Below are 55,186 nucleotides of genomic sequence, written 5' to 3' on the forward strand. Positions count from 1 at the left end.
GGCGACGGACTCGCCCTCGCGCAGCCGCGCCGAGTGGTGCACGGCCCCGTAGCCGGTCAGCACCGCGCAGCCCAGCAGGGCCGCGTCGGTGAGCGGAACACCGTCCGGCAGCGGCAGTACGGCGCCGGCCGCCACCACCGTCTCCTCGGCGAAGACGGCGGTGCCCAGGCCCGGGTAGAGCGCGCTGCCGTCGGCGCCGAGGGTGGCGTACGGAACGGCCGACGCGGCACCGGAGTTGGCGCACAGCCAGGGTTCGCCGAGTCCGCAGAAGTGGCATGTCCCGCAGGCGGGTGCCCAGTTGAGCACCACCCCGTCACCGGCGGCCAGTTGGCCGACTCCCTCGCCGACCGAGACCACCGTGCCGGCGCCCTCGTGGCCGAGCACGGCCGGAACCGGCTGGCGCAGCGTGCCGTTGGAGAGCGACAGGTCGGAGTGGCACACGCCCGCGGCGGCCAGCCGTACCCGCACCTGGCCGGGACCGGGCTCCGGCAGGTCGATCTCGGCGACGGTCAGCGGGGCGTTGACGGCGGACAGGACGGCGGCGCGGACCACGGTGTCTCCCGGGCGGTTTGTCGGCAAGTCGATTGACGGGTAAGGCGGTTGGCGGTGCCCGGACGGCTGGCGGGCGGGCCGTCCGGGCGCCGGATTGGGCCCCGGCTCCCGGGTCAGAACTGGAGCGACTTCGTCTGGAGGTACTCCGCCAGCCCGTGGGTGCCGAGCTCGCGTCCGACGCCGGACTGCTTGTAGCCGCCGAACGGCGCCCGCGGGTTGAACCGTCCGCCGTTGATGTCCACCTGGCCGGTGTCCATCCGGCGGGCGAAGGCGACGGCCGACTCCTCGTCGGCGCCCCAGACCGCGCCCGCGAGCCCGTACACCGTGCCGTTGGCGATCCGCAGCGCGTCGTCCTCGTCCTGGTAGCGGATCAGCACGACGACCGGGCCGAAGATCTCCTCCTGGGCGACGGTCATCTCCGGCGTCACGTCGGCGAGGACCGTGGGGCGTACGTAGTAGCCGGTCGTCATCCCGTCGGGCGCCTCGGGGCCGCCCGCGACGATCCGGGCCCCCTGCTCCACCCCGCGGTTGATGTACCCGCGCACCCGGTCGCGCTGCCGCCCGCTGATCAGCGGGCCGAGCCGGTCGCCCGGCCGGTACTTGGCGGCGGCCTCGACGGCGATGCCCACGGCCTCGTCGTAGCGCGCGTCGTCCACCAGGATCCGGGTCCAGGCGCTGCACGTCTGGCCGGAGTTGGCGAAGACATTGGCGATGCCGACGTTGACAGCCTTGGCCAGATCGGCGCCCGGCAGCACCACGTTGGCGGACTTGCCGCCGAGTTCGAGCGCCACCCGCTTGACGGCGGCGCCGGCCCCCGCGCCGATCCGCCGGCCGACGTCGGTGGAGCCGGTGAACGAGACAAGGTCCACGTCCGGGTGCTCCGCCAGCGCCTGTCCTGCCACCGGGCCGAGTCCCGTGACGAGGTTGAACACCCCGGCGGGCAGCCCCGCCTCGTCCAGGATCTCGGCGAACTGCTGGGCGACCAGCGGGGTGTTCTCGGCGGGCTTGAGCACCACCGTGCAGCCGGCGGCCAGCGCCGGCGCGACCTTGGCGACGATCTGGTGCAGCGGGTAGTTCCACGGGGTGATGGCGCCGACGACACCGACCGGCTCCTGGTACACCGTGGAGTTGCCGACCTTCTCCACGAACGCGAACTCCGCGGCGATCTCGGCGAACGAGCCGAGCACGGCGGTGGGCAGGGCAACGTGCACGGCGGAGGCGAAGGCCGGCGGCGCGCCGAGTTCGGCGGAGACGGTGGCCGCGATCTCCTTGCGGCGGGCGGCGAGCAGGTCGCGGGCCGCGGCGAGTACGGCGCCGCGCCGGGCGGGCTCGGTGGCCGACCAGCCGGGCAGCGCGGCCCGGGCGGCGGAAACGGCGGCGTCGATGTCGGCCGCGGTGCCGGCCGGGACCCGGCCGATGACCTGCTCGGTCGCCGGGTCGACCACGCCGATCCGGTCGGTGCTCGTGGACTCCTGCCAGCGGCCGCCGATGTAGTGGGTGTCGCGGCCGGGGTGGACGAGGGCCGCGCCTGTCGCGGGGCTGCCCGTGCCCGCCGGCTCTGTGGTCGCCGTCCCCCTCCTCGTTCCGGTTGTCGTGTCCGTGCCCGTTGTGCCGTGCACGCCGTTCGTGTCGCTTTCCACGCTGCCGCCCTCCGGAGTCACCGCTCTGCGTCCGACGCCCAAACTAGCGTCGTTAGTTTTTCGTGGCCAGGGCCCCTGGCCCGCGCCGTGCGTCAGTCGAGCACGGTGCCGAGGTAGGCGCGTATGAGCTGCTTCGTCTCGGCGATCACCTGGGGATCGCCCGCCGGGTCGGCACGGAAGGCCAGTTGCAGGGCGGCGTCGGCGGTCTCCACGGCCAGCACCATCGCCAGCCGCAGCCGGGGGTGGCCGGGGTCGACGGTGAGCCGGTCGCCGAGCAGGCCGGGCAGCCGGTCGGCGAGATCCTCGTTGGTCTCGCCGGGAACCCCGAAGTCGAGCAGCGCGAAGCCGGGCGCGGTGCGCTTCATGGCGGTGTACTCGTCCACCAGGATGTCCACCGCGCCGCGCCAGTCGGTGCCCGCGTCCGGTTGCCGCAGCCGGACCTCGACGCGGGCCAGGAAGTCGTCCAGGTTCCGGTGCGCGAGCGCGTCGGCCAGCGCCCGCTTGTCGGAGAAGAACCGGTACACCGAGCCGATGGGCACGCCCGCCCTGGCGGCGACGGCGCGGGTGCTCAGCCGCTCGTAGCCGCCCTCGTCGAGCAGCCGCGCGCAGGCGTCCAGGATCCGGGCGAGCCGCTCGGTGCTGCGCTGCTGCACCGGGGCCCTGCGCAGCCCGCCCTCGGCGCTGCCGGCCCCTGACACGGCGGTCAGTTCCGGGCGGCGAGGGCGTCGAAGAGCATCCGCAGATCGGCCAGGGTCTCGTCCATCGCGGCTTTCGGGTCCTCTGCCCGGACGATCGCCATGGCGCTCTCGCTGAGGCCGCCGTAGAGCATCGCGGTCAGCGGGGCCGCCGGGCGCGGCGGTATCGCGCCCTTCCTGATCGCCCGCTCGACACCGCTCATGGTCAGTTCGCGGCAGTTGACGCCCAGGTCGCGCATGGCCTCGTAGCCGAGGGCGCCGGGCGCGTCGAAGAGCGTGATGCGCTGCACCTCCGGGTCGAGCGAGGCCTCCAGATAGGTGCGGCTGCCCTCGAAGACCGCTTCCCAGGGGTCGTCGGCGACCTGGCGGTAGGCGGCCGAGACCTTCTCGGCCAGCCGCTCCTGCTCGCGGATGTACACGGCGCTGAACAGCTGCTTCTTGCCCGCGAAGTGGTGGTAGAGCGCGCCCTTGGTGACGCCGGCGCGCTCGCAGACCGCGTCCAGCGAGGTGGCGGCGTAGCCGTCGGCGGCGAAGAGGTCGCGGGCGGCGGTGACCAGGTCCTCGACGGTGGCGTCGGAGCGCTGCTGCTGGGTGCGGCGGCCGGCCGGCCGCCGGGGCGCGTCCTGCCGCGTGTCGCCGTCGATGCCGCTGCTGGCTGTGGTCACGGCCGCCTCCTGTCGATCCTGGACTGCGCGTCCACCTTAACCAGGAATCGCCGTGTGACATCGGTGTACGGGCAGGTGGGGGTCGCCGTGGGCGGGTTGTCCACAGGGAGGTTGTCCACAAGCTCCGGGCGGGGGTTGCCGTGCTGATTCCTATGGCTCAGCATAGGAATCAGGACGAGATCACCGGGAGTACGGATGAGCACTACGGACGGCAACGGGCGGGCCGGCGGCGAGCGGCCCGGTGGCGGGCAGGACGGGAAGGAGCTCGGGTATTCGGCGGGCTTCGGCAACGAGCACAGCAGTGAGGCCGTGCCCGGGGCGCTGCCGGTCGGGCGCAACGCGCCGCAGCGTGCGCCGCTGGGGCTCTACGCGGAGCAGCTCAGCGGCACCGCGTTCACCGAGCCGCGGGCCCGCAACCGGCGCAGCTGGCTCTACCGGATCCGGCCGTCCGCGGCGCATCCGCCCTTCCGGCGGACAGCGAACGGCGCTCTGCGCAGCGCACCCTTCCAGGACGTCGAGCCCGATCCCAACCGGCTGCGCTGGGGCCCGCCGCCCGCGCCGCGGGAGCCGACGGATTTCGTACAGGGCCTGGCCACCGTCGGTGGGAACGGCGATGTGCTGCGCCGCGAGGGCATCGGCATCCACTGGTACGCGGCCAACACCTCGATGCGGAACCGGGTGTTCTCGTGCGCCGACGGGGAGTTCCTGATCGTGCCGCAGCAGGGCGCGCTGCTGCTGCGGACCGAACTGGGGCTGCTGCGCGCGGATCCGGGGCATGTGGCGCTCATCCCGCGGGGCGTCCGCTTCCGGGTCGAACTGCTGGAGGACACCGCCCGCGGCTACGTCTGCGAGAACTACGGGCAGCCCTTCCAGCTGCCGGAGCTGGGCCCGATCGGCGCCAACGGCCTCGCCAACGCCAGGGACTTCCTCGCCCCGGTGGCGGCCTACGAGGACCGGGACGAGCCGACGGAGGTGGTCAACAAGTTCGGCGGCAACCTGTGGGCGGCCGTCTACGACCACTCGCCGCTGGACGTGGTCGCCTGGCACGGCAGCCATGTGCCGTACGTGTACGACCTGCGGCGCTTCAACGTGCTCGGCTCGATCAGCTACGACCACCCGGATCCGTCGATCTTCACGGTGCTGACCTCGCCGTCGGACACCCCCGGTCTGGCGGGCGCCGACTTCGTGGTGTTCGCGCCGCGCTGGCTGGTCGGTGAGGACACCTTCAGGCCGCCGTACTTCCACCGCAACGTGATGTCGGAGTTCATGGGCCTGATCGACGGCGCCTACGACGCCAAGGCGGAGGGCTTCGTGCCCGGCGGCGCCTCGCTGCACAACATGATGTCGGCCCACGGGCCCGACCGCGCCACCTTCGACAAGGCGAGCGGCGCCGAGCTGATACCGCAGAAGGTGGACGACGGGCTCGCGTTCATGTTCGAGACCCGCTGGCCGGTGGTGCCCACCGGGTCCGCGCTGTCGGCCGGCCACCGGCAGCCGGACTACGACGCGGTGTGGGAGGGACTTGCGAGAAACTTCCGGCCGTGACCTCCTTCGCGCCCGACTCCCTCGTGCTGAACCGCAAGCTGCCGCTGTGGTACCAGGTGTCGCAGTCGCTGCGGGCCTCGATACTGGGCCGCCGCCCCGAGGCGCCGCTGCGGCTGCCCACCGAGGACGAGCTCGCCGTGCACTACGGCGTGAGCGTGCTCACCATGCGGCAGGCGCTCAAGGAGCTGGAGGACGAGGGGCTGATCAGCCGGCACCGCAGGCGCGGCACGTTCATCGAGCCCACCGCGCTGCGCGGGGCGCCGGTGAAGCTGCTCGGCTCGGTCGACGCGATCGTCGCCCAGCAGTCCGGCGGGCGCACCGCCGTGCTCCAGCACGGGCTGTCACCGCTGCCGCCGGAGGTCGCCGAGCACTTCCCCGGTCTCGGTGAGGCCATGGCCTACCGGCGGCTGCGCTGTGACGAGCAGGGCGAGCCGGCCAACTGGGCGGAGAACTTCGTCCGGCCCGATCTCGGCGCCCGGATCGACCTCGCCGACCTGGAGCGCTGGCCGATGACGAAGGTGCTGCGTGATGTGCTCGGGGTGCGGATCAGCCGGATCACCGACACCGTGGAGGCCCGGCTGGCCGACCCCGAGACGGCCAGGCTGCTCCAGGTGCCGCTGCTCAGCCCGATCCTGCACTACACGGGGGTGACCTACGACGAGTCAGGAAGGGCGGTCGACGTGGTGCGCATCCACTACCGGGGCGACCGCTTCTCGTTCACGGTGACGATGGAGGCGCCCTGACCGACGTCAGTAGCATGCATGCGGTGAGCGACGACGACGCGCCCCTGCTGCATGACGTGATGCCGTGGTCCGTGCGCCCGCTGCGGATCGGCCGCGGCTGGCCGATGGCGCCCGACCCCGCGAGCCTGCGGGCGCGTTGGCGGCTGCTCACCTCCGCGCCCGACGAGCCGGCCAGGGCCGCGCTGCTGCACGGCAGCAGGGCCCGTACGCTGCACAGCCGGGTGGCGCAGCTGCCCGGCCACCGCACCCCCACCACCGCGCTGGCCGGGGAGCACGGGCCGTGCCCGGAGCCGGTGCCGGTGCGACACGGGCCGTTCGACCAGCAGTGGTTGATCCCCGACCACCGGCTGATCGACGTCGCCAGGCCGGAGTTGTGGCGGGTCGCCGACGAGCGGCAGGTCTTCGCCGTCGAGCAGGGGTATCTGGCGGAGTCGCCGGAGCCGGCCGTGGCCTTCTCCGCGGTGCTGCCCGACGGGCGCTCGGCGGCGGGCAGGCCGGGCTGGATACGGCCGCTGTTCCGGCGGCCCGGCGGCCTCGACCCGAACCTGGCGCCCGGGCTGGCCGAGGTGCTGTCGGCGGGCCTGGGGGCCGAGGTGGCGCCGGAGAATGTGCTCGCCTGGATCGCCGCCGCGGCCCGTCCGGCGGCGGCCGGCTGCCGGGTGCCGCTCCCCCGCGACCCGGCCGACTGGCACGCCGGGCTCGCGCTCGGCGCCAGGACGCTGTGGCTGCACACCCGTGGCGCCAGGTCCGCCGATCCGGCCGGCGGCCGGGAGCCGCACCGGGCCCGGCTGCCCGGCGGCAGCCGCCCCTACGTGCGGGCGCCGCTGCCCGCGGCGCCGGGTCCGGGCGAGCTGGCGTACGACCCGCAGGAGGAGACGCTGCGGATCGGCGCGGGCCAGGTCTCGCCGGTGGCCGCCGGGGCCTGGGAGTTGACCGCGGGCGGGGTGCGGGTGCTGGAGTCCTGGTACGAGCGGCGTACCGAGCCGGGTGCGCCGGGGTCACTGGAGGCGCTGCGTCCGGCGGTCTGGACCCGGACCACCACCTCGGAACTGCTGGAACTGATCAGCGTGCTGACGTTGCTCGCCGAACTCGCCGACGCCCGCCGGGAGCTGGCGCGGCGGCTGTCCGAGCCGGGCCGGACGGTCACCGCGACCGAGCTGCGGGCGGCGGGAGTGCTGCCGATACCTGCGGGGCGGCGCAGGCCGGCCTCGGTGCTCGAACACCGTGAAGAGGGACCCGACGGGCAGTTCGCGCTGCTGTGAGGCGGGCGACAGCCGGTGGTTCGGGCCCGTGGGCAGCCGGGGCCTCACGGGGTGGTGCGGGTAGTGCGGAGCGCCCGGGCCGCCGGGTGGGTGGGACGGCGGCCCGGCCGGGGCCGGATGTGCCCTTCAGCGCCGGTTGCCGAAGAGCGACCTCCGCAGCCGTCGGAGCGGGGCGAAGAGCGACACGCGTGCGCCCCGGTTCGCCGTGGTGTGAGCGGTGTTGCGGGAGGTCAGCTCCCGCATGAGCACGGTCGCCTCCTCCGTGTCGCGCAGCGGCGCCGCGGGACCGGCCAGTATGGCCAGGTGCCGGTCCAGCCTGGCGCTGGACGCGCCTGTACCGCAGTTGATGGCGGGCACTCTCGGCCTGCCGTGCATCGCTATCTGATCCATGACTCTCCCCACCCTGACGAGGGCACCCGGCTCGGGCAGGCTAACCCTATCGTCCCGCCACGTCACGTGCGCATCCCAGACACAACCCGAACGCTGGACTCACCTTCCCCCCAAGGGTGTTGACGATCTCACGACCCCGCGCAGGCACTGATCTGCGGGTCTCCCGGCACGGCGGCGCCCCCGCCGGACAGGTCCGACGGGGGCGGGTGTTCGAATACCGACGTGTCGACGTACTGACGTACCCCGATCAGGCGGAAGCGCTGAACGCCGGGAGGTAGCCGCCGGACTGGCCCGCGGCGGTGGGGTGGTACGACTCGTCCACCGGCAGGGTCACGCTGTGCAGCCACGGCGACCCGGAGCACAGTTCGTGCCCGGTGAAGCGGTCGCGTACGTCGGCGAAGGCGAAGCCGTGGTCGGCGGCCCGCTTGGCGATCACCCCGTCCAGGTCGTCGGCCGCCCCGTTGACGGCCGAACGCGCGGCGTCGCTGAGACCGCCGACGCAGTCGCCGGGCACCGCGTAGAAGCGCGGGTAGCCGACCACGACCACACGGGCGTCGGGCCCCTTGGCGTGGATCGCGTCGTAGGCGGTGTCGAGCAGTGCCGGCAGGCTCTTGTCCACGAACGCGCGGGCCTGCGCGACCCGGCTCAGGCAGGAGCTCTCGGAGTTGAAGACGCAGGTGCTCATGACGTCGGAGAACCCGGCGTCGTTGCCGCCGATGGTGACGCTGATCAGCGTGGTGGCCGAACTGACCTGGCCGAGCTGCTTCTTGACGACGTCACCGGTCCTGGCTCCCGAGCAGGCGGTGAACGCGAACGACGAGGGGCTGTGGTCCGCGGCCCACAGGGCGGGATACGCCTTGGTGCTCCGTTCGCAGTCGCCACTGGCGCTGTCGTAGCTGCCGGAGCCCACGCCGGCCGCGTAGGAGTCGCCCAGGGCGGCGTAGGCGTGGGCCGCGGAGTGCGCGGGGCCGGCTCCGACGAGGGCGAGCACGGATGTGATGATCAGTGCGGAAACAGCTGCGGCAAAGCGGGAAAATCTCATGAAATCTCCCTTAGCAGGTTTTCCGCCCCATTCGTCGTACCGACTGGTAACGATCGCGGGAGATGTCATGCGCATGAATGCTGATGGCCAGTCACCATCCTTGTCCTGGATGTCCGTCGAATCCTTGACGTACCTGTCCAGGGCACGCGAAGGTGAATCCCCGCATCCGGCGTGATTGGGGGGCAAAGTCGCCAATGCCACCGACAGACCGGGAGTTCACCGGCCACGACGGCCCGCTCCCCTTCTCCACTAGCAACTCCGTTCGCGCCACCACCCGTTCGGCGCAGACCGCGGTCGCCGTCGGGGCCGCCTCGGCCATCTGCGCGGCGGGCACGGTGCTCACGCTGACCCACCTGGCCTCGCCCGTCCGGGCACCGTTCACGCTCTTCTATCTGTTCGTCGCGCCCACCCTCGCGGTCGCGCTGCTGCTCCCGGACGCCGACCCGCTGGGCCGGGCCGTGCTGGCCACGGCGGCCGGCGTGACGCTTGACCTGGTGCTGGCCGCCGGGATGCTCGCGCTGCGCATGTGGTCGGTCGACGGCGGGCTGGTGGCCGTCACCGTGGTCAGCGCCGCGCTGTGCCTGCTGCCCCCGCTGCGGCGAGTGATACGCGGCGGCGGCGCGACCGCCGAACGGGGTACGGGCGAGCCGTGTTCCGAGCATGTGAACCACGTTCAGGTGTGACGTCCGGCACGGAAAAAGGCTGGGCGAATCGGGCCCATGTGCCGGATCATGGACGGCATGTCCGCGATACCCCGTGATCCGAGGAGGCAAGTGCCGCCCACCGACTCCGGCAACAACCCGGCCGCCGCGCCGAGCGCGCCGCACCTCGCCCTGCCCGTGCACCTCCGGCTGGACGACAGCGACTCGCCTTCCGACGTGGTGGACGCGCTGTTCCTCGGCCGCTTCACCTCCGGCCAGCAGCCGTACTCCCGGGGCGCCTCGCTGGAGAGCGTCAAGTCCGGGCTCACCCTGCTCCCGCCGGACGCAGTGGTGCTGCGCCAGGCCCGCGACAAGGACCGCAGCGCCATCCTCGCCGAGGGAGAGGGCTGGACGGTACTGATCTCACGCTGGAACCGCGGCGCCGACGTCACGGTGGCCGCCGTCACCGACGAACTCGCCGAGCAGGTGCTGAAGTCGGCGACCGACGACGCGGAGGACGAGCCGGAGCCGCAGCCCGAGAGCGTCACCATGGGCTTCTGGTACGTCTCGCCGCGCCGCGGACCGCACCGCACCACCCGGCAGATCTCCGCCGCCACCTGGGAGGACCTGCGGGCCAACTACACCGCGCCGGTCGCCGACGCGATGGACGGCCTGATGAAGCTCACCGCGGACGACATCACCGGGCGGCTGCTCCTGCTGCACGGCCCGCCCGGCACCGGCAAGACCTCGGCGCTGCGCACCCTGGCCCGTTCCTGGCGCGACTGGTGCCAGGTCGACTGCGTCCTGGACCCGGAGCGGCTGTTCAACGACGTCGGCTACCTGATGGACATCGCCATCGGCGAGGACGACGGCACGGCCGGCGGACGCTGGCGGCTGCTGCTGCTCGAGGACTGCGACGAGCTGATCCGCGGCCAGGCCAAGCACCAGACGGGCCAGGCCCTGTCCCGGCTGCTGAACCTCACCGACGGGCTGCTCGGCCAGGGGCGCAACGTGCTGGTCGGCATCACCACCAACGAGGATCTGGAACGGCTGCATCCCGCGGTCGTCCGCCCCGGGCGCTGCCTGGCCCGGATCGAGGTCGGCCCGCTGACCCGCGACGAGGCCGTCAACTGGCTCGGCACCCCCGAGGGCGTCGGCCGGGAGGGCGCCACCCTCGCCGAGCTCTACGCCCTGCGGCGCGGCGCCACGGCCGCCCTGCCGCTCCAGGCCCAGGCGGCGGACGGCCTGTACCTGTAAGGGCCTCGCCGGTAGGTCCCGTTACGCGTAGGGCCGTTGGGCCTGGGGCCGTTACGCGTGGGCCCGTTACGCGTGGGGCCGTTGCGCCGGGCCGGCCGAGCGCCCGGTGGCCTCCGGTCAGGCGGCCGGCTCGAAGACGTCGGCCACCACGCAGCTGACGTTGTCGGGGCCGCCGGCGGCATTGGCCAGCGCCACCAGGCCGCGCACCGCCTGCTCGGGATCGCCGGGCGCGGTGACCACCCGGTGGATCTCGTCGGCCGGCACCACCGCGGACAGGCCGTCGGAGCACAGCAGGTAGCGGTGGGCCGGGCGCACCTCGTGCAGCCGGATGTCGGGAGTCATGTCGGGGTGCGCGCCGAGCGCGCGGGCCAGCAGCGAACGCTGCGGGTGCGAGGCGGCCTCCTCCGGGGTGAGCCGCCCGTCGTCGAGCAGCGACTGGACCATGGTGTGGTCGTGGGTGATCTGGAACAGCTCGCCGTCACGCAGCAGGTAGGCGCGCGAGTCGCCGATGTGGACGAGGGCGAGCTGCGAGCCGGTCCAGAGCATCGCGGTGAGGGTGGTGCCGGCGTCCGCCTCCGCCGCCGGCCCGGCGGTGGCCACCTCCGTCACCGCCCGGCCGGCCTGATCGACCGCGTCCTGCAGGACGTTGAGCAGGTCGCCGGCCGGCATGGCCTCGATGCCGTCGGTGTCGAGCCGCCTGAACACCTCGACGGCGGCGGCCCCGGCGGGCGCGCCCGCCCGGCCGAATCCGTCGGCGACGGCGAGCAGCCGCGAACCGGCGTAGGCGGTGTCCTGGTTGCTCTCCCGGACCAGTCCTGCGTCGGAGAGCGCGGCGTAGCGGATGCCAAGCGGGTTGGTCGTGGACATGAGGCGGTCCTTCCCGTTCAGATGGTCGACGAGGAATGCGGCCAGATCCCGCCGGGCGGCGGTCTCGGCTTCGGTCCGGGCCCAGAACGAGCCGACTTCGCGCGCCGCCTCGGCCGGCGGCAGCAGGCACACCTGCTGGATCAGAGCCAGCGGCATACCGATCCGGCGCAGCCACGCCACCAGCCGCGCCTGCTCCAACTGGCCCGGGTCGTAGTGCCGGTACCCGGTGTCCGGGTCCACCCGGGCCGGGGTCAGCAGCCCCAGGTCGTCGTACAGCCGCAGCGCCTTCGGCGACAGCCGGGACGCCCTGGCGAAGGCGCCGATGGTCAGCAGCTCCATGCCCGTTCCTCCTCCGGACGGCCGGGCTGCGAAGAGCCGGCCTGCGGAGGGCCGGCCTCCAGGGTTCGCAGGTGCTCGGTCACGCGTGCCATCACCTCCGCGTTCTCGGTGAACAGCACGGCCCGCATGCCGAACGCCTCGGCCGCCTCGATGTTCACGGCGCAGTCATCGACAAAGAGACAGTCGGCCGGACGGACGGCCAGCCGGTCGCAGGTCACCTCGAAGGCTCGCGGGTCGGGCTTGCGGACGCCGATCTCGTGCGAGTAGACGATCTCGTCGACCAGTTCGCCGAAGTGGTAGCGCTGCTCCTCGCGCTCCGTCGCGCCGACGAAGCTGTTGCTGAGGATGCCGAGCCGGCAGCGGGACCGCAGGGTGCGGACATGGGCGATCAGCTCCTCGTTGGGCGAACCGAGGTACTCGGTCCACAGGTCGGCCATCAGCGCGTCGGTCCGGTGGGCGTCAATTCCGAGCCGCGCCGCGATCCGCGCCCGCACCTGCGGCTCGGTGATCGCGCCGACCTCGCCGGCCTCCCACACGTCGTGCAGCCGCTCGTCCAGCGCTCCGGGCGGCAGGCCGAGCCGCTCCTCCCACGCCCGGTCCCAGCCGGTCGCGGGGGTGATCTCCAGCACCCCGCCGATGTCGAGGACGACGCAGCGCTCGTTCATCCGGTTCCTCCCCAGGTCATGGACCTGGCCCGCCGGGCCGGTCCGCGTGTTGCTCACGCGTCCACGGTGCGGCTTGCCCCAGGGAGAAGGTCAACCCCGGGCGGTGGAACTATCCGCGCGGGTCGCCGTAGGCGGCGCGCAGCGCCTCCTCCACGGCGGCGCGGGCGGCCTGCTGGTCCAGGCCGAGCCGGCGGGTGCGCTCGACGTACGCGGTCGCGGCGGCGGCCACCTCGCGGGCCCGCGCGTCGCCGGCGGCGACGAAGCTGCCGTGCCTGCCGCGCGTCTCGATCACCCCGTCGGCCTCAAGGGCGCGATACGCCTTCGCCACCGTGTTCGCCGCGAGCCCCAACTGCTCGGCGAGCCCCCGCACGGTGGGCAGCTTGTAGCCGACCGGCAGCCGGCCCTCGCGCGCCTCCAGGGCGATCTGCCGGTGCAGTTGCTCGTACGGAGCGGTGGCCGAGTCCGCGTCGATGGTGATCTCCAGGCTCATGCCCCGGATCCTGGCACAGCCGAAGGCGCCAGCGGCACCGCCCGGCCGGGCCCGGCCGGGTCATGGGCGATCGTGTCGCCGCCCTCGTGCAGGTGGAGCACGAAGCGCTGCCCGGCCAGGTAGGCGTCGATGCCCGCCCGGCAGTAGGCGACCATGTCGTCCGGCAGCGCGTCCAGCGGGTACCAGCCCAGCTCCGAGCACTTGTCGGGCTCGTTGTTGACCGGCTCGCGCGCGGGGTCGTACCGGGCGGTGAAGAACCAGCCGATCCGCGAGTTGCCGCCCGGCGCGCGGTGCTGCATCACCAGCGCGACCTCGGTCTCGGCCGCCGCCAGCTGGACGCCTATCTCCTCCGCGGTCTCGCGGATGATGCCGCTTCTCACGTCCTCGCCCTCCTCCAGGTGCCCGGACGGCGCGTGCAGCAGCCCGTCGGCATAGCCGGTGTTCGCCCGCCGGGCCAGCAGCACCTGCCGGCCGCGCAGCAGGAGCAGGTGGACGTCGACCACTTCGGTGTGCCGCTCGGGCCTGGTGTGCGGCTCGCCTGCGTGGCGCGGCTCAGGTTCGTGGTGCGGCTCGGGTGCTTGGTGCCGCTCGGGCGCGGCCGGGTCGCCGGTCATGAGGAGAGCCTGCCACCCGGCACTGACAACAGCCCTCACCAGGCAGGACGGATGGGGCCCCCGGGGGCGAGCCTGAGCAGTTCGTCGCGCAGGGCCAGCAGGCGGGGTTCGCCCAGGATGTCCTCCCAGGGCTCCATGGACTCCTGCGCCGCCGACTCGGCCGCCTCGGTGCACCGCCGGCCGCGCGGGGTCAGCAGGATGAGCCGGGCGCGGGCGTCGTCGGGGTGCGGACGGCGCTCCACGTAGCCCTTGCGCTCCAGCTCGTCCACTATCTGGCTGGCCGCCTGGCGGGTGACTCCGAGGTGGTCGGCGATCTCGGTCACGGTGGCCCCGCGCTCGGAGAGCCGGACGAAGACGAAGCCGTGGGTGGGGCGCAGATCCTCGAACCCGCGGACCATCGTGCCCTTGTGAATGTCTTCGAGGAGCGAGGCCGCGGCGGAGAGGAGCGCGTGGCTCAGGCTTATGGCATCGGACTTCTTCACAGGAGCAGCTTGACACGGTGGGCAAGCTGCTTGAATATATAGGCAAGGAACTTGAGTAAGTTTCTTGCCTATCTTCTCAAGGTCCTCACGGACCTGCGATCAGGGGGTCGTCATGCCTTTTGTTTCCTCGACCGAGGCCGTCGTCCACGAGATGCACGGAACGCGCTTCGAGTCCTGCGTGTCCCCGGCTCGCGGCAGCCGCGAACTGTGCGCCTGGCGCACGGAGTTGCCGCCGGGCGCCCAGGGCCCGACACACCGGGTCTCCCGCGAGGAGGTCTTCCTGTTGCTGTCGGGCCGGCTGGAGCTGTCCATCGACGGCGAGACCAGGACCCTGACCCCGGGCGACGCGGCGGTGGCCCCGCCCGGCTCCTCCATCGGCCTCGCCAATGAGACGGAGGAGCCGGCCCGCATGTGGGTCACCACGAGCATCGGACTGACAGCGACGATGGCCGACGGCTCGCAGATATCGCCCCCGTGGGCTAACTGAACGCCGACAGGCAGGTCGTCGGGGTGGCGTGCGCCGGGTCGAGCGCGTTGGCCGCCTCATGGAAGGCGATCCGGTCGGTCAGGCCGATGGCGACATGCTCGGAGATGTCGGCCGCGCACAGGTTCTGCAGCACGACGTTGTGGACGTCGGGCCCGGAGAGCGCCTGCGTCGTGTACGGGGTGACGACCTCGTCGTAGATCGTGGAGATCACCGTGTAGTGCACCCCGGGCACGGTGTCACCGCCGGCGTTGAGCTTCTGCTGGAAGGGCGAGCCGGCCACCTGGTCGGTCAGGCCGGGGGTGATCGCGGTCAGGGCGGCCGCCGCGCCGGGGAAGTACGGCAGGATCTTGGTCAGCCCGTCGAGCGTGGTCCCGTGGTTGTCGGGGGCCAGTGCCACCAGCGCGTTCACCTTGGCGGCGCCGCCGAGGAAGCGCAGGTAGTACCGGGGCATCATTCCCCCTTGCGAGTGACCGACCATGTCCACCTTGGCCGCGCCGGAGGCGGCGAGCACCCGGTCGGTGAAGTCGGACAGCTGCTGCGCGGAGGCCGGGATCGGGCCGAGGCCGCCGATCAGCGGGATGCCGGGCAGCATGCCGTAGTCGAACGAGTAGACGCAGTAGCCCCGGCTCACCAGGTAGGGGGCGAAGGCGAGCCAGTTGTCGGTGCCGTTGGCGAAGGTGCCGTGCACCAGGACCACAGGACGGGGGTGTTGGGCCGATGGATGGCAGGAGAAGTTGTTCCAGCCACTGGTAGGCGCCGAGTGGGCGGATACAGAGGCGGAGGCGGCGGCCGTGGGGGCCAACACCATCGCGGCGGCCAACGAGAACGCGGCCAGCAGCCGTCGCCAGGGCAGCTTCATGTGATCTCCTCGCAGGTAGGGAAATGAGTGTCCATAGGACACTTTGCACCCCTGTGATCCGGATCACTGTTGCCGGGCTCATGACAAGTTACGCACGAGTAGCAAGGAGTGGGAAGTTACGTGCGAGTAAAAAAACGGTGCGCCTACTCGCCGCCGGCGGCGAGGGTCGCCGGGCTCACCGCGGTCGGACCGAAGCGGTGGCGGGCGCGGTCCGAGGCGGCCTCGGCGGCGCGGGCGCGGGTGTCGGCGGGGTCGAGGCTGAGTTGGCGGGTGGCGGCGGCGGTGGGCAGCAGGCGGTCGGCGGTCAGGGCGTAGCCGCGGACCCGGGCGCGTTGCAGGCCGAGGGAGGCCAGGATGCCCAGGGCGGTGGCGGCCAGCAGCGGTGAGTGGGCGGTGGGTTCGGGCAGCGTGCGCGTCCGGGTGGTGGCGCTGCGGTCGGCGTACCGGAGGGTGAGCGCGAGCCGGCCGGCGACCTGGGTCCCGGTCCGCAGCCTGCGGCCGAGCTCCTCGGCGAGGCCGAGTACGGCGCGGTGGTGGTGCGTGGGGTCGAGGCAGTCGCGGTCGAGCACCCGGTCGGCGGTCAGGTGCGCCGCGGGCGCCTGCGGAGTGACGGGGCGGGGGTCGTTGCCGCGGACGCGCTCGGCGAGCAGCCGGGCGGGGGCGGCGCCCAGGATCCGCTGGAGGGTGACCGCGGGAACACCCGCGACCTGGCCGATGGTGTGCAGCCCGTAGCTGCCGAGCGTGGCCGCGGTGGCCCGGCCGACTCCGGGCAGCGTGATCACCGGCATCGGCCCCAGCCAGGTGTCCACCGCCTCCTGGTCGCCGGGGATGCGGGTGGTGCGCCCGGGCGGGGAGGCCGCCGCCGCCATGGCCGCCAGCATCGGGTTCCTCGCCAGCCCCGCGCTGGTCTCGATGCCGTACAGGGCCGCGACCCGCATCCGCGCCATCTGCGCCACCTCGTAAGGACTCTTGTCGAAGTAGCGCAGTGCCGAGGTCAGGTCGAGCTGCGCCGCGTCGGGCGGGAATGCCTGGACGTACGGGGTGAGGCCGCCCAGCAGCTCCAGCACCTGCTCGTAGCGTTCCTCGCCGACGTCGGCGAGCAGGTGGATGTGGGCGATGTGACGCGCCCTCACCCCGCACTGCCCGGGCTGCGGTGGCCGAGCTTGCGCAGGTCGGCGGTGCGGGAGCCGGCGGGCTGGAGGTCGGCGTAGGGGTGCAGCCGGGCGCCGGTGGTGCCGTTGGCCAGGGTGCGCCCCGGCTGCGCCGGCGTCGGATGGGGTCCGTCCGCCCCCAGCAGCGCGAGGGCGGCCTCGGGGCCGTCGTCCCGCCGGGTGACGGCGATCTGCTCCAGGTCCCAGGCCATGGTGCCGACGATGGTCCGGCGGGTGCCGCGCACCTGGACGGTGCCGCGGACCAGCAGCAGCCCGGAGTGGAAGACCGTGTGCGCGCAGGCCTCGTGGGAGTCCTCGAAGAAGGCGAGGTCGATCAGCCCGGAGCCGTCCTCCAGGGTGACGAAGATGATCCGCTTGCCCGAGGCGATCGGCGGGGTCTGGGTCGAGGAGCGGATCCCGGCCACGAGGATCTGCCGGCCGGCGGGCAGGCCGGCCAGGTGGGCGGCGTCGGTCGCGCCGATCTCCCGCAGCAGCCGGTGGTGGTACTCCATCAGATGCCGGGAGACATCGATGCCGAGGGTGTGCAGTTCCGCGCCGAGCGCCTCCCGCCCGGTCATCTCGGGCAGCCCGCCGGGCTCGGCGGCGCCGATCGCGTCGGTGGTGAAGGGCAGCTGCCCGGCGGCCGCGCCGCGGGTACGGGACTGCCGGTGCAGCTCGGTGATCTGCAGCAGCAGGTCCCGCCGGGTCAGCCGCCCGTCGTGCAGGGCGTCCAACGCCCCGATCCCGGCGAGCTGTTCGGCCAGCGGGCGGCTGGGCCTGCCCCGCTGCCAGAAGTCGGACAGCGACCCGTACGGCTGCCCCGCGGCGATCCGTGCGCACTCCTCCGCGCTGATCCCGCGCACCCCGGACAGCGCGAGCCGCACCCCCCACCGGCCGTCCTCCGTCCGCTCCACGGTGTGCTCCGCCGCCGAACGGTTGACGTCGACCGGCAGCAGCGGCACCCCGCGGCGCCGGGCGTCGGAGACGATCACCCGCTTGGGCCACATGCCCGGGTCGTGCTCCAGCAGCCCGGCCAGCAGGAACGCCGGGTAGTGTGCCTTCAGCCAGGCCGACTGGAGGGCGGGCACCGCGAACGCCACCGCGTGCGCCCGGCAGAAGCCGTAGGCGCCGAACGACTCGACCGTCGCCCACACCTCGTCGCGGACTCCGGCGGAAAAACCGCGGGCGGCAGCCGCGCGGTGGAACCAGTCCCGGATCTCCGGCAGCTTCTCCCGGACGCCGAGCAGCCGCCGGCCCACCTCCGCCCGGTCCCTGCCGCAGCCGGTCATCACGTCCAGCGTCTCGATGATCTGCTCGTGCCAGATCGTCACCCCGTAGGTGTCGGCGAGCACCGGTTCGAGAGCCGGGTGTGCGAAGTGCGGGACGCCGCCGTGCCGGGCGGCGATGTACCGCTCGGGCATGCCGCCCTGCACCGGGCCGGGGCGGAAGAGGCTGATGTCGGCGATGACGTCCTGCACGTCCCGCGGTTGCAACCGGGAGAGCAGGTCCTGCTGGCCGGGCGACTCCAGCTGGAACATGCCGATGGTCTGGCTCTCCTGGATCAGCTTGAAGGCGAAGACGTCGTCCAGCGGGACCTGCTTCCCGTCGTCGAGGTCGATCCGCTTCCCGGTGACGCGCTCGACCTCCGCGACCGCGTGCGCCATTGAGGACTGCATCCGCACCGCCAGCACGTCCAGTTTGATGTTGCCCAGGGTCTCGACCTCCTCCTTGGCCGCCATGGCCATCGGGTAGTCGCCCTGCGGGGTCGGCTGGACGGGAAGGCGGTCCAGCAGGGTGGCGTCGCTGATGATCACTCCGCAGGGGTGCATGGCCATGCCGTGGACGAGGGAGTCGAGCCCTTCGGCCAGCTCCCACAGCGGCCCGTACCGCCCGGCCTCGGCGGCGAGTCCGCGCAGCTCGGGGAGTTCGGCGAGCGCGCCGGTGATGTCGCAGGCCCGCAGGTGCGGGAAGCTCTTGGCGATCCGGTCGACCTCGTCGGGGGCGATGCCGAGCGCCAGGCCGGTGTCGCGCAGCGCCCGGCGGGCCCGGTAGGTCTCCGGCATCGCGGTGACCGCGACCCGCTCGTGGCCGAACCGGCGGAAGATCGCGTCGTAGCACTCCAGCCGGCGTTCCGACTCCACGTCGATGTCGATGTCCGGCAGGCCCTCGCGCCGCTCGCTGAGGAAGCGTTCGAACAGCAGGTGGTGGTCGAGCGGGTTGGCGGTGGCGATGCCGAGGGCGTGGCAGACCGTCGAGCCCGCGCTCGAGCCGCGGGCGGCGACCCGTATGCCCAGCTCGCGGATGTCGGCCACGACCTGGCCGACGGCCAGGAAGTACGAGTCGTAGCCGAGCTTCCCGATGATCTCCAGCTCGCTTGCCATCCGTGCCCGCACCGCGCGGTCCCGTTCCAGGCCGCGCCGCGCCAGGCCGGCCGCGCAGCGCTGCCGCAGCAGCCGGGCGGCGGCGCCGGGTCCTGGCCGGGCGCCGACGACCTCCGGTTCGGGGAAGTGCCGTGACCCGAGCCCGAGGTCCGCCTCCGGGTCGAGGCGGCAGGCGGCAGCGGTGGCGGCGGTGTCGGCGAGCAGCCGGCCGGCCCGGCGCGGGTCCAGGCCGCCGCACTCCGCGATCTCCCGCGCCACCCCTGCCATCTCCCCCTCGCCCTTGAGCCAGCGCTGCCCGCCGTCCAGCCGCCGCCGGTCGATCGGCCGCAGCAGCCGGGCGGCGTCGAGGACGTCGGCGAGCCGGTGCTGCTCGGCGTCGGCGTAGCGGACGGCGTTGGCCAGCACCGCAGGCGTACGGGTGCGGTCGGCGAGGGCCAGCGTCCTGGCGGCCAGCCGCAGCGAGCCGGGACCGGTGCCGGCCCGGCCGTGCACGACCGCCTCAAGGCGCAGGCCCGCGCCGAAGATCTCCCACCAGGGCCGCAGCAGCCGCACCGCGACGTCCTCCCGGCCGACCGCCAGCGCCCGCACCGGCTCCGAGAGCGGTCCGAGCAGGACGGTCAGGCCGGCGCCGCCGTGCTCGCGCAGCGCGTCCCACGGCACCTGGACCGGGGCGGCCCGGCTCGCGGTGCCCACATGGGCGGCGCTGGTGATCCGGCACAGCCGGGCCCAGCCTTCCCGGTTCTGGGCGAGCAGCACGAACCGCAGCGGCGGCTCGACCACATGGGCGCCGCCGCGCACCGGGGTCCTGCGCCGCCGGGCCGGGGGCGGCGGCGCGAGCGCGGCCACGGCGAGGTCGATCCCGAACACCGGCCGCACCCCCGTTTCCGCGCACGCCTGCGCGAACCGCACCGCCCCGGTGACGGTGTCCCTGTCAGTCAGCGCCAGCGCCTCCATTCCCCGCTCGGCCGCCCGCAGGGCGAGCTGCTCGGGGTGCGCGGCGCCGTACCGCTCGGAGTAACCGGACGCGACATGCAGATGGGCGAAGCCCGCCATGCCGCACCTCCATCACTCCGCCCCTTTTCGGCCATCCGTCCGAAACGTTCCTCGTACGCCAGTTCGATTACCCTAGCGCGGTCGCCCCAGGTCAGCGACTCGGACGCGCCCACGCCGAGCGATCCGACCACGGAAAACAGTGGCCGAATCGAACGCCCGTACGCCATCTCCGCGTCCCGCCAACGGACTTGGCACCGCGGCCCGCGCCGCCGCCGGCCGGCATGACGTTCATCACGACCCACGCCGCTCAGAAGGTGGTATTCGATGGCGCGCCCGGGCCCGGGGCGGGGACGATACGGGCCATGGGTGAGACACGGAAGGCGCCGCCGCGGGCGGTGGGCGAGAGCGTGCTGCTGATCGCGGTCCCGGAGGCCGAGCCGGTGGTCGGCGGGGTGCGGGAGCGGTACGACACGGCCGCGGCCGAGGGCATACCGGCGCATCTCACGGTGCTCTACCCGTTCCTGCCGGCCGGGCGGATCGACGCGGAGGTGCTGGCGGCGCTGCACGAGCTGTTCGCGGAGTACCGCCCGTTCGCACTGCGCTTCGCGGAGTTCGGACGGTTCCCCGGCGCGCTGTGGCTCGCGCCGCAGCCGGACGGGCCGGTCCGGGAGCTGACCGCGGCGGTGGCGGCGCGCTGGCCGGAGGCGCCGCCCTACGGCGGGGCGTTCGATGATCCGGTGCCACATCTGACCGTCGCGCAGGGCCAGGAGGAGCGGACGTACGACGGGATAGAGCGGGAGTTCGCCGACCGGCTGCCGTTCCAGGCCCAGGTGGCCGAGGTCCGGCTACTGGTGTTCGACGGGGCCTGGCAGCGGCTGGCCGTCTTCCCGCTCGGCGGCGGCAGCCGGAGCGGCAGCGGGCACCGCACCAGGGGCGCCGGCTTCCGCTGACCCGGCCGCCGACCCGGCCGCCACCCCGGTCTCCGCCCCGGACGTTGACCCGACCGTTGACCCGGCCCCCGACTCGACCTCCGGCCCGGCCGCGCCCGGGGCGCGCCCCGCCTCGGCCGCCGGAGCCGCCCGCCGTGGCCGCCGCACCAGCAGGAACCAGGCGGCAGCCGGCCCCGCCACACCGACCGCGGCGAGCTGCAGCCGGTAGTCGGCCACGGCGACCAGGCCCGCACCGAGCGCGGCGGCCAGCGCGGTGGGTCCGAAGACCACCGTCCCCGCGGCGGCGGCCACCCGGCCGACCAGCTCGGGCGCGGTGTGCTGCTGAACGGCGGTGAACGCGGCGACGATCACCCAGGGCAGCCCGACCCCGACGGCGAGGGTGCCGGCGAGCACCACCGGAAGCGAGGGGACGGCACGCACGGCGGCGCCCGTGGTGAACAGGACGAGCCCGGTGGCGGCGAAGGCGCGTTCCGGCAGCCGCCGCATGACGGCCCCCGCGACCAGCCCGGCCACGATCGAGCCGGCGCCCTGCACCGCGTACAGGACGCCGACGAAGGCCGGCGGCCGGTGCAGCCCGGCGTCGGCCATCTCGTAGACGGTGGCGCTGCTGAGCCCGGACAGCAGCATGGCCACCGCGCCGGCCGCCACCAGCCGCCGCAGCAGCGGATGTTCGCGCAGCGCGCGGACGCCCTGCGCGGTCTGCTCGCGCCAGCCGCCGGCCGTCGCGGGCCGCGGCCGGTCGCGGACCCGCAGCCGGCCGAAGGCCAGCGCGGCGAGGACGAAGGTGGCGGCGTCGAGCAGCGCGACGGAGCTGCCGCCGTAGCGCACGAACAGGCCCGCCCCGGCCAGCGGGGCGAGCAGTTTCATGGCCTCGTTGACGGTCATCCGCAGGCCGTTGAAGTCGCCGCGCAGTTCCGCGGGGACGGTGGCGGTGACCAGTCCGGCCTCGGCCGCGTCCGCCAGTACGGCGGCGGCGCCGACCACGAAGAAGACCGCGAAGAGCAGCCAGACGTCCCGCCCGGCGCGCACCGCGAGCAGGACCGGCATCAGCACGGCGAGGCCGGCGTTGCTCCAGATCAGCAGCGACCGGCGGGGCAGCCGGTCGGCGAGGACGCCGAGCACCGGGCCGGCCATGGTGGGCGCCCAGACGCAGAAGGTCACCGCAGCCGCGAGGCTGCTCGAACCGGTCAGCGTCTTCACCCAGATACCGGCCACCAGCAGCATCGCCGAGTCGCCGAAGCCGGAGACCAGGACGCCGCCCAGGTAGACAGCCGCGTTCCGGTCCCCCAGCACCCGTCGTACCGTCATGACCCCCAAGTTATTGCTTGGGAGTCGCCGTGGCAACCGTTCCTCTCGGGACGAACAGCGCACCGGGCGGCCGGTGGGCCGGAGCCACCCGGACCTGGCGAAACCGCGAGGGGACGGTCTAATGGGCGCATGACGGCGACCGATCCGCTCCTGCGAGCGCTCTCCCACCCCGTACGGCTGCGCATCGTGTCCCTGGTGTGGAACGCGCCGCTGTCCGCCGCCGAACTCGCCCGCGAGCTGGAGATCTCGCACGCGCTCGCCAGCCAGCACCTGCGGCAGCTGGCCGCGGCCGGACTGGTGGAGCTGGCCGAGGTACGGGCCAACCGGGGCGGCCGGGAGCGCCGTTACCGCGCGGTGCACGGTTCACCGCTGTCCGACCAGCAGGGCGAGGGGACGCTGCTGATCGCCGAGGCGCTGGCACACAACCTGCGGGCGCGGGCGGGGCGCCGGGCCGCCGGCGGCCAAGGGGTCACCTCGGACGCGGAGTTGTGGGTCACACCGGAGGTGTGGGACGGGGTCCGCGAGCGGCTGGCCGCCCTGATGACCGAGCTGCACGACGCCGCGCGGCACCCGCACTCCCCCGGCACGATCGGCATCGGCGCCACCCTGATGGCGTTCCCGCTGGCGGAACCGGACGCCTGACGGCCCCCGCGGGTCCCCCGGACGGCGGAATCCCGGAACAACCGCCGCGCGCCTCGCGTTTCGCCAAGCGAGGGAACGGCCGCGGCCCCCGCACCGCCCGCGGCCGGACCCGCACAGGCACCAGCACCCGCGCACCGCCCACCCCGCACCCGTACGGACCCCCGGAGCGATTCATGAGCCAGCAGGCCACCGCAGGACCACTGTTCGACCTGCTCAAGAAGGGCGGCACCGGGGTGCTCGTCACCCTGAAGCGGGACGGCAGGCCGCAGCTGTCCAACGTGTCGTTCACGTATGACGACCCGTCGAGGACCATCCGGATCTCGGCCACCGACGACCGCGCCAAGACCCGCAATCTGCGCCGGGACCCGCGGGCCAGCTTCTACGTCAGCACCCCCGAGTTCGGCAGCTACCTGGTCGCCGAGGGCGACGCCGAGCTGACGCCGGTGGCGGCCGACCCGGGCGACGCGACCGTGGACGAACTGGTCGAGGTCTACCGGGCCATCGCCGGCGAGCACCCTGACTGGGACGAGTACCGGGCCGCGATGGTCGCCGACCACCGGCTGGTCATCCGGCTCCGCGCGGACCGCGCCTACGGCTGGGGCCGCGAGGCCGGCAGCACGAGCGGCCCGCTGGACTGAGCCGGTACCCATTTCGCCGCACAGGGTTGAAATTCGGCCGGAAATCCCGGCAGGATCCCCCTCATGGCCGAAGACGAGTTCGAATTCTACCGAACACAAAGTGTGGTCAGCGATCCCGGCGGCGAGGACGTCTTCGCCGGCCTGCCCGCCGACCCGAGAGCGCTCGCCGAGGCGGTGCGCGGTCTGCTCGTGCACCGCGAGGAGGCGCACCTCTTCGGCTACGAGCTGCCGCCGGAGCGCAAGAGCACGGAGGCGGAGACCCGTTACGCCGCCGACATCATGGCGATCGCCCGCGCGCTCGACGACGGGCCGCTGGACCGGCCGCGCCGCCCCGAGCACCGGTTCGCCGGCACCTGCCGGGACTTCGCGCTGCTGATGTGCTCCGCGCTGCGCTCCAAGGGCGTCCCGGCCCGGCTGCGCGGCGGCTTCGCCACCTACTTCGCGCCGGAGCCCGGCTTCCACGACGACCACTGGGTCACCGAGTTCTGGGACGCCGACCGGGGCTGGGTGCTGGTGGACGCCCAGTTGACCGCGCCCGAGCTGGTCAAGGCGTACGGGATCGACTTCGACCCGCTCGACGTGCCGGGCGACAAGTTCATCGTGGCCGGGCGCGCCTGGCAGGACTGCCGGTCGGGCGCGGCGGACCCGGAGACGTTCGGGGTCGGGCTGATCGGCCTCAAGGGCTGGTGGTTCGTCCAGGACGACCTGGTCCGCGACCTGGCGATGCTGAACCGCACGGAGGTGCTGGTCTGGGACGGCTGGGGGCTGGCCGACGCGCAGCCGGGCCAGCCGCTGAGCGCGCTGCGCCCCGAGGAGCTGGCGCTGCTCGACACGGTGGCCGCACTCAGCGCCGCGGGCGGCCCGTTCGCCGAGGTCCGCCGGCTGTACCAGGAGTCGGAGGCGCTGCGGGTGCCGTCGACCGTGACCTCGTACACCACCTATCTGGGCATCCGGACGGTCGACCTGCGCTGACCCGGCGTCACAGCCCTGCGGCCGGCCCCCCGGCCGGCCCCGCGGCGCGGCCCGCGGTCAGCCGGCCGGTTCGGCCGCCCGCACCAGCCGGGCCGCCACCTTCCGCAGGTGGTCGGCGAGTTCGGGCGGCTCGCGCACCTCGAAGTCCACGCCGAGCATCCCGGTGTAGAGCACCAGCGCGTCCAGCGACTCGAAGCCGGTGCGCATCTCGCAGCTGTGGTCGTCGATCGGGGTGATCATCCCGGCGCGTGACCACTCCTCGTACCGGGGCAGCGCCTCGGCCGGCGTGTGCAGGATGATCAGCGCCTGGAAGCGGTAGGGCCGCGCGTTGACGCCCTTGGCGACATAGGCGGCGGCGTCCTCGGGGAGTTCGCGCGGAGTGAAGCGGGGGCCGGCCGGCGGCCTGGGCTCTATCCGGTCGATCCTGAAGGTCCGCCAGTCGTCGCGGTCGATGTCGTAGGCCAGCAGGTACCAGCGGCGGCCGTAGTGCACCAGCCGGTACGGCTCCACCGTCCGGCGGCTGGCGGTGCCGCCGTGGTCGAGGTAGTCGAAGCGCAGCTGCTCGCGGTCCCGGCAGGCGGCGCCGATCACGGTCAGCACGTCCTGGCCGACCATCGCGGGGGAGCCGCCGGTCGGCATGGTGACCGCCTGCATGGCCTGGACGCGGTGCCGCAGCCGGGACGGCAGCACCTGCTCCAGCTTGGCCAGCGCGCGTACCGAGGTCTCCTCGATGCCCTCGACGCTGCCGCCCGCGCCGGTCCGCAGGCACAGCGCGACGGCCACCGCCTCCTCGTCGTCGAGCAGCAGCGGCGGCAGCGCGGCGCCCGCGCCGAGCCGGTAGCCGCCCGCGGTTCCTGACGTGGCGTGCACCGGATAGCCCAGCGTCCGCAGCCGCTCCACGTCGCGGCGGACCGTGCGCGCGGTGACCTGGAGCCGTTCGGCCAGGTCCGGCCCCGTCCAGTCGCGGCGGGACTGGAGCAGCGAGAGCAGGCGCAGCAGCCGCGCCGACGTTTCCAGCATGCCGCCCAGTCTGCCAGCGCCCACCGGCGGCCACCGGCCTCGATGCCGCGGGCAGGCCCGACGCGCGCCGGACGTGAACCGGCGCCCCCGCCGAGCAGAGTGAGGCGGGGGCGCCGGGGTGCGGGGTGAGCCGGGGAGCGGCCCGCGGAGGGAGCGTCAGTACACGCTGACGCCGTACGCGGAGAGCGCCTCGGTCACCGGCTGGAAGTAGGTCGTACCGCCGGAGGTGCAGTTGCCGTTGCCGCCGGAGGTCAGGCCGATCGCCTTGGTGCCGTCGTAGAGCGAACCGCCGCTGTCGCCGGGCTCGGCGCAGACGTTGGTCTTGATCAGGCCGGAGACGACCTCGCCGTTGCCGTAGTTGACGGTGGCGTTGAGCGCCTGGACGGTGCCGCTGTGCACACCGGTGGTGGAGCCGCGCCGAGTGACGTGCTCGCCCACGGTGGCGTTCGCGGCGCTGGTGATGTCCTGGCTGCCGACGGTGCCGTCATGTGCGACGGACGAGTCGTAGCGGACGATGCCGTAGTCGTTGCCGGGGAAGCTGGTGCCGGTCGTCGGGCCGATGTACGTACCGGAGCCCGTGTAGTAGGCCGGTTTGCCCTCGGTGCAGTGGCCCGCGGTCAGGAAGTAGTACGTACTGCCGCTGCGGACGTTGAAGCCGACCGAGCAGCGCCACTGGGTGGTCTGCACCGTGTCGCCGCCGGAGAGCAGCTTGTTGAAGGTGCCGGCGACACGGGTGATGTGGACCGCGTTGCCGTACGCGGCCGTGTACGTCTTCAGCTGGGCGAGCTGAGCGGCGGTCACCCGGCTGTCGACGTTGACTTCCAGGGTGTTGGTGCTCGGGTCGACCGCCCACGCCGTGCCCGCGATGTCCGCGGCCTTGGCGGCGCTGCCGGCCTGGGCGAGCTGGGCGGCGGTGTGCGCGGTCGGCTGGGGAGCGGCGCTGGCGTCGGCGTTCGGGATCGCGAACGCCGCGGCGGCCAGCAGGCCGGAGCTGACGGCGATCAGCCTTATACGTCGGGTGGACTTCACTGGTGTTCCTCCTGTGGGGGTGGAGGCAGGGGGGATTTGTCGGTGTGCAGTCAGAAGCGCACCGATAAACGAACGGTCGGTTTGCCTGACGAGCACTCAAAGGAGTATTCAGACCACACAGGTAACACACAAGGGGGCCTTTCGGCCGGGAACCACGATCACACCAGCGTGGCGCCCGATATGTCGGACCGTCGGCCGCCGAGGTGACGACGTCTCAGTCCGTGAGAAGAATCCGCTGCGGAGGGGTTCGCTCCGGTTCGACCGGCCTCAACGGGCGGTCGGCGGGCCGGCCTGCGGACTGGCCGGCGGGCGGTGCAGGGCCAGGTGCTCGCGGAGGGTCGCGCCGGGGTGGAACGACCGGAACAGGCCGCGGTGCTGGAGCAGCGCGGTGGTGCCGTTCACGAAGCGCTCCAGGTCCCCGCGCGGCCGCAGCGGCCGGATGTGGAAGCCGTCGGCCGCACCCGACCGCTGCCAGTCCGCTATCAGTTCGGCCAGATCGACCGGGCCGCCGCCGAACAGCACCCCGCCCGAGCCGTCCGGGCCGAGCGCGATCCGCGCGCCGGGCTCGGGGCCGAGCTCGCCGCCGCACAGGTCGACCGACAGCTCGGCGAGCACCCGCAGCCGGTCGGGGTCGCGGCCCGCGCCGGCCGCCGCCTGCCGCAGTTCGGCCCGGATCCGCCGGGCGTGCTCGGGGTCAGCGGTACGGACGAAGGCGATGTCGGCGTGCCGGGCCACCGCCGTCCTGGCGGCGGGCTCGGTGGCGTCGAGCACGGTGACCGGACGGCCGTGCGGCGGTCGCGCCCCGCGCTCGCCGTCCCAGGCCAGCACCACGGCCTCGGCCGCCGCCTCCGCCGCCCGCCACTGCGCCTCGGCGCGCGGGCCCGGCTGCCGCACCCGCCGGCCGGTCCGCCGCTGGGCCGGCACCCAGGCCCGGGCGCCGGGCACCCGCACCGCCCAGCCGGCCCGGCCGCGGCTGGCCTCGTCCAGCGCGGTGACCGCCGCCGCGACCAGCACCGGGTCGGCCTCGGCGCCGGTGACCGCCGCGACCAGGCCGATCCGGTCGGTGGCCGCGGCGACCCGGGCGAGCGGCTCGAACGCGTCCAGCGGGCCGCCGCCCGGCGGCACTTCGAGGGTGACGAAGTCCAGCGCGCCGCCCTCCGCCATCCGGGCCAGCTCGATGTGCTCGGCCGGCTGCCGGCCGTACCCGCGCGCGGGCCCCTCGATCGCGGCTGCCAGATGCAGCGTGCGGCCGGGGCGGTACGCCGGCGCCGGCAGCGCCGAGGAGAGGGCGGGGGCCGTGGAGGAGGAAAGGGGGGACGAGGGATGCGAAGGGGCAGGCATGCGAAGGCTCCGTGGACACGCGGAAGAGGCACACAGTGGATGCCTTCACACACAGCTGCCGCGTCCCTCAACGCGGCCGGGCCACCAGGGCCTTGGCACGAGGCTAAGCCGATCCCGTCACGCCCTGTCAACGCCTGTCCAGCCCGTGGACGGCCGCGGTGCCGCCGTCCGGGCGCGGTTGACGTACCGGTCGCCCGGCTGCTGCACTGTGCGTATGCGTAGCTGTCAGCTGGTCATCCGCGGCCACATCGACTTCGGTCGGGTGTGGTCGGCGGCGTGTTGTAGCCGCTGACGTTCTCCGACGGATCTCCCGTCTTCACACACGCGCGCGTTTCGCTCTTCCCCGCCCTCCCTCGGGCGGCCTGCGGCCGGTCAGCTCAGCAGTCGCAGCACTGGCAGCAGTCACAGCAGTCCCAGCACTCGCAGCCGCTGGCGTCGCACCAGGAGTCCCGGCGCCGCCCGCTCCACGCGTCGTTGTGCTCGCGGCAGCACAGCTGGCAGGTGCAGCACATCCCCGTGTAGACCAGGCAGCCCATCATCAGCCCGCGCCTGCGCGGCGGCTCGGGCGGCGGGAAGCCGCCGGGGAAGCCGTGGCCGCCGGGCACGGACGATCCCCGGCCGGACGGATCCTGCGGGCTGCCGGTGCCGGGACCGTACGGACTCTGCCCGGGACCGTACGGGCTCTGCCCGGGTCCGTACGGGTTGCCAGGGCCGTACGGGTTGCCGCTGCCGGTCGGCGAGAGGTCCGCCGGCGAAAGGTCCGCCGGAGCCCCCGGCGCCGCCAGGTGTGTACAGCCGCCGGTGCCGAACGCCCGGTCCACCGACCGTCCCAGCTCGTGGACGAGCAGGTTGTGCACCAGCTTCCCGGCGGCCGAGCAGGCGAAGTCCGCGTCGCGCAGGGCGAGTCGTACGCCGTGCAGCGCGTCGTCGCACAGCCGCCGCGCCTCCGCCAGGTCGGTGCCGGTGGCGATGAGCGGGTTCCAGGCGCCGGACCGGGTGTCCGCGGCCAGGTCCTCGACGGCGTCCAGCAGGTGGGCCAGCCGTCCGAACAGCCTGCCCGCCTCCTCCAGCGCCGCCCGGTTGCCCGGCCGGCCGGTCAGCACGGCGGTGTGGCCGAAGGCCGCGGCGGTGGCGGTCTCGGTGGGCTCCGTGACGGTCAGCAGCGGGGTGCCGGGCCCCGCCGCCGCCTCTATCCCGCTCTGCCGGCCGACCGCGTCGAGCAGGACGGCGGTGTCGAAGCCGAGGCCCTCGCCGGTCCTGGCGCCGGCCCGGTCCCAGCGGCGGGCGACACCGCGGGCCGCGAGGGCGACCGGCCGCCGGCCGTAGGCGCCGTCCGCGTCCTCGATGTGGTCGCGCATCTTGGCCGAGGCGAGGACCAGGGAGACGGCCGCGGCCAGCCCGGCCCCCTCCCCCATCGCCACCGGCGCGGTCCGCATGCCGCGCAGCGGGCACGGGCCCGCGGTCCTGCGCAGGTCGGCGGTCGGCGCGGACTGCGCCTCGACCAGCACCGAGACGATCAGCCCGTCGTAGTTGGTGGCGATCCTGGCGAACTGCCCGTGGCCGTCCCGCAGCGCGAGACACAGCCCGCACAAGTGGGCCAGCCAGGAGGCGGCGAGGCCCTCCGACATGCGGTGCCGGCAGGGCCTGATGATCCCGAACATGGTGGTTCCCCCGGTGGTTCGGCGCTTCGACCGGCGATCATGCTACCGCCGTCCGATCATCGGACCACCGGCCCGCCGCAGCTCCGTCACCGCGCCGCCACCGGGCCGCCGCCGGCCATCCCGGGTCCGCCGCCGGCCGCCCCGGGTCGGCCGCCGGTCCGCTACCGGGGCGTCAGCACCCGCGCCCGCCGGCCGCCGTGCCTGCTGACCACCTGGTCCATCAGCGCCACCAGCACATCGCGGACCGACGACCGCAGCCGCGCGTCACACGCCACCACCGGTACCAGCGGGCCGAGGCCGAGCGCCTCGCGTACCTCCTCCAGGTCGAAGTGCCGTGCCCCGTCGAAGCAGTTGACGGCCAGTACGAAGGGCGCGTCGCGCTCCTCGAAGTAGTCCAGGGCCGGGAAGGAGTCCTCGATCCGCCGGGTGTCGGCCAGCACGACCGTGCCGATCGCGCCTTCCACCAGGTCGTCCCAGAGGAAGGAGAAGCGGTCCTGCCCCGGCGTGCCGAACAGGTAGAGCACCAGCGACGGATCGAGGGTGATCCGCCCGAAGTCCAGTGCGACCGTGGTGGTGGTCTTGGACTCGACCCCGGCGAGCGAGTCCACGCCCACCGAGACCTGGGTGATCGCCGCCTCGGTGTCCAGCGGTTCGATCTCGGAGATCGCGCCGATGAACGTGGTCTTGCCGACCCCGAGCCCGCCGCTCACCACGATCTTGACCGCCAGCGGTACGGCCTTCGCCTCAGAGCGCCCGGACATGGTCCCTGATCCTCTCCAGTACGTGCAGCGGGATCTCCGCCGGCTGCCGGCAGACCAGCAGCCCGTCCACCACCAGGTCGGCGATGAGCACCTTGGCGACCCCGAGCGGGACGCCGATGCCGGCCGCGACCTCGGCGAGCGTGGTGGGCCGGGCGCAGAGCGCCACGATCCGGCCGGGTTCGAATGCGAGCGGCGCCGCGGCGGCGCCCGGCGCGGCGGCGACCAGCGTCTCCAGACGCAGCCCGTCCTGTACCGGCGCCGCCCGGCCGCCGGTCATGATGAACGGCCTGACGAACAGGGCGTCCTCGTCCGCCTCCCCGTCGCTCATCGCGGCAGCGCCTGCCGCAGATCCACGATGAGCGCGGGGGTCAGCAGATCGCCGGCCCGTTCGGCGAGTACCGCCATCTCGTAGCCGACCAGGCCGAGTTCGCCGCTGCTGTCGGCGAGCACGCCGAGGCAGCTGCCGTCCCTGATCGCGGAGACCAGCAAGAAGCCGCGGCCCATCTCGATCATGATCAGCTTCACGCCGTCGAACTCGTAGCGCCGGGAGGCGCTGCGGGCCAGGCTGGCCAGCCCGGAGACGACGGCGGCCAGATGGTCCGCGTCGGTCCTGCCGAGGCCGTCGGAGACCGCGATCAGCAGCCCGTCGGAGGAGACGGCGACCGCGTCGCGCACGCCGTCGGTCTTGCGGACGAAGCTGGCGAGCAGCCAGTTGAACGTCTGCGAGTCGTGGTGCATGTCGATGGTCACGCGTCGCCGCCCTTCTCGGTGGTGTCCGCGGCGGCCCGGTCCGATGATCGGTCCGCGCCCCGGTCCGATGAACGATCTGCCGGACGGTCCGCGGGACCGCTGCCCGCGGCCTTCTTCTCCTTCTCCACGCTGACCACGCCGCGGATGTGCGCGCTGCGCAGCGACGCGAGCATGCCCGACACCTCGTCAGGACTGCGGTCAGGCGTCGGCTCCGCGGTGCTCTGCCAGCGCACGGCGCCGGTCTCGTTGACCGCGGCCGGAATCGAGCTCCGGCCGGGCCGCTTGACCAGGCCGTTGCGGGTCCTGGCGGCCGAGGACGCCTCGCGCCGGTCCGGCTCGTCACGGCGCGGCCCCGGCACGGCGGCGCGCGGCCCGCCGGCCTCCGCCACGGCCGTCGCCGGCCCGGGCACGGAGCCGGGTACGGGGGTCACGGGGCCGGGTACGGGGCCGGACCCCGGCTCGGCGGCGGCGAGCACCGGCCCGGTGAGGGCGGCGGACCCGGTCGCGGCCGCGGTGACGGACGCGGGTCCGCCGGCGGCCACACGTTCGGCGGCCGGCGCGGCCACGCCCTGCCTGCGCGCGGCCGGCTCGGATCCCGGGTCCTTCGCGGCGCCCACGGCCACCGTCTCCCCTTCCGTCAGCAGCGTGGTGGGAATCAGCACCCGGGCCACCACCCCGGCGGCCGGCGCCTCGCCGAGCCTGACCTCGATACCGCACTTGCGGGCCAGCGCGCCGACCACGAAGTGGCCGAGGAACCTGGTCGGTTCCGCCATGAAGCTGGCCGTGCCCGACAGCCGCACGTTGGCCTCGGCGAGCCCGCGCGCGTCCATGCCGTAGCCGTGGTCCACGATGGCCACCAGGTAGCCGGCCCCGGTGCGGCGGCCCTCGATCTCCACCTCTGCGTCCGGCGGCGAGTAGCTGAGCGCGTTCTCCACCAGCTCGGCGAGCAGGTGGGCGATCTCGGAGACGACCGAGCCGGAGATGAGCACCGGGTCGAGCCGGCGCAGCGCCACCCTGCGGTACTCCTCGACCTCGCTCAGCGCGGCCCGCACCACGTCGGTGACCGACAGCGGGGTGGCCCACGGCCGCGGGCTGGACTCGCCGGCCAGCACCAGCAGGCTCTCGGCGTTGCGGCGCATGCGGGTGGCGAGGTGGTCGAGCTCGAAGAGGTTGGCGAGGGTCGCCGGGTCGGCGTCCTCGTGCTCCAGCTTGTTGATGAAGCTGATCTGCCGGCGGACCAGGTTCTGGTTGCGGCGGCCGAGGTTGACCAGCGACTCGGTGGCGTTGCGGCGCAGCACGGCCTGCTCGGTGGCGAGGTCGAAGGCCGCCGTCTGCACCCGGTCGAAGGCGGCGGCGACCAGTTTGACCTCCTCGCCGGCCCGGCCCGGCACCTGTACGGGGGACGGCCGCTCCGGCCGGCCGCCGTCCGCGGCCTGCGCCTGGGCCACCGCGGCGGGCAGCCGCTCGTCGGCCGCCTGCCGGGCCTGCCGGGTGAGCGAGGCGAGCGGCCCTGACACCGCCCTGACGCAGCCGACGGCGAGCGCGGCGAGGGCCGCGATGCCGCCGAGGGCCAGCAGCAGGTAGAGCGTCAGCTGCCGGGTGGCGTCGCTCTCCAGGTGGTCGGCGCGCCGCTGGATGTCCTGACCGAGTGAGATCTGCACGCCGCGGAGGCCGTTGATGGTGCCGGTCATGGCGTCGTACCAGGCCATCGGCGGGACCCTGCGGTCGTCGACCCGGCCGCCGCCGCCCACGACCAGCTGCTCGTAGCCGATCGCCTTGCGGGCGACCGGGGTGGCGAAGGCGGCGTCGAGCCGCTGCTGCTGCGCCGGGGTGGCCCAGCGCGGGAAGGTGCTCTGCCCGGCCAGCCGTCCGGCCCTGATCTCCATGAAGCGGGAGTACGGGGTGCCGCCGCCGAAGGCGCCGGCCCGCAGCACGCCGAGCACGATGGCGCGCTCCTCGCCCATGTACTCCTTGGCGTCGCCGAGCGTCTGGAGGGCCTGGTAGTCGGCGCGCAGCTGCTGGTCGTGCACCTGGCTCAGGCCGAGGCCGAGCCGGCCCAGGCCGGTGATGGTGGTGGTGAAGTAGTCGAAGGTGTCGTTGACGGTGCCGGTGCCGTCGGTGGCCGCCTGCCGTACGTCGCGGAGGCCGTCGAGCGCGCCGATGTCCTTGCGCACCGAGCCGGCCGCGGGGTCGGTGCGGCCCGACAGTTCGGCGTCGAGGGCGCGGCGGGCGGTGTCGGTGGCGGCGCGCTGGGCCGCCAGCTTGGGCCGGAACTCGGTGACGCCGCCGACCAGGCCGGTGGTGAGGCCGCGCTCCTTCTGCAGTTCGTGGATGAGGCCCTGGAGGGTGCCGGACAGCCGGGCGTTCGCCGCGGTGTCCGAGGCGTTGTGATGGTTGGTCAGCTGGCGGCTCACGGCGGTGCCGAGCAGGGCCATGACCAGGGCGAGGGAGACCACGAGGATGCGGGCGAGCTTGGCGCGGATGGTCCGCGGTGCCGTCATCGTGGTGCCCAGTGCGCCCAGTGCGCGGCGGCTGGCCGCCGCTGTGTTTCGTGCGTCCACGGGGGTGCCTTACGTGCCGGACACGTACGTGACGTGCCTGGTGGAGTCGCGCGGTGGCCGTAGGGCGCCGCGCCATGTCGGTTGCGACGGACCAACGACGGGCACCGGGAGCGGTCACCGGATCATCGGTTTGTTTTACGTCCCGGAAACAAGACGAGCGGCAGTGGCCGGAACCGGCCGAGGTCACAGGGCACCCGCCCCACCCGTCCCACTGGAGCGGATACGGCCGGACGGCGGCGCGATTCACCCGGAAGTGGAGCGCGTTCCCATCGAATCGTCACCATCCCGACACCTGCCGCAGCCTGACGGTGCGCCACTATCGTGTGCACCAGTACCGTCACAAGTCGCCCCCGAGACGGCAATCCACTTGGCGCATCCTCCGCTTCATGGACGACGATAGGACTGCGGACGGTACTGACCGCGTGTGAGAGAGGAGGCGTCCATGGGATCGGTTCGACGGGCGAGTGCCTGGCTGGGCCTCGTTGACGACAACGGCGGCGAGGGATATTACGACGAGGAGTACGCCGACTACGGCGAGGGCTCCGAGCGTGCCGACACCTGGGTGACCGACCCGCGGGTGCGGGTGGCCAGCGAGGCGGCGGAGGAGCAGGGCCGCCGGATCGCCACGGTGACCCCGGACGGGTTCCGGGACGCGCGCGGCATCGGCGAGCTGTTCAGGGACGGCGTGCCGGTGATCGTCAACCTCACCGGCATGGAGCCGACCGACGCCAAGCGCGTCGTCGACTTCGCCGCCGGCCTCACGTTCGGGCTGCGCGGCTCCATCGAGCGCGTCGCCACCCGGGTCTTCCTGCTGACGCCGGCCGACTACTCGGTGATGAACGCCGACACCCGGCACGGCGGCGACCGCTTCTTCAACCAGAACTGAACAGGGCCCTCACCGGACCGCGCGGCGCGGCTCAGCCGCGGAAGGCGTCGAGTCCGGTGAGTGCCTTGCCCAGCACCAGCTGGTGCATCTCGACGGTGCCCTCGTAGGTGAGCACCGACTCCAGGTTGGTGGCGTGCCGCATCACCGGGTACTCCAGTGAGATCCCGTTGGCGCCCAGGATCGTACGGGCGGTGCGGCAGATCTCGATCGCCTCGCGCACATTGTTGAGCTTGCCGAAGCTGACCTGCTCGGGGCGCAGCCGCCCGGCGTCCATCCGGCGGCCGAGGTGGTGCGCCAGCAGGATCCCCTTGTGCAGTTCGACGGCCATGTCGGCCAGTTTGGCCTGGGTGAGCTGGAAGCCGCCGATCGGCCGGCCGAACTGCTCGCGGGTCCTCGCGTAGTCGAGGGCGGCCTCGAAGCTGCTGCGGGCGGCGCCCATCGCGCCCCACACGATGCCGTAGCGGGCGTGGCTGAGGCAGCTGAGCGGGCCGCGCAGGCCGGTGACCTCGGGGAGTACGGCGTCGGCGGGCAGCCGGACGCCGTCCATGACGAGTTCGCTGGTGACCGAGGCGCGCAGGCTCCACTTGTGGTGGATCTCCGGTGCCGAGAAGCCCGGGGTGTCGGTGGGGACGACGAAGCCGCGGATGCCGTCGTCGGTGCCGGCCCACACCACGGCCACCGCGGCGACCGAGCCGTTGGTGATCCACATCTTGCGGCCGTCGAGCACCCAGTCGGAGCCGTCCCGCACCGCGCGGGTGCGCATGCCCGACGGGTCGGAGCCGTGGTCGGGCTCGGTCAGCCCGAAGCAGCCGATGGCCTCGCCCGCGGCCATCGCGGGCAGCCACCGCTGCTTCTGCTCCTCGGAGCCGTAGCGGTGGATCGCGTACATCGCCAGCGACCCCTGGACCGACACCAGCGAGCGGATGCCGGAGTCGGCGGCCTCCAGCTCCAGGCAGGCCAGGCCGTACTGCACGGCGCTGGCGCCCGCGCAGCCGTAGCCGGTCAGCGGCATGCCCAGGGCGCCGATCGAGCCGAGCTCGCGGGCGAGTTCGCGGATCGCGGGCAGCTCGCCGCGCTCGTACCACTCGGCCACGTGCGGCAGCACCCGTTTGGCGGCCCAGGACCGTACGGTGTCGCGGACCGCGCGGTCCTCGTCGGTCAGCAGGTCGTCGAGACCCAGCGGGTCGTAAGGGTCGAAGGACGGCTTAGGTGCGGGCATGTCTGGACCTCCGGCCCAAAACTAGCAGCGTTAACGGACGGGCGCGGGGTCCGGGGCCGGAGCCGGAGCCGGAGCCGGAGCCGCCTGACGATCCGCCTCCCGGGCCGCCGGGCGGTCCGCCTCCGGGGCCGGGGCGGCCGGGCGGTCCGCGTACGAGGCGCCGCACTCCATCACCCGCGGCAGCCGCAGCGCGGCCAGCGCGCCGATCAGCAGCAGCCCGGCGCTGACCAGCAGGGTGAGGTGCAGCCCGGTGACGAAGGAGTTCCTGGCCGCCTGCCGCAGCGCGGCGCCGCCGCTGCCGCCGAGCCGGCCGGAGACGTCGTACGCCTCGCCGAGCGAGCGGCCGGCCGCCGCGCTGTCGGCGGCGGAGACCCCGGGAGTGTGCCGGACACCGGGGGCGTAGGCGGCGTTCATGACGCTGCCGAGCAGTGCGATGCCCAGGCCCGCGCCGAGCTGGTACGACGTCTCGCCGATGGCCGCGGCGCCGCCCGCCTGCTTGGCCGGCGACTCGCTGAGCATCGACTCGTAGGCGCCGAAGAGGGTGGCCTCAAGGCCGAAGCCGAGCAGCACGAAGCCGGTGGTCAGCAGCCACGGCCGGTCGGTCTGGCCCATCGCGGCCAGCGAGAGCACGGCGAGCGCGGTGAGGACGAAGCCGCCGGAGACCATCCGGCGCGGCCCGAAGCGGTGCAGCAGCCGGGAGCCGGCCAGGCCCGCGGCCATCGCGGCGAAGGTGAGCGGCAGCAGCCGCAGCCCGGTCTGGAACGGGCTCAGGCCGAGCACCAGTTGCAGGTACTGGACGGCGATCAGTTCGAGGCCGACCAGCGCCAGCATCGCGAGCACGATGCACCCCACGGAGGTGGAGAACGCGGCCCGGCGGAACATCCCGACGTCGATCAGCGGGTGTTCGCGGCGGCGCTGGCGGCGGACGAACAGCACCAGCAGCGCCAGACCGGCCAGCAGCGGTACGACGGCCGAGGCGTCGAGGAAGCCCTCGCCGCCGCCGAGGTGCTTGATGCCGAGCACGGTGCCGAGCAGGCCGGCCGCGGCGGTCACCGCGCCCAGGACGTCCCACGGGCCGTCCGCGCCGCCCCTGGACTCCGGCAGCAGCATCCGGCCGAGCGGCAGCAGAACCGCCATCAGCGGAATGTTGACCAGGAACACCGAGCCCCACCAGAAGTGCTCGACCAGGAAGCCGCCGAGCACCGGCCCGATCGCGGCGCCGACCGCGGCGACCGCGCTCCACACCCCGATCGCCATCGCCCGCTCCCGCCGGTCGGGGAAGACCTGCCGGAGTATCGACAGCGTGGCCGGCATGATCATCGCCCCGCCGGCGCCGAGCAGCGCCCGGGCGGCGATCAGCGTGTGCGCGTCCGGCGCGAAGGCGGCGAGCGCGGAGGCGACGCCGAACAGGGCGTATCCGCACAGCAGTACCTTGCGGCGGCCGATCCGGTCGCCGAGGGTCCCGAACAGGATCAGCAGCGACGCGGCGACCAGCGGATACGCGTCCACGATCCACAGCAGGTCCTGCGCACCCGGCCGCAGGTCCTCGGTGAGGGCCGGCACGGCGACGTGCAGCACGGTCGCGTCCAGCGCGACGATCAGCAGGCTGACGCAGAGCACCACCAGGACGGCCCACCGGCCGGCCGGACGGTCCAGCGGCGGCGGGGCCGCCGTCCGCGCCTGGCCGGCCTCGGTCGTCCGGGTCATAGACGGGTACCTCCACGAACGGGTGAGCCGTCAGCGTACGCGAGGCCCGGCCCCGTGCCGGGTGACCCCGCTCACCCCCCGGACACCTGCCGGACACCCGCCGGACGGGGCTCCCCGGCTATCGGACGGGAAACGGAAGAGAAAGACGAGGGAAATAAGCTCCAAATAAGAACAGCCCGACGGGTGGCGGCGAGATCCGAACATAAACTCCAGGAACCCCGGCATTCCACCGATTCGGTGTCCTCCAAAGGAGCGATGAGACGTACTCCACATCACATCGTCATTACAAAGCAGCCCGTTCGGCCGAACTATGCCGTCACACGCTGTAACGTCGATTGAGTGCGTACCGATGAGAAGCTCCACCCCACGGCGGAGCGTGCGGCCACCCGCGACGTGCCGCGGATGAGCCGAACACGCGTATGGCTCTTCTGGTCCACCGTGGCGGTCTACGTGGCCATCGTCGTGGGCGTGCTCACCACCTCGAAACTGGTGACGCTCGACTGGCAGGTCATGCTCTGGCGTCCGTACAAGCAATGGCCGCAAATCCATGCTTTTCTGGACTACTTCGTCGTTCTCGGCCAGCGCGGTCCCACCGCCGTGATGGTGCTCGCCTGGCTCGGCTGGCGCGCCTGGCGGCACCGCACCCTGCATCCGCTGCTCGTCCTCGGCACCTCGCTGCTGCTGCTGAACATCACGGTGGGCGCGGTGAAATACGGTCTCGGGCGGCTCGGTCCGCACTACGCGACCACCGTCGGCTCCTCCGAGATGTTCGCCGGCGGCGATATATTTCCGTCAGGCCACACCGCGAACGCGGTGGTGACCTGGGGGGTCCTGGCCTATCTGGCCACCACTCCGCAGGCCAGGCGGCTCGGTTCGCTGGCCAGCGCGGTGCTCTCGCTCGCGGTCGGCGCCACCACGGTCTACCTCGGCACGCACTGGGTCAGCGACGTCCTGCTCGGCTGGGCCGCGGGGCTGCTGATCCTGCTGGCGCTGCCGTGGTTCGAGCCGGCCATGGCCTGGGTCGAGGACTACCTGTTCACCGTGTGGGCCCGGCTGGTCGAGCGGTACCGCGGGCGGGCCGGCGGCGCGGTGCCCTCGCCGGCACTGGTCGCGCAGCGCAGCACGGACGGGGAGGAGCCGGCCGCGGACCGCGAGCCGGTCGGCGCGGTCAGCCTCACCTGCAACACTCCGGCCTCCGGCGCGACCGTCGCCGGAGCGGCGGCACCGGGTGCGAACGGCACGCTGGCGCCCGCCCCGCACGCGGCGGCTCCGCACGCGCAGACCCCGCTCGCACCGGCCCCGCACGCGCAGGCGCCGCATGTGACCGGCCCGCACACGCCGGGCCGGCCGCCCACCGGGCGCTCGGCGCACCCGGGGCCCACCACCAACACCGTGGGCGTCACCCCAACCAGCAGCGCGTCACCCGGTCGCCGTCCACGCTGAAGTTCAGCCGCCCGGCCACGTATTCCATCGTCACCACAGCGCCGGGCGGCAGACTGCGTACGGTCCTCCAGCCGCGCTCCCTGGCCCGGCTCTCCGCCACCGCGGCCTCCAGGCCGAGGTACGAGTCCAGGTCGTCGTGCGGGTTGTCCCCGGTGAAGTTGCTCGGTTGCGGCGCCATACCTGCAACGGTAGGCGCCCGGGCGCCGGTTCGCCCTTGGTCGTCACGCTTGGATCACGGAACGTACAGGCCCGGTTTGCCGGGGCTTAATCCGAGCAGCTTTATTACCCGGAGATGGCCGAATTAATCGTCCCGGTAACTTCGGTGCGCACAACTCCCACACAGCTTCAGCGCAATGTCCGCTATGCCTGGCCGAGAACCGGCCGAGTTGCTGGTATGTGCATGGGGCTCGGATGAGCGGCGCCGGGGCGGACCGAGCGGATAATCCGTCAGATGCGGCGGACTTTCCGCACCGCGGCGCCCGCCGCGTCCGACACCGTCAGGAATGCGCCGAGAAAACGGCCGATCCCCGCCCGCAGCACGGACCTGGCCCTGGCGCCGGGCCTGGCCCGGTCCTCGATCAGCCGGTGGAACAGGTCGAGCTGGCGGCGGCCGATCACCGCGGGGTCGTAGCGCCCGGCGGCGACCAGCGCGGCGGAGCCCATCGTACGGCGCAGGCCGTCGTCCTCCACGAGGGAGAGCAGGGCGGCGGCGATGGCATCGACATCGCGCGGCGGCACCAGCAGGCCGGTCACCCCGTGCTCGATGATCTCCCGGGGGCCGAGCGGGCAGTCGGTGGCCACCACCGGGAGCCCGGCCCGCATGCCCTCCACGATGGTCATCCCGAACGACTCCATGGTGGAGGTGACCGCCAGCACCGACGCCTTGGCCAGTTCGGGTTCCAGCGGCGAGACCGCGCCCATCAGCGACACGTGCTTGCCCAGGCCCAGTTCGGTGACCAGCGCCTCCAGCGAGGCGAGCTTGCCGCCGGTGCCGTACAGCCGCAGCGTCCAGTCGGGGCGGGCCGCGCAGACGGTGCCGAAGGCGCGGATCAGATCGTCGTACCGCTTGGCCTCGGCGAGCCGGCCCGCGGCGACCACGACCGGCGCGGAGCAGTCGGACGGGGCGGTGCGGGCCGGCGGCACGCTGTTGGGCACGGCGCCGGCCCGCACCCCCGGCATCCGCCGCCGGTAGACCGCGGCGTCGGCCTCGGTGGTGGTGGTGACCGCGTCCAGGCCCGGGTAGCGGCGGCGCAGGGCCAGCACCAGCCGGGTGGAGTGGGTGTCCAGGGTCAGGTGCTCCTGGCCGATCCTGACGATACGGCGCGGCGCCTGCCGGGCGATGTGCACGTTGAGCCCCGGACGGGTGCCGACCAGCACGTCGGCGTCCAGCTCCGCCAGGCAGCGGCCGATCAGCTCGTCGGTGAGGGCGCTGTACTCCCCGTGCCTGCGGTCCGAGCGCGGGAAGACGGCGGACGGCTGCCGCAGCCGCGGGTCGGCCAGCGCACTGCCGGGGCTGTCCTCGCGCAGGTCGGCGAGCGGGCGCAGCCGGATCCGCGGGTCGTAGTCGAAGGCGGGGCGTTCGCGGTCCCGGAACACCGAGATGATCTGCACATCGGTCACGTCCGGCTCGCCGGCGAGCTGCGCGGCGAGATTGCACGTGGTGCGGATGGTGCCGCCGATCCCGTAGGCGGTGTGTATCAGAAACGCGATGCGCATGGTGTTCTCGGGTCCCCCGGCCGGTTGCCCCGGCCGGACCGCCGGCAGGCTCGGTCCGGGTGGGCGCGTCGTCCGACCTTATAGCAACCGGGAGTTCGGACCGCGTTCAGGGACCGGCCGGCGGACCGGACCGGGGGCGTTCAGGAGACGGTGAGCACGAGGCCGGCGGTGATCTTGTCGGGATCGGCGCCGATGGCGGCCTTGTTGAGCTGGTAGAGCCGCTGCCAGCCACCGGAGACGTCGTAGGAGCGGGCGATGGACGACAGCGTCTCGCCGCTCTGCACGGTGTGCACGATGTGGTTGTGCCCGGTCAGCCCGATCCGGCGGGCGCAGACCGGCCAGGCGTCCCAGCCCTGGACCTTCAGCACGGCCTCGGCGACCGCGATCTGCTGCTCGGGGGTGGCCAGGTCCGCGCGGCCCGCGTACTTCAGACCGCCGAACAGCACCCAGGTCGGCTGCCAGAACTGCAGGCCGCCGTAGTAGCTGTTGCCGGTGTTGATGTGCCAGTCGCCACTGCTCTCGCATTGCGCGATGCGGTCCCAGACGGAGGGCATCCGGGTGACGGCCCGGGCCGCCCGCGAGGCGCGGGCAGCGCGAGCGCCCGGCTCGGCGAGCCGGAGGGCGTCGAGGACGCCGGCCACCGGGATCGCCGGGCCGCCGTGGGCGGGTGGGGCCGCCGCGGCGGACGGGGCGGCCTGCGCGGGCTGGGTGACCAGCGGCAGCAGGGCGGCGGCTCCGAGGGCGGCCACGGCGGTGGCGGCGCGTGCTTTTGCGTTACGCCGCGCTTTAACGGTGTGACGATACGACAATTGCTCGCTCATCGCCCCCACGCTGCACGCTTCCGGCCCGCCCCCGCCGCGCCACGCCCGCGCGGTGCCCCGACCCCACCCGATCGGCCTACCGCCCCGTCAGGGGCGCGGCCGGGGAAGGGGCTGTGCGGGCCCGCGGAGCTACCAGTGGGGCAGCCAGCTGGGGTGGCTGAGCGGGGCGAAGAGGGGCGCGCGGGTGGTCGCGCGCGAGGTGCGGGGGGCCGACCGGGTCAGCGGGACCAGCTTGGACGGCTGCTTCGGCGGCGGGCGGTGCGCCGGCACCACCGGGCGGAAGGTGTCCGGCACGCGGGGCGGCGAGGCCGCGGGGGCCGGGATCGCGGGGGCCGGGCCCCGGGCGCCGGCGCGGTGGGCGCAGACCGGCCACGCGCCCCATCCGCTGGCGTGCTGGAGCTTCGTCGCCACCGCGATCTGCTCCCCGCGCGCGGCGCGGTCCGCGGTCGCCGCGTACCGGCCGCCGCCGTAGGCCCGCCAGGTGCCGGCGGAGAACTGCAGCCCGCCGTAGTACCCGTTGCCGGTGTTGATGTGCCAGTTGCCGCCGCTCTCGCACTTCGCGATGCGGTCCCACACCCCGCGGTCGGCGGCCGACGCCTCGCCGCCGGTGGCCAGCACCACCAGGGGCGCCAGCGCGGCCACCCCGGTCAGCAGGGCCGTATGTCGGAACGTGCAGTTGAACGCCATGGATCTCCTCATCCACAGACCCGGGTCGTTCCCCTTGTCACGTCACGAACGGGCGCCACTCCCCCCACGGGGTGGCGCCCGTTCGGGACCCGGGCGGTGCACTGTGCACACGGCGGGCGAATCTAGGCACTAGCCGCGCTGCGGGGCAAACAACTCCCTTACACCGCAGGCCAGTTGAGAGTTACCGACGGTAAGTACGGACGAGAAGCACCCTTTTGCCGCGCACGTATCGTCGTATATGCGGAAGCTTCGGACCCCAACCGTGAGTCACCTCACAGTCACAACCCGGCGCCCCCACACGCCCGTTCGACGCTTGGTGAGCGGCCGCCGGCAAATCTCACCGAGGGCGACCGCCGGGAGAATCCGGGCCGCCGCAAACCGTGACTCCCACCACAGACCGGCCGTTGTCACTATGCGCCGGGGCAGGCCCGGCTTTTCGGACCGTTCGTTACCGCACGCACCACCGCACTTCCAAGGAGACTCCCGTGGCGCCCATGCTCGACGTGAGCGACGAAGTACGAGCCGAGATCGGTGACGAGGAGACCGCTCGCCTCCTCACCGGTGAGAACGCGCCGGGCACGTACGACTGCACGTCCTGCCGCACCCCCGGGGACACCGGCCAGGAGCGCACCAGCACCGTGCTGTTCGTCGGCGACGAGACGGCCGTGCTGGCCTTCGCGCACGCCGCCTGCATCCCCTCCCAGGTGGTGCCGGTCGCGGAGGAGCAGTTGCAGGGCGCGGCCCGCAGCCTGGCCGACGGGGAGGCCGCCACCGCGAGCAGCACCGTCGGCCCGCAGCGCGGCCCGCAGTCCGCCGAGCCGCAGCCCGGCCCCGAACCCGCGCCGCGGCAGGCGGTGCTCGGCATCACCTGCGGGCTGATCATCGTGGAGGACGCGCTGCGCCCCGCGCTGGTGATCGAGCCGACCGGGCCGGTGTCGCGGGTCGGCGCGACGGGGGGCGGCGACGACTTCCTGCCGCTGCTGATCGAGCAGGGCTTCGTGCCGCAGCTCGACCTGGACGCGGCGCCCTCGCCGCTGGCCGGATGGTCGGTGCTGCTGGCGATGGGCAAGCTGCACGCGGTGCTTCAGCCGGGCACCAACGGCGGCCCGGCCACGTCGTGGTGGCAGGCGCACCAGCCGCTCCAGGTCAGTGACGGCTGGCGGGCCGCGGTCAGCCGCAGCAACCAGGTGTACGTCTACGCCGGCCCGGCCGGCTCCGTCGGCCGCCAGCCGCGCGAGGACCTGATGCGGGACGCTCTGGCGCGCGCTTGCTCCCGTGGCCAGCTGGTGGCGGCGACGATGCCTCTCGCTGGTACGTGAGCGGCTCCCCGCCGCGGGGGTTCCGGTAGTCGCCCGGCTACCGGTCCGCCCTGGCTTGTCGCGCAGTTCCCCGCGCCCCTGGTGATGCCGGGGCACATCGCGCCCACCCGGCGCCAGCCGCACATCGGGACCAGCCCCGCGCCCCTGGTGATGCCGGGGCACATCGCGCCCACGCGGCGCCAGCCGCACATCGGAAACAGCCCCGCGCCCCTGACGTGCGCCCCCGGCCGGAGATTTCCTGACGGGAGGTCAAAGATCAGTCTTGCGGACCGCATCCCGGGGCGAATCCCCTCGTTGGCTGATACGTGCACACCTTTGACGCCTCCCCCCGACCCCCCTTCCAGCGCTATATCCCGCCCATGCGCAGCGCGCAGGAGTCGGCGGGAGGCGGCGGCACGGGCACGCCCATCTACGACGCGCTCTACAGCGAGTACCGCCGGCTGTTCCGCACCCTGCCGGGTGACCGCAGCGGCGAGGAGTCGCTCGCGTTCAACAGTTTCTCGGCGTGGACGGCGGCGCAGGCCGCCCCGCAGACCCCGGGGCGGCACCGGGGGAACGCCCCGGCCGCGCTGCCGCCGGGGCGCCCGGACAACCGGATGAACGGGCTCTGAGAGCCCCCGGTCACTTCTTGCGGCCGCGCTTCTCCCTGACCCGCACCGACACCTGGATCGGCGTACCGGCGAAGCCGAACTCCTCGCGCAGCCGGCGTTCGACGAACCGCCGGTAGCCCGCCTCCAGGAAGCCGGAGGCGAAGAGCACGAAACGCGGCGGCTTGGTGCCCGCCTGCGTCCCGAACAGGATGCGGGGCTGCTTTCCGCCACGCACCGGGTGCGGGTGGGCGGCCAGCAGCTCGCCGAGGAACGCGTTGAGCCGGCCGGTGGGCACCCGGGTCTCCCAGCCCGCGAGGGCCGTCTCGATCGCCGGCACCAGCCGCTCCATGTGCCGGCCGGTGCGCGCCGAGACGTTGACCCGCGGCGCCCACTGGACCTGTACGAGGTCGCGTTCGATCTCCCGCTCCAGGTAGTAGCGGCGCTCCTCGTCCAGCAGGTCCCACTTGTTGTAGGCGATGACGATCGCGCGGCCCGCCTCGACGGCCATCGAGATGATCCGGGTGTCCTGCTCGGCCAGGGTCTCGCCGGCGTCCACCAGGATCACCGCGACCTCGGCCTTCTCCAGCGCCGCCGCGGTCCGCAGGCTCGCGTAGTAGTCGGCGCCCTCGGTCAGGTGCACCCGCCGCCGGATGCCCGCGGTGTCGATGAACTTCCAGGTCACGCCGCCGAGCTCGATCAGCTCGTCGACCGGGTCGCGGGTGGTGCCGGCCACCTCGTTGACCACCACCCGGTCCTCCTTGGCCACCCGGTTCAGCAGCGAGGACTTGCCGACGTTGGGCCGGCCGATCAGCGCGATCCTGCGCGGTCCGCCGAGCGCGTCGCCGAACGTCATCGCGGGTGCCTCGGGCAGCGCGTCCATGATGGCGTCGAGCAGGTCGCCGGTGCCGCGGCCGTGCAGCGAGGAGACGGGGTACGGCTCGCCCAGGCCCAGGTTCCACAGCGCGGCGGCGTCCGCCTCGCCCGACGGGCCGTCCACCTTGTTGGCGGCCAGCACGACGGGCTTGCCGGCCCGGCGCAGCAGCCGTACCACCGCCTCGTCGGTGTCGGTGGCGCCGACCTTGGAGTCGACCACGAAGACCACCGCGTCGGCCGCCTCGATGGCGAACTCGGCCTGCGCGGCGACCGAGGCGTCGATGCCGAGGACGTCCTGCTCCCAGCCGCCGGTGTCCACGATCTTGAAGCGGCGGCCGTTCCAGTTCGCCTCGTAGGTGACCCGGTCGCGGGTGACGCCGGGCTTGTCCTCGACCACTGCCTCGCGGCGGCCGATCACCCGGTTCACCAGGGTCGACTTGCCGACGTTCGGCCGGCCCACCACGGCCAGCACCGGCAGCGGGCCGTGGCCGGCGGCGGCCAGGTCGTCGGCCACCTCTTCGAGGTCGAAGCCCTCCTCGGCGGCGAGCTCCATGAACTCGGCGTATTCGGCGTCGCCGAGCGCGCCGATGTCGCCGTGGTCGTTTCCCTGGTCCATGAGGTCTCTCCGTCGATCAACAGTGGGGGCCGCCGGAACCGGGTGCGGTTCGGCGGCCGGTGTGGTTCAGCGGCCGGTGGCCCGCCGGGCCTCGGCCAGGTGCGCGGTCAGCCGCTCCTGGAGCCGCGCGGTGGCGGCGTCCAGCGCGCTGCGGGTGCGGCGTCCGCCGGGCGCGGCGGCCTCGAAGGGCTCGCCGTAGACGACGTCGATCCGGGCGCCGAGCGGCGGCAGCGCGCCGACCAGCCGGCCCTTGCGGGCGCTGCCGAGCACCGCGACCGGCACCACGGGAGCGCCGGAGCGCACCGCGAAGTACGCCAGGCCGGCCCGCAGCTGGGCGAAGTCGCCGACGCCCCTGCTGCCCTCGGGGAAGATGCCGAGCATCCCGCCGTCCGACAGCACCCGCAGGGCGGCGGTTATCGCGGTGCGGTCGGCGCCGGAGCGGTCCACCTCGACCTGCCCGATGGCCCGCAGGAACGGGTCGAGCGGGCCGACGAAGGCCTCCTTCTTGACCAGGAAGTGCAGCGGGCGCGGCGAGGTGCCGATCAGCATCGGGCCGTCGATGTTGTGCGCGTGGTTGCCGGCCAGGATGACCGGGCCCTGGGACGGGATCCGCCAGGCGCCGAGCACCCGGGGCCGCCACAGGCCGTTCATCAGGCCGATGCCGATCCCGCGCGCGACGGCCGCGCCGCGCGGGCTCGGCGCCTTGTCACGCGCGCGCGGCTCGCTGTCACGCGGGCTCCGCGCCGTGTCGAGCGGGGTGGTCACGAAATCGTCGCCCGCTTCTCCTCGACCAGGGTCACGACGCACTCCACGACCTGTTCGAGGGACAGCTCCGTGGTGTCCACCTCCACCGCGTCGTCGGCCTTGGCCAGCGGGGAGGTGGTGCGGCCGGAGTCGGCCGCGTCGCGCCGGACCAGCGCGGCCTGGGTGGCGGCGACGCTCTGCGCGCCCTTCAGCTCGCTGCTGCGGCGGGCGGCGCGGGCCTCGGCGGAGGCGGTGAGGAAGATCTTGACGGTGGCGGCGGGGAAGACGGTGGTGCCGATGTCCCGGCCCTCCACCACGATGCCCTCGGGGGCCTCGTCGGCCGCCGCGCGCTGCAGCTCGACCATCCGGGCCCGTACCGCGGGCACCGCGCTCACGGCGCTCACCGCGGCGGTGACCTCCTGGGAGCGGATCGGTCCCGACGCGTCGAGGCCATCCACCGTGATGGCGGGCGCGGCCGGGTCGCTGCCGGAGACGATGGCCGGCTTGCCGGCCGAGTCGGCGACGGCCACCGGGTCGTTGACGTCCACCCCGTTGGTCAGCATCCACCAGGTGATCGCGCGGTACTGCGCGCCGGTGTCCAGGTAGCTGAGGCCGAGCTTGGCCGCCACTGCCTTGGAGGTGCTCGACTTGCCCGTGCCGGAGGGGCCGTCGATGGCGACGATCACCGGATTTACCACAGCGGGGGCCTTCCTCGAGCTCGGACGCGGGGGGTGGGCGGGGCCGGCGGGCGCCGGACATGCCGACCCCAAGGTTACCGGCCGTCCGGGCGACCCATCGCCACGGGTTTTCCGCGGCCCCCGGCCGCGGCACGGCCCGCGCGCCGCTCCCCCGCGGCGATCCGCGAGGCTACTTGCGGATCGCCCAGCCCCGGTCCCGCAGCGACGCGGTCAGCGCGGGGGCGGTGCGCGGGTCCACGGTGAGCTGCACCAGGCCGGCCTGCTGCCCCGTGGAATGCTCGATCCTGACGTCCTCGATGTTGACGCCGGCCGCGCCGGCGTCCGCGAAGAGCCTGGCCAGCTCGCCCGGCTGGTCGCCGATCAGCACGGCCACGATCTCGTACGCCTTCGGCGCCGCGCCGTGCTTGCCCGGCACCTTGGCGCGGCCCGCGTTGCCGCGGCGCAGGATGTCCTCGATGCCGGCCGCTCCCCCGCGCCGCTTGTCCTCGTCGGCGGACTGGAGGGCGCGCAGCGCGGCCACCGTCTCGGCGAGGTCGTCGGCGACGTCACCGAGCACGTCGGCGACCGGTCCGGGGTTCGCGGCCAGGATGTCCATCCACATGGCGGGTTCAGAACCGGCGATCCGGGTGACGTCCAGGATGCCCTGGCCGCACAGCCGCACCGCGCTGTCCTCGGCGTGCTCCAGCCGGGCGGCGACCATGCTGGCCACCAGCTGCGGGGTGTGCGAGACCAGCGCCACCGCGCGGTCGTGCGCGTCGGCGTCCATCACCACCGGGACCGCGCGGCACAGCGCGACCAGTTCCAGGGCGAGGTTGAGCACGTCGGTGTCGGTGCCGGCGGTGGGCGTGAGCACCCATGGCCGGCCCTCGAACAGGTCGGCACTGCCGGCCAGCGGCCCCGACCGCTCGCGGCCGGCCATCGGGTGGGTGCCGATGTAGTGGCCGAGGTCGCAGCCGAGCGCTTCGAGGTCGCGCCGCGGGCCGCCCTTGACGCTGGCCACGTCCAGGTAGCCGCGGCCCAGGCCGCGGCCGATCGCGTCGGCGAGGGTGGCCGCCACATGGGCCGGCGGCACCGCGACGATCACCAGGTCCACCGGCTGCCCGGGGCTGTCCGTGCTGCCTGCGCCGAGCGCGGCGGCGGTACGGGCGGCGGACTCGTCGTGGTCGGCCAGATACACGCCGACGCCGCGGGCGCTGAGCGCGAGGGCGGCGGAGGTGCCCATCAGGCCGGTTCCGATGACGAGCGCGGTCCTCACCTTGGTGGTCCTCACTGAGCGGGTCGCACCGGAACGGGGGCTTGGCCGGTGTCTACGGACAAGAGTAGTGATGCCCGCGCGGTGCCGGGTCGCGGACCGCTGGTCGAGACGGGCGGCGGCGGTGGCGGCGGGACGCCTGCGGCGGCGGGACGGTGGAATTCCCGGCGGGCGGTCGTACGGTATGGCGATAATCGCCCTCATGCAGGACGCGCTCGGGCACACCCTCGTCAACGACCACACGGTCTATGCCTGCGTCATGGGCTCGCGGGCCTTCGGCCTGGCCACCGACGACAGCGACACCGACCGGCGCGGGGTGTTCGTGGCGCCGACACCGCTGTTCTGGCGGCTCGACAAGCCCCCGACGCATGTCACCGGGCCGATGGACGAGCAGTTCTCCTGGGAGCTGGAGCGCTTCTGCGGCCTGGCGCTGCGGGCCAACCCCAACCTGCTCGAATGCCTGCACTCACCACTGGTGGAGTACGCCGACGCCACCGGCCGCGAGCTGGTGGAGCTGCGCGGCGCGTTCCTGTCCCGCCGGGTGGAGGGCAGCTTCCGCGGCTACGCGACCCAGCAGCTGAACCGCCTCGAGGCGGGCATCCGCAGCCGCGGCGAGCCGCGCTGGAAGCACGCGATGCACCTGCTGCGGCTGCTGATCAGCTGCCGAGACCTGCTGCGCACCGGGCGGCTGACCATCGACGTCGGCGACCAGCGCGACCGGCTGCTCGCGGTCAGGCGCGGCGAGCACAGCTGGAGCGAGGTCCGCGGCTGGATCCGCACCCTGGACGCGGAGCTGGACGCGGCCGCGGCCCGTACCCCGCTGCCCGCCGAGCCCGACCGGCCCAGCGTCGAGGACTTCCTGGTCCGGGTCCGCCGGGCCGGCGCCCAGGCCCCCGCCTGACGCACGAGGCGGGGCCGGGGGCGGGGCGCCACAGGCGTCGGTTAGAGGTCCACTTCCTGCATCAGCATGCCGACCTCGGTGTTGGTCAGCCGGCGCAGCCAGCCGGACTTCTGGTCGCCCAGCGGGATCGGGCCGAAGCTGGTGCGGACCAGCTTGTCGACCGGGAAGCCCGCCTCGGACAGCATCCGGCGCACGATGTGCTTGCGGCCCTCGTGCAGGGTCACCTCGACGAGGTAGTTCTTGCCGGTGTTCTGCACGATCCTGAAGTGGTCGGCGCGCGCCCAGCCGTCCTCCAGCTCGATGCCGCTCTTGAGCTGCTTGCCCAGGTCGCGCGGCAGCGGGCCCTGGATCGCGGCGAGATAGGTCTTCTTCACGCCGTACCGGGGGTGGGTGAGGCGGTGCGCCAGCTCACCGTGGTTGGTGAGCAGGATGATGCCCTCGGTCTCGGTGTCCAGCCGGCCGACGTGGAACAGCCGGGTCTCCCGGTTGGTCACGTAGTCGCCCAGGCACTGCCGGCCGTCGGGGTCCTCCATGGTGGAGACGACACCGGCCGGCTTGTTCAGCGCGAAGAACAGGTACGACTGGGTGGCGACGGTCAGCCCGTCCACCTTCACCTCGTCGTGCTCGGTGTCCACCCGCAGGCCCTGCTCGGTGACGATCTGCCCGTTGACCTCGACGCGGTGCTGCTCGATCAGCTCCTCGCAGGCCCGCCGGGAGCCCATGCCGGCCCTGGCCAGCACCTTCTGCAACCGCTCGCCCTCCTGCTCGGCGCCGGGGAACGTCTTGGGCGTCTTGATCTGCGGCTTGCTGTGCCGCTCGCGGTTGCGCTGCTCGATCTGCGCGTCCAGCTCGCGCGGGCGGGCGGGCACGGTCTTGCGGCCCCGCTTGGCGGGGGTGCCGCCGGGGCCGACCGCCCGGCCGCCGGGCTTGGTGCGCGGCATCCCGCCGGGCTTGTTCGCACCGGACTGGCCGGTGGTGCCCACGTCGTACCGCCGCTCCTCGGGGCGCGGCTTGGCCGGACGCTGCCGCTCCTCGCCGCGGCGGTCCTCACCCCGGCGGTCCTCGCCCCTTCGCTCGTCGCCGCGGCGGTCGTCACCGCGCCGGCTGTCGGCGCCCCGGCCGGCCCCGCCGCCGCTGCCACTGCCGCCACCGCCGCGCCGGTCAGCGCCGCCACGGCCGGTCCCACCGCCGCCGGCGCCGCGCCGGTCGGCGTCACCGCCGCCACGCCGGTCCGCGCCGCCGCCGCTCCGGGGGTTCCGGTTGCCGCCGCTGTTCCTGTCGCTGCTTCGCATCAAAGTTCCGTAGTCGAGGTCTCGTCCGGCGCGTCGGGATCGAACGACGGCAGCCCCTCCTGGGACTCCGCCTCGACCGCGTCCGCCTCCGGCAGGAACGGGGCGAGCTCGGGCAGCTCGTCAAGGCTGCGCAGTCCCATACGTTCCAAGAAGTAGTTCGTCGTCCCGTACAGGATCGCACCTGTCTCGGGTTCCGTGCCCCCTTCGGCCACCAGCCCGCGCTGGAGCAGGGTCCGCATCACGCCGTCGCAGTTGACTCCGCGCACCGCGGAGACCCGGGAGCGGCTGACCGGCTGGCGGTACGCGACGACCGCGAGCGTCTCCAGGGCTGCCTGGGTGAGCCGGGCGTGCTGGCCGTCCAGCACGAACTTCTCCACCGCGGGCGCGAAGGCCGGCCGGGTGTAGAAACGCCAGCCGCCGGCCACAAGGCGCAGGTCGAAGCCCCGGCCCTCGCGGGTGTAGTCGTCGGACAGCTCGCGCAGCGCCTTGCCCACCGCGCGCCGCGGCCGGTCGAGCACCTTGGACAGGTGCTCCTCGGTGGCGGGTTCGTCGACCACCATCAGGACGGCTTCCAGGGCCGGCTTGAGCTCGAGCCCCGCGGTGGCGGGCACCTCCGCGGCGGGCGGCCCGGCCGCGGCTGTGATGTCGGCTACGTCAGTGCCGGCTACGCCGGTGCTTGCTTCGGCGGTGCTTGCTTCGGCGGTGCTTGCTCCGGCGGTGGTGATGAGGTCGGTCATCCTCGCTGCTCTCCGTTCGCGGCCGGGGCGGTCCCGGCAGCCGTGGCGGGCCCGGCCGGGGCCTCCTGGTCGAACTCGTCGGTCACCAGCGGCGCCTCCGGCGGCTGCTCGCCGCCCGTCCAGCGGACCTGGAGCGCCCCGAGCGCCTCCTCCTGGTCCAGCGCCACCGCCTTCTCCCGGTACAGCTCGAGCAGCGCGAGGAAGCGCGCCACCACGGTCAGCGTGTCCGGCGCGTCCCGGGTCAGCTCGCCGAAGCTCGCCGCGCCCAGCTCGCGCAGCAGCGCGATCACATGCTCGGCCTGCTCCCGGACGCTGACCAGCGGCGCGTGGATGTGGTCCACGTACACCTGCGGCTTCGGTTTGGGCAGCATCGCCTTGACGGCGAGCTCCGCGAAGCGCTCGGGGCCGATGCTCAGGACGACCTCGGGCAGCAGTTCCGCGTGCTGCGGCTCCAGGCCGACGGTACGCGGGTAGCGCAGCGCCTCGCTCTCCAGCCGCTCGGCGAAGATCGCCGCGATCTGCTTGAACGCACGGTACTGGAGCAGCCGGGCGAAGAGCAGGTCCCTGGCTTCGAGCAGCGCGAGGTCCGCCTCGTCCTCGACCTCGGCGGACGGCAGCAGCCGGGCCGCCTTGAGGTCGAGCAGGGTGGCGGCGACCACCAGGAACTCGGTGGTCTGGTCGAGGTCCCAGTCCGGGCCCATGGCACGGATGTGCCCCATGAACTCGTTGGTGACCCTGGAGAGCGCGACCTCGGTGACGTCCAGCTTGTGCTTGGAGATCAACTGGAGGAGGAGGTCGAAGGGGCCTTCGAAGTTGGCCAGCCGCAGTATGAACCGGCCGCTGCCGTCGGCGGCCTCGGGCACCTCAGGTACCCCAGGTACCGGCTCCGATGCCTGCTCCGGTGCCTGCTCCGGCTCAGCCTGGTCCGCCGCCTCGGCGGCCGGTGTGGGCGGCGGGTCCGCTTCGGGAGCGGCGCCGCGGCCGAGACGGCGGCGGGGGCGGTCGGAGTCGTCCGGCGTGGTGGTCGGCATCGCGGTCCAGGGTGCGGGGATCAGAACGGCAGGTTATCCCCCCGGAGTCCGGGACCGGGTGAGCCCACCGGTCGCGGCCCGGTCAGCGGCCCCGCAGCCGCCGTACGAGAATGCTCGCGTCGCCGCGCGACTCCAGGTCGGCCAGCACCACGGCGACGGCCTCGCGGACGATCCGGCCGCGGTCGATGGCGAGCCCGTGCTCGCCGCGCAGCACGAGCCTGGCGTGCTCCAGGTCCATCAGCTCCTCGGCGGAGACGTAGACCGTGATCTTCTCGTCGTGCCGCTCCCGCCCGCTGGGGCGGCGGTTCTGCCGGGGGGCCTTGCGCCGCCCGGCGGGCTGCGGCTGCGGCTGCGCCGTGATCGGCGGCGGTACCGGCTTCTGGTTCTGCGACGCCGCGGCCTGCTGGGCCGGCAGCTGCGCCGGCGGCGCCGGTGCGACCGCGGTGGCGCTGCCCGCGGCACCCGCCACGCCCGCCCGGTCCCCGGTCAGCGCCCGGCGGGCCGGCAGGTCGCGGCCGCCGTGCTCGGGGCTGTCAGCGCCGTGCTCGGAGCCCGCGGACCGGGGGTCGTCCTCGGCCTCGTCCTGCTGTTCCTCGCCGGGGACCGGCCGCAGCCGTTCCTCGCCCTGCGCCGGAGGCTGCTGCTCGCCGCCGCGCTGTGCCCGCGGCTGCGGCGACTGGAGCGAGGCGCCACCCGTGGTGCGGAACAGCTCGTCGGCGCCCGGCAGGCTCACTCGGCGTGGCACCGGGCGAGCACCTCCCTGGCGAGCTGGCGATAGGCCGCCGCACCGACGGAGTTGGACGCGTAGGTGGTGATCGGCTCGCCCGCCACGGTGGTCTCGGGGAACCGTACGGTCCGGCCGATCACGGTGTGGAAGACGTTCTCGTCGAACGCCTCGACGACCCGGGCCAGCACCTCGCGGCTGTGCACGGTGCGCGAGTCGTACATCGTCGCCAGGATGCCGTCGAGCTCCAGCTCGGGGTTGAGCCGCTCGCGGACCTTCTCGATGGTCTCGGTGAGCAGCGCGACCCCGCGCAGCGCGAAGAACTCGCACTCCAACGGCACGATGACCGAGTGCGCGGCGGTCAGCGCGTTGACGGTGAGCAGGCCGAGCGAGGGCTGGCAGTCGATGACGATGTAGTCGTAGTCGGCCATCAGCGGCTTGAGCGCCCGCTGCAGCGCGGACTCCCTGGCCACCTCGCTGACCAGCTGCACCTCGGCGGCGGACAGGTCGATGTTGCTGGGCAGCAGGTCCATGCCGGGCACGGCGGTCTTCAGCAGCACCTCGTCGGCGGCGAGCCCGCGTTCCATCAGCAGGTTGTAGACCGTGATGTCGAGTTCCATCGGGTTGACCCCGAGGCCGACGGACAGCGCGCCCTGCGGGTCGAAGTCCACCAGCAGCACCCGGCGGCCGTACTCGGCGAGCGCGGCACCCAGGTTGATGGTCGAGGTGGTCTTGCCGACCCCGCCCTTCTGGTTGCACATCGCGACGATCTTCGCCGGTCCGTGGTCGGTGAGCGGGTTGGGGATCGGGAAGTACGGCAGCGGGCGGCCGGTCGGGCCGACGCGTTCGCGCCGCTGGCGGGCGGCGTCGGGTGCGAGCGTGGCCGCGTATTCCGGGTCGGGCTCGTACTCCGCGTCGGGGTCGTAGAACTGACCGTCCTGCAGATCGCTGTCGTTCTCGTTGTTGAAAGGCGCCATGGCGTAAGCGGGTTGCGTCTCTGTGGTCGTCGTGGTCGGCTCGGACCGGCGGGATTCGAAGGTGCGGACCGCGACGGAACCGACGGTCGTTCCTGGTTGACCACCCCCGGGAGCAAATGTCGACTCATTCACAAGTCGTCTTACCTCCTTGGTGACCAGGAAACTTCTAGACAGGTCAGCGGGACTACAGCCGACGATTCGCGACTCTATGGCGTGTCGGTGGTCCACAGCAACACAATCCGCCGGACACGGCCCGTTGTGTCCTCGAACGAACACCTGCTGTCAAGCGGTGCAACCAGATGAACGGCCGGGCCCTGGCGTGCAAGACCCGGCCGAAATCGTTTAGTTGACACGGCGAGCCGTATGTCGGCGGCGTGTCGCGGCATTTCGCAACAAACCGGTTACGGCGGCCGGAGTTCGGACCGGTTCAGCCGAGTGCCGTCAGCCCGGTGCCGGACGTGGCGTCGTCAACCCGGTGCCGGACGTGGCGCCGTCAGCCGAGCAGCGTGTGCAGGTCGGTGCTGTCGAGGCCGTGCGCCTCGGCGACCGGTCCGTAAACGACCTGGCCCTCATGGGTGTTGAGGCCGAGCGCGAGCGCCGCGTCCCGGCGCAGCGCCTCCCGCCAGCCGCGGTCGGCCAGTTCGACGATGTACGGCAGCGTGGCGTTGGTCAGCGCGTACGTCGAGGTGTTGGGAACGGCGCCCGGCATGTTGGCGACGCAGTAGAACACCGACTGGTGCACGGCGAAGGTCGGTTCCGCGTGCGTGGTGGGCCGGGAGTCCTCGAAGCAGCCGCCCTGGTCGATGGCGATGTCCACCAGCACCGAGCCCGGCTTCATCCTGGACACCAGCTCGTTGGTGACGAGCTTGGGCGCCTTGGCGCCGGGGATCAGCACCGCGCCGATCACCAAGTCGGCTTCGAGCACGGCCTGTTCCAGCGCGTAGGCGTTGGAGGCGATGGTCTGCACCCGGTTGCCGAACACCTTGTCGGCCTCGCGCAGCTTGTTGACGTCCTTGTCGAGCAGCGTGACGTGGAAGCCCAGGCCGAGCGCGATGGTGGTCGCGTGCCAGCCGGAGACGCCGGCGCCGATGACCACGGCCTTGCCGGACTGGACGCCGGGCACGCCGCCGGGCAGCACGCCGCGGCCGCCGGCCGAACGCATCAGGTGGTACGCGCCGACCTGCGGGGCCAGCCGGCCGGCCACCTCGGACATCGGTGCGAGCAGCGGGAGTTGGCGGTTGGCCAGCTCGACCGTCTCGTAGGCGATGGCGGTGGTGCCGGACTCCAGCAGCGCGTCGGTGCAGGCGCGGGAGGCCGCGAGGTGCAGATACGTGAAGAGGGTCTGGTCCTTGCGCAGCCGGTGGTACTCCTCGGCGATCGGCTCCTTGACCTTCAGCACCAGGTCGGCGGCCGCCCACACCTCGTCGGCGGTGCCGAGGATGCCGGCGCCGGCGCCCACGTACTCCTCGTCGGGGATGGACGAGCCGTTCCCGGCGCCCGCCTCGACGACGACCTGGTGTCCGTTGCGTACGAGCTCGTGCACGCCGGCCGGGGTGATGG

At 73.5% G+C, this 55,186-nt stretch carries 52 protein-coding genes and 2 pseudogenes (2 of these 54 cut by a window edge); 15 read left to right on the forward strand and 39 right to left on the reverse strand.

Annotation, left to right across the window (positions count from 1 at the left end; genetic code table 11):
* From ACQPW6_RS06440 to ACQPW6_RS06455, 4 genes are all read right to left on the reverse strand, one after another.
* Positions 1-552: the 5' portion of a zinc-binding dehydrogenase gene (locus tag ACQPW6_RS06440; protein WP_433888565.1), read on the reverse strand. 531 nt of this gene lie to the left of the window's left edge; 552 of the gene's 1,083 nt are visible here — the first part of the coding sequence; its start codon is at positions 550-552; its stop codon lies off the left edge, out of view.
* Positions 553-665: 113 nt separating this feature from the next.
* Positions 666-2,042 carry an aldehyde dehydrogenase family protein gene (locus ACQPW6_RS06445; RefSeq protein ID WP_433894442.1) on the reverse strand — a complete coding sequence of 459 codons (1,377 nt, stop codon included), beginning with the start codon at positions 2,040-2,042 and terminating at the stop codon, positions 666-668.
* 242 nt (positions 2,043-2,284) lie between these two features.
* Positions 2,285-2,890, reverse strand: coding sequence for a TetR/AcrR family transcriptional regulator (locus tag ACQPW6_RS06450; protein ID WP_433888566.1), 606 nt, complete (start codon positions 2,888-2,890; stop codon positions 2,285-2,287).
* Between the two features lie 5 nt (positions 2,891-2,895).
* Positions 2,896-3,552: a TetR/AcrR family transcriptional regulator gene (locus ACQPW6_RS06455; protein WP_433888567.1), complete on the reverse strand. Its 657-nt coding sequence runs from the start codon at positions 3,550-3,552 to the stop codon at positions 2,896-2,898.
* Between the two features lie 195 nt (positions 3,553-3,747).
* On the opposite strand from ACQPW6_RS06455, the gene hmgA reads away from it, so the two are divergent.
* Genes hmgA through ACQPW6_RS06470 form a run of 3 tightly spaced genes read left to right on the forward strand, consistent with a single transcriptional unit; the run spans position 3,748 to position 7,102 of the window.
* The gene (hmgA, locus tag ACQPW6_RS06460) at positions 3,748-5,097 is read left to right on the forward strand and encodes a homogentisate 1,2-dioxygenase (RefSeq protein ID WP_433888568.1); all 1,350 of its coding nucleotides are present in this window, start codon (positions 3,748-3,750) and stop codon (positions 5,095-5,097) included.
* Complete coding sequence (locus ACQPW6_RS06465; RefSeq protein WP_433888569.1) at positions 5,094-5,840, forward strand: GntR family transcriptional regulator; 747 nt, start codon at positions 5,094-5,096, stop codon at positions 5,838-5,840. The genes hmgA and ACQPW6_RS06465 overlap by 4 nt, the downstream gene beginning before the upstream one ends.
* A gap of 14 nt (positions 5,841-5,854) precedes the next feature.
* Positions 5,855-7,102, forward strand: a complete 1,248-nt coding sequence (locus ACQPW6_RS06470) for a type ISP restriction/modification enzyme (RefSeq protein ID WP_433888570.1) — start codon at positions 5,855-5,857, stop codon at positions 7,100-7,102.
* A 126-nt stretch (positions 7,103-7,228) separates the two neighbouring features.
* On the opposite strand, the gene ACQPW6_RS06475 is transcribed toward ACQPW6_RS06470, so the two are convergent.
* On the reverse strand, positions 7,229-7,492 hold the full coding sequence (locus ACQPW6_RS06475) for a hypothetical protein (protein ID WP_433888571.1): 264 nt from the start codon (positions 7,490-7,492) through the stop codon (positions 7,229-7,231).
* A 247-nt stretch (positions 7,493-7,739) separates the two neighbouring features.
* On the reverse strand, positions 7,740-8,534 hold the full coding sequence (locus ACQPW6_RS06480; protein WP_433888572.1) for an SGNH/GDSL hydrolase family protein: 795 nt from the start codon (positions 8,532-8,534) through the stop codon (positions 7,740-7,742).
* A 194-nt stretch (positions 8,535-8,728) separates the two neighbouring features.
* Between ACQPW6_RS06480 and ACQPW6_RS06485 the strand changes: the two genes are divergently transcribed.
* Positions 8,729-9,217, forward strand: a complete 489-nt coding sequence (locus ACQPW6_RS06485; protein ID WP_433888573.1) for a hypothetical protein — start codon at positions 8,729-8,731, stop codon at positions 9,215-9,217.
* A 48-nt stretch (positions 9,218-9,265) separates the two neighbouring features.
* Positions 9,266-10,432: a DUF5925 domain-containing protein gene (locus tag ACQPW6_RS06490; RefSeq protein ID WP_433888574.1), complete on the forward strand. Its 1,167-nt coding sequence runs from the start codon at positions 9,266-9,268 to the stop codon at positions 10,430-10,432.
* Positions 10,433-10,549: 117 nt separating this feature from the next.
* Here ACQPW6_RS06490 and ACQPW6_RS06495 read toward each other — a convergent pair whose 3' ends face one another.
* The 5 genes and pseudogenes from ACQPW6_RS06495 to ACQPW6_RS06515 form a co-directional block, all read right to left on the reverse strand.
* On the reverse strand, positions 10,550-11,638 hold the full coding sequence (locus tag ACQPW6_RS06495; RefSeq protein WP_433888575.1) for a MerR family transcriptional regulator: 1,089 nt from the start codon (positions 11,636-11,638) through the stop codon (positions 10,550-10,552).
* Positions 11,626-12,303 carry an HAD family hydrolase gene (locus tag ACQPW6_RS06500; protein WP_433894443.1) on the reverse strand — a complete coding sequence of 226 codons (678 nt, stop codon included), beginning with the start codon at positions 12,301-12,303 and terminating at the stop codon, positions 11,626-11,628. The genes ACQPW6_RS06495 and ACQPW6_RS06500 overlap by 13 nt, the downstream gene beginning before the upstream one ends.
* Before the next feature lie 109 nt (positions 12,304-12,412).
* Complete coding sequence (locus ACQPW6_RS06505) at positions 12,413-12,793, reverse strand: GntR family transcriptional regulator (RefSeq protein WP_433888576.1); 381 nt, start codon at positions 12,791-12,793, stop codon at positions 12,413-12,415.
* A pseudogene (locus ACQPW6_RS06510) lies at positions 12,790-13,314 on the reverse strand (NUDIX hydrolase); the annotation flags it as partial. The pseudogene ACQPW6_RS06510 and the gene ACQPW6_RS06505, both read right to left, overlap by 4 nt.
* A 128-nt stretch (positions 13,315-13,442) precedes the next feature.
* Positions 13,443-13,889 (reverse strand): MarR family winged helix-turn-helix transcriptional regulator, encoded by a 447-nt coding sequence (locus ACQPW6_RS06515; protein ID WP_433888577.1) that lies wholly within the window; start codon positions 13,887-13,889, stop codon positions 13,443-13,445.
* A gap of 112 nt (positions 13,890-14,001) precedes the next feature.
* On the opposite strand from ACQPW6_RS06515, the gene ACQPW6_RS06520 reads away from it, so the two are divergent.
* Positions 14,002-14,376: a cupin domain-containing protein gene (locus ACQPW6_RS06520; RefSeq protein WP_433888578.1), complete on the forward strand. Its 375-nt coding sequence runs from the start codon at positions 14,002-14,004 to the stop codon at positions 14,374-14,376.
* Here ACQPW6_RS06520 and ACQPW6_RS06525 read toward each other — a convergent pair.
* The 3 genes from ACQPW6_RS06525 to ACQPW6_RS06535 form a co-directional block, all read right to left on the reverse strand.
* Positions 14,369-15,235: an esterase/lipase family protein gene (locus tag ACQPW6_RS06525; RefSeq protein WP_433888579.1), complete on the reverse strand. Its 867-nt coding sequence runs from the start codon at positions 15,233-15,235 to the stop codon at positions 14,369-14,371. The genes ACQPW6_RS06520 and ACQPW6_RS06525 overlap by 8 nt on opposite strands.
* Before the next feature lie 143 nt (positions 15,236-15,378).
* Complete coding sequence (locus ACQPW6_RS06530; RefSeq protein ID WP_433888580.1) at positions 15,379-16,368, reverse strand: DNA polymerase Y family protein; 990 nt, start codon at positions 16,366-16,368, stop codon at positions 15,379-15,381.
* Complete coding sequence (locus ACQPW6_RS06535; RefSeq protein WP_433888581.1) at positions 16,365-19,820, reverse strand: DNA polymerase III subunit alpha; 3,456 nt, start codon at positions 19,818-19,820, stop codon at positions 16,365-16,367. Before ACQPW6_RS06535 ends, ACQPW6_RS06530 begins: the two co-directional genes overlap by 4 nt.
* 302 nt (positions 19,821-20,122) lie before the next feature.
* Between ACQPW6_RS06535 and ACQPW6_RS06540 the strand changes: the two genes are divergently transcribed.
* The gene (locus tag ACQPW6_RS06540; RefSeq protein WP_433888582.1) at positions 20,123-20,710 is read left to right on the forward strand and encodes a 2'-5' RNA ligase family protein; all 588 of its coding nucleotides are present in this window, start codon (positions 20,123-20,125) and stop codon (positions 20,708-20,710) included.
* Here ACQPW6_RS06540 and ACQPW6_RS06545 read toward each other — a convergent pair.
* On the reverse strand, positions 20,606-22,018 hold the full coding sequence (locus ACQPW6_RS06545; protein WP_433888583.1) for an MFS transporter: 1,413 nt from the start codon (positions 22,016-22,018) through the stop codon (positions 20,606-20,608). The genes ACQPW6_RS06540 and ACQPW6_RS06545 overlap by 105 nt on opposite strands.
* Before the next feature lie 129 nt (positions 22,019-22,147).
* Between ACQPW6_RS06545 and ACQPW6_RS06550 the strand changes: the two genes are divergently transcribed.
* From ACQPW6_RS06550 to ACQPW6_RS06560, 3 genes are all read left to right on the forward strand, one after another.
* Complete coding sequence (locus ACQPW6_RS06550) at positions 22,148-22,660, forward strand: ArsR/SmtB family transcription factor (RefSeq protein ID WP_433888584.1); 513 nt, start codon at positions 22,148-22,150, stop codon at positions 22,658-22,660.
* Between the two features lie 173 nt (positions 22,661-22,833).
* Positions 22,834-23,298 (forward strand): PPOX class F420-dependent oxidoreductase, encoded by a 465-nt coding sequence (locus ACQPW6_RS06555; RefSeq protein WP_433888585.1) that lies wholly within the window; start codon positions 22,834-22,836, stop codon positions 23,296-23,298.
* Between the two features lie 63 nt (positions 23,299-23,361).
* On the forward strand, positions 23,362-24,270 hold the full coding sequence (locus ACQPW6_RS06560; protein WP_433888586.1) for a transglutaminase-like domain-containing protein: 909 nt from the start codon (positions 23,362-23,364) through the stop codon (positions 24,268-24,270).
* Between the two features lie 57 nt (positions 24,271-24,327).
* Here ACQPW6_RS06560 and ACQPW6_RS06565 read toward each other — a convergent pair whose 3' ends face one another.
* The 8 genes from ACQPW6_RS06565 to ACQPW6_RS06600 form a co-directional block, all read right to left on the reverse strand.
* Positions 24,328-25,290 (reverse strand): helix-turn-helix transcriptional regulator, encoded by a 963-nt coding sequence (locus tag ACQPW6_RS06565; RefSeq protein ID WP_433888587.1) that lies wholly within the window; start codon positions 25,288-25,290, stop codon positions 24,328-24,330.
* A 156-nt stretch (positions 25,291-25,446) separates the two neighbouring features.
* The gene (locus ACQPW6_RS06570; protein ID WP_433888588.1) at positions 25,447-26,319 is read right to left on the reverse strand and encodes a S1 family peptidase; all 873 of its coding nucleotides are present in this window, start codon (positions 26,317-26,319) and stop codon (positions 25,447-25,449) included.
* Positions 26,320-26,586: 267 nt separating this feature from the next.
* Complete coding sequence (locus ACQPW6_RS06575; RefSeq protein WP_433888589.1) at positions 26,587-27,660, reverse strand: LLM class flavin-dependent oxidoreductase; 1,074 nt, start codon at positions 27,658-27,660, stop codon at positions 26,587-26,589.
* A 377-nt stretch (positions 27,661-28,037) separates the two neighbouring features.
* On the reverse strand, positions 28,038-29,321 hold the full coding sequence (locus ACQPW6_RS06580; RefSeq protein WP_433888590.1) for a DUF5685 family protein: 1,284 nt from the start codon (positions 29,319-29,321) through the stop codon (positions 28,038-28,040).
* 161 nt (positions 29,322-29,482) lie between these two features.
* The gene (locus ACQPW6_RS06585; protein WP_433888591.1) at positions 29,483-30,082 is read right to left on the reverse strand and encodes a GTP-binding protein; all 600 of its coding nucleotides are present in this window, start codon (positions 30,080-30,082) and stop codon (positions 29,483-29,485) included.
* Positions 30,066-30,410 (reverse strand): DUF742 domain-containing protein, encoded by a 345-nt coding sequence (locus ACQPW6_RS06590; RefSeq protein ID WP_433888592.1) that lies wholly within the window; start codon positions 30,408-30,410, stop codon positions 30,066-30,068. The genes ACQPW6_RS06585 and ACQPW6_RS06590 overlap by 17 nt, the downstream gene beginning before the upstream one ends.
* Positions 30,407-30,820 (reverse strand): roadblock/LC7 domain-containing protein, encoded by a 414-nt coding sequence (locus ACQPW6_RS06595; protein ID WP_433894444.1) that lies wholly within the window; start codon positions 30,818-30,820, stop codon positions 30,407-30,409. The genes ACQPW6_RS06590 and ACQPW6_RS06595 overlap by 4 nt, the downstream gene beginning before the upstream one ends.
* Before the next feature lie 8 nt (positions 30,821-30,828).
* Positions 30,829-33,393, reverse strand: coding sequence for a nitrate- and nitrite sensing domain-containing protein (locus ACQPW6_RS06600; protein WP_433888593.1), 2,565 nt, complete (start codon positions 33,391-33,393; stop codon positions 30,829-30,831).
* Positions 33,394-33,835: 442 nt separating this feature from the next.
* On the opposite strand from ACQPW6_RS06600, the gene ACQPW6_RS06605 reads away from it, so the two are divergent.
* Positions 33,836-34,279, forward strand: a complete 444-nt coding sequence (locus ACQPW6_RS06605) for a cell division protein SepF (RefSeq protein WP_433888594.1) — start codon at positions 33,836-33,838, stop codon at positions 34,277-34,279.
* 31 nt (positions 34,280-34,310) lie between these two features.
* Here the strand turns inward: ACQPW6_RS06605 and ACQPW6_RS06610 are convergent, their stop codons facing one another.
* Together ACQPW6_RS06610 and ACQPW6_RS06615 are read right to left on the reverse strand one after the other, a co-directional pair.
* The gene (locus ACQPW6_RS06610) at positions 34,311-35,498 is read right to left on the reverse strand and encodes an acyl-CoA dehydrogenase family protein (protein ID WP_433888595.1); all 1,188 of its coding nucleotides are present in this window, start codon (positions 35,496-35,498) and stop codon (positions 34,311-34,313) included.
* Positions 35,499-35,528: 30 nt separating this feature from the next.
* Positions 35,529-37,205 (reverse strand): MFS transporter, encoded by a 1,677-nt coding sequence (locus ACQPW6_RS06615; protein ID WP_433888596.1) that lies wholly within the window; start codon positions 37,203-37,205, stop codon positions 35,529-35,531.
* A 339-nt stretch (positions 37,206-37,544) separates the two neighbouring features.
* On the opposite strand from ACQPW6_RS06615, the gene ACQPW6_RS06620 reads away from it, so the two are divergent.
* Complete coding sequence (locus ACQPW6_RS06620; RefSeq protein ID WP_433888597.1) at positions 37,545-38,648, forward strand: phosphatase PAP2 family protein; 1,104 nt, start codon at positions 37,545-37,547, stop codon at positions 38,646-38,648.
* Here the strand turns inward: ACQPW6_RS06620 and ACQPW6_RS06625 are convergent.
* From ACQPW6_RS06625 to ACQPW6_RS06640, 4 genes are all read right to left on the reverse strand, one after another.
* Positions 38,605-38,826 carry an I78 family peptidase inhibitor gene (locus ACQPW6_RS06625; protein WP_433888598.1) on the reverse strand — a complete coding sequence of 74 codons (222 nt, stop codon included), beginning with the start codon at positions 38,824-38,826 and terminating at the stop codon, positions 38,605-38,607. The two genes, ACQPW6_RS06620 and ACQPW6_RS06625, sit on opposite strands and share 44 nt — an antisense overlap.
* A gap of 269 nt (positions 38,827-39,095) precedes the next feature.
* Complete coding sequence (locus ACQPW6_RS06630; RefSeq protein ID WP_433888599.1) at positions 39,096-40,364, reverse strand: glycosyltransferase family 4 protein; 1,269 nt, start codon at positions 40,362-40,364, stop codon at positions 39,096-39,098.
* A gap of 140 nt (positions 40,365-40,504) precedes the next feature.
* The gene (locus tag ACQPW6_RS06635) at positions 40,505-41,113 is read right to left on the reverse strand and encodes a transglycosylase family protein (RefSeq protein ID WP_433888600.1); all 609 of its coding nucleotides are present in this window, start codon (positions 41,111-41,113) and stop codon (positions 40,505-40,507) included.
* 201 nt (positions 41,114-41,314) lie between these two features.
* Complete coding sequence (locus tag ACQPW6_RS06640) at positions 41,315-41,872, reverse strand: transglycosylase family protein (protein WP_433888601.1); 558 nt, start codon at positions 41,870-41,872, stop codon at positions 41,315-41,317.
* A 485-nt stretch (positions 41,873-42,357) separates the two neighbouring features.
* On the opposite strand from ACQPW6_RS06640, the gene ACQPW6_RS06645 reads away from it, so the two are divergent.
* Entirely contained in the window at positions 42,358-43,191 is an 834-nt protein-coding gene (locus ACQPW6_RS06645; RefSeq protein ID WP_433888602.1) for a hypothetical protein, read from the forward strand.
* A 359-nt stretch (positions 43,192-43,550) separates the two neighbouring features.
* Positions 43,551-43,802, forward strand: a complete 252-nt coding sequence (locus ACQPW6_RS06650) for a hypothetical protein (protein WP_433888603.1) — start codon at positions 43,551-43,553, stop codon at positions 43,800-43,802.
* Positions 43,803-43,812: 10 nt separating this feature from the next.
* Here ACQPW6_RS06650 and der read toward each other — a convergent pair whose 3' ends face one another.
* The 4 genes from der to ACQPW6_RS06670 form a co-directional block, all read right to left on the reverse strand.
* Positions 43,813-45,270 (reverse strand): ribosome biogenesis GTPase Der, encoded by a 1,458-nt coding sequence (gene der, locus ACQPW6_RS06655; protein ID WP_433888604.1) that lies wholly within the window; start codon positions 45,268-45,270, stop codon positions 43,813-43,815.
* A gap of 66 nt (positions 45,271-45,336) precedes the next feature.
* Positions 45,337-45,936, reverse strand: coding sequence for a lysophospholipid acyltransferase family protein (locus tag ACQPW6_RS06660; RefSeq protein ID WP_433894445.1), 600 nt, complete (start codon positions 45,934-45,936; stop codon positions 45,337-45,339).
* 95 nt (positions 45,937-46,031) lie between these two features.
* Positions 46,032-46,712 carry a (d)CMP kinase gene (cmk, locus tag ACQPW6_RS06665; protein WP_433888605.1) on the reverse strand — a complete coding sequence of 227 codons (681 nt, stop codon included), beginning with the start codon at positions 46,710-46,712 and terminating at the stop codon, positions 46,032-46,034.
* A gap of 169 nt (positions 46,713-46,881) precedes the next feature.
* Complete coding sequence (locus ACQPW6_RS06670) at positions 46,882-47,967, reverse strand: prephenate dehydrogenase (RefSeq protein WP_433888606.1); 1,086 nt, start codon at positions 47,965-47,967, stop codon at positions 46,882-46,884.
* A 199-nt stretch (positions 47,968-48,166) separates the two neighbouring features.
* Between ACQPW6_RS06670 and ACQPW6_RS06675 the strand changes: the two genes are divergently transcribed.
* The gene (locus ACQPW6_RS06675) at positions 48,167-48,865 is read left to right on the forward strand and encodes a nucleotidyltransferase domain-containing protein (RefSeq protein ID WP_433888607.1); all 699 of its coding nucleotides are present in this window, start codon (positions 48,167-48,169) and stop codon (positions 48,863-48,865) included.
* 41 nt (positions 48,866-48,906) lie between these two features.
* Here ACQPW6_RS06675 and ACQPW6_RS06680 read toward each other — a convergent pair whose 3' ends face one another.
* The 6 genes and pseudogenes from ACQPW6_RS06680 to ald form a co-directional block, all read right to left on the reverse strand.
* Positions 48,907-50,157, reverse strand: a complete 1,251-nt coding sequence (locus ACQPW6_RS06680; RefSeq protein ID WP_433888608.1) for a pseudouridine synthase — start codon at positions 50,155-50,157, stop codon at positions 48,907-48,909.
* The gene (scpB, locus tag ACQPW6_RS06685) at positions 50,157-50,894 is read right to left on the reverse strand and encodes an SMC-Scp complex subunit ScpB (protein ID WP_433888609.1); all 738 of its coding nucleotides are present in this window, start codon (positions 50,892-50,894) and stop codon (positions 50,157-50,159) included. The genes ACQPW6_RS06680 and scpB overlap by 1 nt, the downstream gene beginning before the upstream one ends.
* On the reverse strand, positions 50,891-51,925 hold the full coding sequence (locus ACQPW6_RS06690; RefSeq protein WP_433888610.1) for a segregation and condensation protein A: 1,035 nt from the start codon (positions 51,923-51,925) through the stop codon (positions 50,891-50,893). The genes scpB and ACQPW6_RS06690 overlap by 4 nt, the downstream gene beginning before the upstream one ends.
* An 82-nt stretch (positions 51,926-52,007) precedes the next feature.
* Positions 52,008-52,670, reverse strand: a complete 663-nt coding sequence (locus tag ACQPW6_RS06695) for a hypothetical protein (protein ID WP_433888611.1) — start codon at positions 52,668-52,670, stop codon at positions 52,008-52,010.
* Positions 52,655-53,584, reverse strand: a pseudogene (locus ACQPW6_RS06700) (ParA family protein); the annotation flags it as partial. The gene ACQPW6_RS06695 and the pseudogene ACQPW6_RS06700, both read right to left, overlap by 16 nt.
* A gap of 535 nt (positions 53,585-54,119) precedes the next feature.
* Positions 54,120-55,186, reverse strand: partial view of an alanine dehydrogenase gene (ald, locus tag ACQPW6_RS06705; RefSeq protein ID WP_433894446.1) — the 3' portion only. It continues 49 nt past the right edge of the window; only the last 1,067 of its 1,116 coding nucleotides appear in the window; the start codon falls outside the window, past its right edge; it ends in the stop codon at positions 54,120-54,122.

The sequence above is a fragment of the Streptomyces sp. CA-111067 genome (genome assembly GCF_050956065.1).
Classification (GTDB): domain Bacteria; phylum Actinomycetota; class Actinomycetes; order Streptomycetales; family Streptomycetaceae; genus Actinacidiphila.

Coding starts and splice junctions, on each gene's coding strand:
- ACQPW6_RS06585 (WP_433888591.1), bottom strand. CDS start 30,082: ATGTCCGGGCGCTCTGAGGCGAAGGCCGTACCGCTGGCGGTCAAGATC.
- ACQPW6_RS06505 (WP_433888576.1), bottom strand. CDS start 12,793: ATGAGCCTGGAGATCACCATCGACGCGGACTCGGCCACCGCTCCGTAC.
- ACQPW6_RS06520 (WP_433888578.1), top strand. CDS start 14,002: ATGCCTTTTGTTTCCTCGACCGAGGCCGTCGTCCACGAGATGCACGGA.
- ACQPW6_RS06480 (WP_433888572.1), bottom strand. CDS start 8,534: ATGAGATTTTCCCGCTTTGCCGCAGCTGTTTCCGCACTGATCATCACA.
- ACQPW6_RS06680 (WP_433888608.1), bottom strand. CDS start 50,157: ATGCGAAGCAGCGACAGGAACAGCGGCGGCAACCGGAACCCCCGGAGC.
- ACQPW6_RS06545 (WP_433888583.1), bottom strand. CDS start 22,018: ATGACGGTACGACGGGTGCTGGGGGACCGGAACGCGGCTGTCTACCTG.
- ACQPW6_RS06565 (WP_433888587.1), bottom strand. CDS start 25,290: ATGCTGGAAACGTCGGCGCGGCTGCTGCGCCTGCTCTCGCTGCTCCAG.
- ACQPW6_RS06475 (WP_433888571.1), bottom strand. CDS start 7,492: ATGGATCAGATAGCGATGCACGGCAGGCCGAGAGTGCCCGCCATCAAC.
- ACQPW6_RS06485 (WP_433888573.1), top strand. CDS start 8,729: ATGCCACCGACAGACCGGGAGTTCACCGGCCACGACGGCCCGCTCCCC.
- ACQPW6_RS06495 (WP_433888575.1), bottom strand. CDS start 11,638: ATGGAGCTGCTGACCATCGGCGCCTTCGCCAGGGCGTCCCGGCTGTCG.
- ACQPW6_RS06580 (WP_433888590.1), bottom strand. CDS start 29,321: ATGTTCGGGATCATCAGGCCCTGCCGGCACCGCATGTCGGAGGGCCTC.
- ACQPW6_RS06650 (WP_433888603.1), top strand. CDS start 43,551: ATGCGCAGCGCGCAGGAGTCGGCGGGAGGCGGCGGCACGGGCACGCCC.
- ACQPW6_RS06555 (WP_433888585.1), top strand. CDS start 22,834: ATGAGCCAGCAGGCCACCGCAGGACCACTGTTCGACCTGCTCAAGAAG.
- ACQPW6_RS06605 (WP_433888594.1), top strand. CDS start 33,836: ATGGGATCGGTTCGACGGGCGAGTGCCTGGCTGGGCCTCGTTGACGAC.
- ACQPW6_RS06595 (WP_433894444.1), bottom strand. CDS start 30,820: ATGCACCACGACTCGCAGACGTTCAACTGGCTGCTCGCCAGCTTCGTC.
- ACQPW6_RS06525 (WP_433888579.1), bottom strand. CDS start 15,235: ATGAAGCTGCCCTGGCGACGGCTGCTGGCCGCGTTCTCGTTGGCCGCC.
- ACQPW6_RS06675 (WP_433888607.1), top strand. CDS start 48,167: ATGCAGGACGCGCTCGGGCACACCCTCGTCAACGACCACACGGTCTAT.
- ACQPW6_RS06625 (WP_433888598.1), bottom strand. CDS start 38,826: ATGGCGCCGCAACCGAGCAACTTCACCGGGGACAACCCGCACGACGAC.
- ACQPW6_RS06575 (WP_433888589.1), bottom strand. CDS start 27,660: ATGCCTGCCCCTTCGCATCCCTCGTCCCCCCTTTCCTCCTCCACGGCC.
- ACQPW6_RS06470 (WP_433888570.1), top strand. CDS start 5,855: ATGCATGCGGTGAGCGACGACGACGCGCCCCTGCTGCATGACGTGATG.
- scpB (WP_433888609.1), bottom strand. CDS start 50,894: ATGACCGACCTCATCACCACCGCCGGAGCAAGCACCGCCGAAGCAAGC.
- ACQPW6_RS06610 (WP_433888595.1), bottom strand. CDS start 35,498: ATGCCCGCACCTAAGCCGTCCTTCGACCCTTACGACCCGCTGGGTCTC.
- ACQPW6_RS06500 (WP_433894443.1), bottom strand. CDS start 12,303: ATGAACGAGCGCTGCGTCGTCCTCGACATCGGCGGGGTGCTGGAGATC.
- ACQPW6_RS06490 (WP_433888574.1), top strand. CDS start 9,266: ATGGACGGCATGTCCGCGATACCCCGTGATCCGAGGAGGCAAGTGCCG.
- ACQPW6_RS06615 (WP_433888596.1), bottom strand. CDS start 37,205: ATGACCCGGACGACCGAGGCCGGCCAGGCGCGGACGGCGGCCCCGCCG.
- ACQPW6_RS06640 (WP_433888601.1), bottom strand. CDS start 41,872: ATGGCGTTCAACTGCACGTTCCGACATACGGCCCTGCTGACCGGGGTG.
- ACQPW6_RS06550 (WP_433888584.1), top strand. CDS start 22,148: ATGACGGCGACCGATCCGCTCCTGCGAGCGCTCTCCCACCCCGTACGG.
- ACQPW6_RS06590 (WP_433888592.1), bottom strand. CDS start 30,410: ATGAGCGACGGGGAGGCGGACGAGGACGCCCTGTTCGTCAGGCCGTTC.
- ACQPW6_RS06630 (WP_433888599.1), bottom strand. CDS start 40,364: ATGCGCATCGCGTTTCTGATACACACCGCCTACGGGATCGGCGGCACC.
- der (WP_433888604.1), bottom strand. CDS start 45,270: ATGGACCAGGGAAACGACCACGGCGACATCGGCGCGCTCGGCGACGCC.
- ACQPW6_RS06560 (WP_433888586.1), top strand. CDS start 23,362: ATGGCCGAAGACGAGTTCGAATTCTACCGAACACAAAGTGTGGTCAGC.
- ACQPW6_RS06535 (WP_433888581.1), bottom strand. CDS start 19,820: ATGGCGGGCTTCGCCCATCTGCATGTCGCGTCCGGTTACTCCGAGCGG.
- ACQPW6_RS06690 (WP_433888610.1), bottom strand. CDS start 51,925: ATGCCGACCACCACGCCGGACGACTCCGACCGCCCCCGCCGCCGTCTC.
- hmgA (WP_433888568.1), top strand. CDS start 3,748: ATGAGCACTACGGACGGCAACGGGCGGGCCGGCGGCGAGCGGCCCGGT.
- ACQPW6_RS06540 (WP_433888582.1), top strand. CDS start 20,123: ATGGGTGAGACACGGAAGGCGCCGCCGCGGGCGGTGGGCGAGAGCGTG.